The organism is Cupriavidus sp. 22TCCZM01-5 (genome assembly GCF_057798915.1).
This window is the reverse complement of the sequence record NZ_JBYOJR010000005.1, coordinates 55994-112542: the sequence shown is the minus strand read 5'-3', so window position 1 is coordinate 112542 and position 56549 is coordinate 55994. Positions and strand designations below refer to the sequence as shown.

Below are 56549 nucleotides of genomic sequence, written 5' to 3'. Positions count from 1 at the left end.
GCACCGGCGACTGCACCCAGGCACTCAATGCCATGGTGATCGCGGCCATCCCCGACACCACTACGATATGGCCGTAGCGCTCGCCCTTGCGGTCCGAGTGGCGCGGCACTAAGTACAGGCCGACTACCGCGAACAGATAGGGCACCGCCGACAGCAGGCCTGTCATCGCATCAGTGACGCCGAACTGCTTGATGATGGTCGGCAGCCACAGGGACAGCCCGTAGATGCTCAGCGGGAACGGCAGGAACAGCAACGACAGCAGCAGTACGCGCTTATCCTTGAGCGCGTGCAGCGGGTTGCCATGCGGCTTGAGTGCATAGGCTGCCTGGTCGGCGGCAAGTTCGCGCTCGATCCAGGCGCGGTCGGCCGGTGCCAGCCATTTGGCACTGGCAGGCGCTTCCGGCAGAATCTTCAACGTCGGCAGGCACAGCAGCACCGCGGGCAGTCCGCTCAGCACGAACAGCGTCTGCCAGTTGGACATACCGAACGCGCCCTGCGTCGACAGCACGAGGCCGGCAATCGGTCCGGTGATAATCAGCGCGATCGGCTGGGCCAGCACCAGCAGGCCGATGATGCGCGCGCGATGGCGCATCGGGAACCACTTGGTCAGGAAGTACAGGATGCCCGGATACAGACCGGCTTCGGCCGCCCCAAGCAGGAAGCGCAGTACATAGAAGCTGTGGGCACCCTGCGTGAACGCCATTGCCATGGTGATCAGGCCCCAGGTCAGCAGGATGCGCGCGAACCAGCGGCGTGCGCCGAAGCGCTCCAGCGCCAGGTTGCTCGGCACTTCGCACAGGAAGTAGCCGACGAAGAACAGACCCGCGCCGAGGCCATAGGCCGCGTCGCTGAGACCGATCGCCGCGTTCATGTGTAGCTTGGCAAAGCCGACCACCGAGCGATCGATATACGCCACCACGTAAATCAGCGCCAGGAACGGGATCAGCCGGCGCACCAGCATGCCGATGATGCGGGTCTCTTCCTGCGCTGGTGCGCCGATTTCTTGTCCTGGGACGGCGCGCTCCAGCGGCGCGGTCTGCATGCCTTGCTGCATGGCTAGTCTCCTCTATTCTTTTATGGGGTCACGCGCGCCGCGGAGGCCGCGCGCATTCAGTGCATCTGTTGGATGGTCAGTGCGAGTGGCGCGGTACCTCGCGTCCGCGGCAGCCGACCAGGAAGTCGAGGTCGCAGCCTTCGTCCGCCTGCAGCACGTGGTCGACGTAGAGCTTTCGATAGCCGCCATCGGCGGGCGCCTGCAGCGGCTGTACCTCGGCCATGCGGCGCTCGAACTCGGCGGGATCAATATCCAGATGCAGGCGCCCGGCCTCGCAGTCCAGTTCGATCCAATCGCCGTCGCGCACGATCGCCAGCGGCCCTCCGGCGGCAGCCTCCGGTGCCACATGCAGCACCACGGTGCCGTAGGCGGTGCCGCTCATGCGCGCATCGGAAATACGCACCATGTCCTTGATGCCCTGGCGCAGCAGCTTGGGCGGCAGGCCCATGTTGCCAACCTCCGCCATGCCTGGATAACCGCGCGGGCCGCAGCGCTTGAGGACGAGGACGGAATTCTCGTCGACATCGAGCGACTCGTCGACGATGCGCTCCTTGTAGTGCTCCAGGTTCTCGAACACTACCGCACGGCCGCGATGGCGCAATAGCTTCGGCGTTGCCGCCGACGGCTTGAGCACTGCGCCGCGCGGCGACAGGTTGCCGCGCAGGATACGGATGCTGCCGTCGCGGATCAGCGGCTTGTCGAGCGGGCGGATAACTTCGTCGTTGGTGATTGGTGCGTCCCTGACGTTGTCCCAGATCGCCTTGCCGTTGACGGTCAGCGCGTTCGGATGCGGCAACAGTCCGGCCTCGCCCATGCGGCGCAGCACCGCGGGCAAGCCGCCGGCATAGTAGAACTCTTCCATCAGGAAGCGGCCCGACGGCATCAGGTCGACGATGGTCGGTGTGTCACGCCCAACGTGGCTCCAGTCTTCCAGTTCCAGCGGCACGCCGATGCGGCCAGCGATTGCCTTCAGGTGAATCACGGCGTTGGTCGAGCCGCCAATCGCCGCATTGACGCGGATCGCGTTCTCGAACGCCTGGCGCGTCAGGATCTTCGACAGCGTCAGGTCTTCGCGCGCCATCTCAACGATGCGGATGCCGGACATATGTGCCAACACGTAGCGACGCGAATCGACCGCCGGGATCGCCGCATTGTGCGGCAGTGAAGTGCCCAGCGCTTCGGCCATGCAGGCCATGGTCGAAGCGGTGCCCATGGTGTTGCAGGTGCCGGCCGAGCGCGACATGCCGGCTTCGGCCGACAGGAACTGGTGCAGGTTGATCTCGCCCGCCTTCAGCGACTCATGCAACTGCCACACCGCCGTTCCGGAGCCGATATCCTTGCCGTCGAGCTTGCCGTTGAGCATGGGCCCGCCAGTGACAACGATGGCCGGCACGTCGCAACTGGCCGCGCCCATCAGCAGCGCCGGCGTGGTCTTGTCACAGCCAGTCAGCAGCACCACCGCATCGATCGGGTTGCCGCGGATCGCTTCTTCCACGTCCATCGCGGCCAGGTTGCGGGTCAGCATGGCGGTCGGGCGCAGGTTCGATTCGCCGTTGGAGAACACTGGGAATTCCACCGGGAAACCGCCGGCCTCGTACACGCCGCGCTTGACGTGCTCGGCCAGCTTGCGGAAATGCGCGTTGCAGGGCGTGAGTTCCGACCACGTATTGCAGATGCCGATCACAGGGCGGCCGTCGAACGCGTGCTCGGGGATACCCTGGTTCTTCATCCAGCTGCGATACATGAAGCCGTTCTTATCAGCGGTGCCGAACCACGCCGTCGAGCGCAGCGGCTTACGTTGCTTGTCCTTGGAATCCGACATGTTGTTCCTGATGCGAGGGCCGCGGAAAGGGCGCGGAGATGGCAGGGACGACGGATCCAGCGGTTTGGCGCATATAGCCAGCGCCACGCTGTCTCCGATTATTTTTGTTGGCCGGAGTGTATGCAGCTTGGCGATATACTACTAATGAAGAGTTAGGAGTTTTTGATATCGATATCGGCATTGGTATTTACCCTATGGAAGTCCCCGGCGTTTCCGCTGCAGCTGATGCACCGCCTGCGGCATCCTCCTGGCACAGCCACACCCGCCTCAAGACACGACAGTTGCTGCTATTGCTGGCCGTCGCCGACGAGGGCAGCATCCACCGCGCTGCGGAACGGCTGGCGATGACACAGCCGGCCGCATCCAAACAGTTGCGCGAGCTGGAAGAGGTGCTGTCGGTCCCCCTGTTCGAGCGCCTGCCGCGCGGCATGGCGCCGACGGACTATGGCCGCGCGATGATCCGGCATGCGCGCGCGGTAGTCGGCAGCCTGAACCAGGCGCGCGAAGAAGTTCTGGCGCTGAAGGCGGGCCGGCTCGGCCACGTGGCGATAGGCGCGATCACCTCGCCTGGCGTGCGGCTGCTGCCACCGGCGATTGCGCGGGTGAAGGCGAGCTACCCCGGACTACGCGTTTCCGTAGAAATCGACAGCAGTAACGTGCTGCTTGACCGGCTCGGGCAGGAAAAGCTGGACATGGTGGTCGCGCGCCTGTTTCCCGAGCACGACAAGGGTCGATTGCGCTACGAGCCGATGGCGGAAGAGCCGGTCTGCGCCGTGGTGCGGCCCGGCCACCCGATGCTGGCGGCGCCCACCCTGGCGCTGGCGGACACCACGAACGCCGCCTGGCTGATACCGCCGGCAGGCACGGTGCTGCGCCACCGCTTCGAGCTGATGTTCCAGCGCGCCAGCCTGGCGCCACCGACCAATGTAGTGGAAACCGCCGCGCTGCTGTTCCTGACGCGCATGGTGACGCAGTCAGACATGATCGCGGTGCTAACGGCGGACGTGGCGCAGTACTACGTGACGTTCGGCATGGTAGAAGTGCTGCCGATGGCCATGCCCTGCCGTATGGACGATTTCGGCCTGATCACGCCGACCGACCGGCTGATGTCGCCCGGCGCGCTACTGGTCGCGGATGCGCTGCGCGAGACGGCACTGCGCATTTACGACCAGTAGTGCCAGCATTAACTGCATCTATACCGCGGTTAAGCCTCGGGGCTATGCCTCCGCCGCTGGCTTCCCGGCCCGGCTTTCAGGATCGCCACCAATTGCCTTGCCGAAGCCGACAACGCGCCGCCGCGCCGCGTAACGATGCCGAAGGTTTCCTGCCGCGATTGCAGCGGCACGGGTAGGACGCGCAGCATCTTCTGGCGCACGAACAACTCGGCCACGCTGGCCGGCAGCAGCGACACCAGCGCGGGATCGCGCTGCAGCATCGCCACGGTGATCAGCGCCGATGACGTGGAGATCGCATTGGCGGGAAACCTGACGCCGGCATGGTCCAGCTCGCGCTGAAGCAGTGCGTGCATCGGCATGTGTCCAGCGTAAGTGATCCAGCGATAGCCGGCGAGGTCGGCAAAGCCCATGGCGCGTACGCGAGGCGCGGGATGAGCGTGACCGACCACCACGGACACCTGCTCATCGCCAAGCGGATGGTAGTGATATTTGCCGGGTTCATCACTGACTAGAGAGCGGCCGAGAACGAGGTCGAGGTGGCCATCGTCGAGCTGCCCGAGCAGGCGCAGGCTGGTGTCTTCGACAATTTCGAGCGCCAGGTTCGGATGCGCTTGCCGCAACTGCTCAAGCGCCGGCACCAGTACATCCGGTACTGCGCCCATGATCACGCCGACGGCAACGCGCCCGCCGCTGCCGGCGCGGATGTCGGCCACTTCCTCGCACATCGCGCTCAGGTCCGCAACCAGCTGCCGGGCGTGGCGGATCACGCAATGACCAAAGGCGTTGGTGCGCATGCCGCGTTTGCTGCGCTCGAACAGTGGCGCTTCCAGCATCCCCTCCAGTTCCTGCAACGACTTGCTGGCAGCGGACTGGGTCATCGCCATCGCGGCGGCAGCCTGGTGCAGTGAGTGATGCTCGTCCAGTGCGATCAACAGCTGCAGTTGCTTCATGCGCAGGCGGCCGGTGAGGGTGTCCAGGGTGGATTTCATGTTGTAGCCAAGTGAGTCGTAAAAGCGATCACCAGATGGAAAGATTTCAATATACAGGCCCTCTCCCCGCTCGTATATTGCCCCGACCTGCCAACTGCCTACTATCCGAGCCGGCCACGTGCCGACCGCAAGGAGGAGACATGACCCGATCCCACCCGCCCGTCTACCGCGGCGTATTCCCGGTCGCGCCGACCATCTTCGATGAGCAGGGCGGCCTCGACCTTGACGGCCAGCGCCGCTGCATCGACTTCATGATCGATGCGGGCTCGCACGGCATCTGCATCCTGGCCAATTTCTCCGAGCAGTTCGTGCTGACCGACGACGAGCGCAACGTGCTGATGAAGACCGTGCTGGAGCACGTGGACGGCCGCGTGCCGGTGATCGTCACCACCACCCATTTCAGCTCGCGCATCTGCGCCGAGCGCAGCCGCGCCGCGCAGGACGCCGGCGCCGCGATGGTGATGGTGATGCCGCCCTACCACGGCGCCACCATCCGAGTGCCCGAGCGCGGTATCTATGACTTTTTCTCCGTGGTCTCGGATGCCGTCGATATCCCCATCATGATCCAGGATGCACCGGTCAGCGGCACCACGCTGTCCGCGCCCTTCCTGGCCCGCATGGCACGTGAGCTGGCCAATGTTTCGTACTTCAAGATCGAAGTGCCGCAGGCCGCGGCCAAGCTGCGCGAATTGATCGAGCTGGGCGGCGACGCCATTGTCGGGCCGTGGGACGGCGAGGAAGCCATCACGCTGATGGCAGACCTGGAAGCGGGCGCCACCGGCGCGATGACCGGGGCGGGCTTTCCGGACGGCATCCGCCAGATCCTGGACGCATGGCAGTCCGGCGACGCTGAACTGGCGGCGCAGCGCTACCAGCAGTGGCTGCCGCTGATCAACTATGAGAACCGGCAGGGTTGGCTGGCGACCAGCAAGGCGTTGATGAAGGAAGGTGGGGTGATTGCCTCGGACGCCGTACGCCATCCGCTGCAACCGTTGCATCCGGCCACGCGCGAGGGGCTGCTGAGGATTGCGCGGCGGCTGGATCCGCTGGTGCTGCGCTGGGCCCGTTGAACCTCAAGGAAGGACAAGACATGACGCTCTCTGGTGAACTCCTGATCGGCCACCGCGCGGTTCGCGGCACCCACGGCACGCTGCACGCCATAGACGCCGCCACCGGCGCCACGCTCGAACCGGCATTCGGCGGGGCCACGCCGGCACAGCTCGACGAAGCCTGCGCGCTGGCATGGCGGGCCTTCGACACCTACCGCGAGATCGCGCCCGCGCGGCGCGCCGATTTCCTCGAAACCATCGCCGGCAACATCCTGGCGCTAGGCGATGCGCTCATCGAGCGCTGCGCCAGCGAATCGGGCCTGCCGCGCGCCCGCATCGAAGGCGAGCGCGGCCGCACCGTGGGCCAGCTGCGGCTGTTCGCCGGCATGCTGCGCCAGGGCGATTTCCTGGAGCTGCGCGTCGACCCGGCCCAGCCCGAACGCCAGCCATTGCCGCGCCCCGACCTGCGCATGCGCCAGATCCCGCTGGGCCCGGTCGCGGTGTTCGGCGCCAGCAACTTCCCGCTGGCATTCTCGGTCGCGGGCGGCGATACCGCGTCCGCACTGGCCGCGGGCTGCCCCGTCATCGTCAAGGCGCATCCCGCGCATCCCGGCACCTCTGAACTGGTCGGCCGCGCCATCCAGAAAGCGGTCGCGGACCTGGACCTGCCCGAAGGCACCTTCTCCCTGCTCTTTGATACGGGGCTGGAAATCAGTCAGGGGCTAGTGGCGGACCAGCGCATCAGGGCGGTCGGCTTCACCGGCTCGCGTGCAGGCGGACAGGCACTGATGGCAATCGCCGCAGCGCGCCCGGTACCGGTTCCCGTGTATGCCGAGATGAGCAGTATCAACCCGGTGCTGCTGTTCCCGCATGCGCTGGCCAACCGCGCGCCAGCCATCGGCATGGCTTTTGCCGGTTCGCTGACGCTGGGCGCCGGACAGTTCTGCACCAACCCCGGACTCGTGCTGGCGGTGGAAAGCGAGGGCCTCGACCGGTTCCTGGATGCGGCGGCCGCAAGCCTGGCGGAAATCGGCGCACAGAGCATGCTGACCGCCGGCATCCTGCATGCCTACTGCAACGGCGTCAGCGCGCTTGCGCAGCATCCGCAGGTACAGTTGGTGACGCGCGGCAAGGCAGGCAATGCACTGCAAGGACAAGCCGCGCTGTTCAGCACCAGCGCCGAAGCTTTCCTGGGTGACGAGACGCTGCGCCACGAAGTCTTTGGCGCGTCGTCGCTGGTGGTGCGCTGCCGCGACGCAGCAGAAATGCGACGCGTGGTCGAATCGCTGGAGGGCCAGCTTACTGCGGCTCTGCATATCGACCCAGCCGACCACGATGCCGCGCGCACGCTGCTGCCCGCGCTGGAGCGCCTGGCTGGTCGCATCCTCGTCAATGGCTTCGGCACCGGCGTTGAAGTCGGGCACGCCATGGTCCACGGCGGCCCCTGGCCGGCCACGTCGGATGGCCGCTCGACTTCGGTCGGCAGCCTCGCCATCGCGCGCTTTGTGCGGCCGGTCAGCTATCAGGACATGCCCGCGGACCTGCTTCCCGCCTCGCTGCGCCCCGACTGCGAGCAGCGCCACGCCTGGCGCCTTGACGGCAAACTGCAGCGCTAGGGAATCGCTTATGTGGACGCAGCATCGCCAGCGGGACCTGCTCGGCTTAGTGGCACGGAACGCCCCGCTCATACGCTAGTCCTGCGCCTGCTGCAGGAATATCTCGACACCGCGACTTGCTCCGGACCTGCCGGTGCGGCGGGCGGCAATCACTCGGCCAGCGGCTCGCGGCTGAATGCATCCAACTCGCGGGCGAGGCTCTGCGCCGCCAGCCTGACCAGCGCAGCGCCCTTCGCCGGATTCGCCAGTCCCGGGTCGGAGCCAATGCGGCCGTCGGGATAGCGCGCGCGGAAGTCCAGCGCTTCGCGGATCGGGCCCGAGGGCGCGATCTTCGGCGCATAGTCCGCATGTTTTGCGGCATCGGGAAAGGCCCACTGGGTGATCGCGATCTCCGACGGCGTGGCATGCGCGCCATGGCCCTGCGGGAACTGCTCGCGCGCCAGCTCGCCGACGCCCTCCAGATCCCACCAGTTGCAGAGCTTCAGCGCGAATCCCGCGCGGCGCCTGGCAAAGCTGGCTTCGGCATAGAGCTCGGAGAACGCGGCATCGATCGAAGCCACGTTGCCGCCGTGGCCGTTCAGGAACAGGATCTTCTCGAACCCGTGCCCCGCGAGCGAACGGACCCAGTCGCCGATCGCCGCGATAAAGGTGGACGGACGCAGCGAGATGGTGCCCGGGAAGGCCAGATGATGCTGAGCCATGCCGATATTGAACGTCGGCGCCACCAAGATATCCGCGCTCTTCTCCGCTTCATTCGCAATGATCTCCGGGCACAGCCAGTCGGTACCGAGCAGCCCGGTCGGACCATGCTGCTCGTTCGAGCCGATCGGGACCACGATGGTGCGGCTGCGCGCAAGGTATTGCTCGATCTCAGCCCAGGTTGAAAGATGCAGTCGCATAGGTACTCCTGTCTTGGTCCGTGCGCCGGACGTCATGGATGGCGTTGTGTCCCGCAGCGCGAGATCACTGTTTCGCGGGAAGCTTGTTGGCGAGGATGATCAGGGCGGCCAGCAGCGGCAGGCAGGCCATCAGCAGCACGCCGAGATGGAGGTTGCCGGTTGCCGTCTTGGCCCAGCCGATGATGGCGGGCCCCCAGAAGCCGCCCGACAGCCCGATGGTGTTGATCAGCGCAATGCCTCCGGCCGCCGCCGGCCCCTTGATGTATTCGGCGGGCATGGCCCAGAACACCGTGTACGCCATCCAGAGCCCCATGGTGGCGAGGGTGAGCAGCACCAGCGACACGGCCAGGTTGCCATCGGCCAGGATCGACGCGGCCAGCAGCGCACCGGCGGCCAGCGCCGGCAGCGCGCTGTGGTAGCGCCGTTCGCCCGAGCGGTCGGACTTGCGGCCCATGTAGTACATGCCGAATGCGGCAGCCACGTAAGGCAAGGCGGAATACCAGCCCAGTGTCACCGTATCGGCCACGCCCTGCGCCTTGATGATGGTCGGCAGCCAGAAGCTGATGGCGTAGATGGTGGCGATGATGCAAAAGTAGGCCAGTGCGAGCACGTAGACCCTGGCATCCTTTGCGACCGCCTTGAACGAGTGCTTGTGCGCCGCCGCATGGCCGAGTTCCGCTTCGAGCAGGCGCCGCTCCTGTTCGCTGAGCCAGGCCGCTTGCGCCGGGCGATCCGGCACCAGCCGCAGCGCGAGGATGCCCAGCGCCACACAGGGCAGCCCCTCGACCAGGAACATCCACTGCCAGCCGGCCAGGCCGGCATGGCCGGCAAGCACAGTCATCAGCCATGCCGAGGCCGGGCCACCGACAATGCCGCCGATCGGACCCGCCAGGAACACGATGGCAATGGCGCGGGCCATGCGTTGCGGCCCGTACCAGCATGACAGGTAGTAGATCATCCCCGGTGCGAAGCCGGCCTCGAAGATGCCGAGCAGGAAGCGCATGGCATAGAACATCGGCACATTGCGCACGAACAGCATGCAGGCGGACGTGATCCCCCACAGCACCAGGATGCGGCTGAACGTCTTGCGTGCCCCGACCCGCGGCAACAGCAGATTGCTCGGGATTTCGAACAGGACATAGCCCAGGAAGAAAATGCCGGCTCCGACGCCATATGCTGCGTCCGAGAACGCCAGGTCGCCTTGCATCTGCAGCTTGGCGAAGCCGATGTTGACGCGGTCCAGGTAGGCAAACAGATAACAGATCAGCAGGAATGGCAGCAGGCGCCAGTTGATCTTGCTGTAGAGGGCTGTGGCGTCGTCGACGGTGCTCGGGGTTGGGATTGCCAGCATGCTGCCTGTCTCCGGGTGGGGTGTGTCAATGCATCTTTTATGGCGTTGATATTGGCAGCGGCGGCGAGGTGGGCAAAGAGCAACTAAGTCCACGATCCGTTCCCTTTTGGGCAACAGAAGCCCGGGGGGCGGCGCCAACGCCGCACCCGATGTCGTGTCGTGTCCCGCGCCGCACATGACAGGCAAGCGATGCCGGGTTCAGGTATCGTTGTTGCCCCGGCCAATTACACATTGAGCAGGCGGTTCAACATGCGAGAGATCAATCAGCAGCGGTTGCGGTATTTCCGTGAGGTGTTGGCGCGAGGGACCATCCGCGGCGCTGCCGAAAGCCTCAATACATCGCCATCGGTGATCACCCGGCAGATCCGCCTGCTCGAGGAAGAGCTCGGCGCGACATTGTTCGAGCGCGAACCACGGGGCCTCAAGCCGACCCTGGCAGCCACGCACCTGCTCGAGTTCTGGCGGGGCTATCGTTCGCATCAGGAGAAGCTCGAGGACCAGTTGCACTCGCTCAAGGGGCTGCAGCAGGGCGAGATCCGCCTGGTACTAAGCGAGGGCTATGTGGATCTGCTGGTCAACGAAGTTCTGGCGCAGTTCTGCGCGCGCTACCCCAGACTCGATATCCGCATGGACATCCTGGCGGTGGATAGCGTGCTGGAGGAAGTCGCGGAAAGCCGCGCGCATATCGGCCTGGCCTACAATCCGCCGCCGCATCCGCGCATCGAGTACCGCGCAAGCGCTCCGCAACCGGTGGTCCTGCTGGTCCGCCCCGGCCACCCGCTGGCCCAGCGCGGCGGCCCGGCCAGCATCCAGGACCTGCTGGCCTATCCGCTTGCAATGATGCCGGCGTCGTTTGGCGTCGGGCATGCACTGAGCATGGTCGAGTTCGCCGAGAACATCTCGATCCGCGCGACGCTGGTTAGCAACTCGCTGACGGCGCTCAAGCAGTTCGTTGCCTACGATCATTACATGACGTTGATCGGGGAGTTCGCTGCATATCGCGAGATCGCGGCGGGAACGCTCGTCGTCGTGCCGATCGATCACCCCTTGTTCCTGCGCACACATGCCCGGCTGCTGGTGAAGTCCGGCAGGCCGCTACCGGCGGCAGCGCTCGAACTGCTGGATCACATCACCCGGTATATGTCGATGTTCGCGCGGCACGGCGCCGACGGAGACGGGCAGTAGTGCAGTAGCCCCGCCGTCCCGCGGGCGGGAGCGCAAGCGGAATGCGGGATGCTTCGGGATAGCACGCACACCGGTCAGTTGCGGCAGCTGGGCGGCCTGCAATTCCGCACCCCGCGCCGTGCGCCGGATGGTTTGCGGCGGCTGGCTGAAGGCCTGAAGGCCTGAAGGCCTGAAGGAAGGCATGGTGCCGGCGGATCCCCGGCGGGATGGATGGGCTGCTCAGGATGATGCCGTGCTGGCCGGCGAAGACGCCGCCTGTCGCCGCGCAGCGCCGTGCGCCGCACGGCTTTCCTTAGGACTGCAGCCGAATTGCGCGTGATACCAGCGCGAGAATCCGCTTGGCGCGGAAAAACCGAGCAAGGTCGCCACCTCGGTCAGCGGACGATCGCTCTCGATGACATGGCGCGTCGCGAGCTCCGTGCGGATTTCGTTAACGATCGACGAGAAGCTCTGCCCCTGCTCGGCCAGCCGTCTCTGCACCGTACGGCATACCACGCCCATGTGTTCGGCCACCTGCTCGATGCTGCAGCGCCCGCTGGGCAGCAGCAGCGGGATCGTGCGCCGCACGTCCTCAAGCATGCTTGCCTGCTGCGGCATGGCGGACTCGTCTATCAGACGCTGGGCATAGCGCACCATGGCCGGATCGGCCCACGGATTGCGGGCATCGAGATCTGCCTTCGCGCAGATGATGCCGTTGAAATCACAATCGAATTCGACGTAAGGACCGAAGAAACGGTGATGCGTACTAAGATCGCGCGGCGCCGGGTGCTCGAAGCACACGCGCTGCGGCTGCCAGTCGGGCTTCAGGAGCTGGCGGATCAATCGCACCATGACTCCTAGCGCCAACTCGACCCGTTGGCGAGTCGGCTGATGCGCATTGCCCGCGATCAGCGCCTCGCGAATGATGACCAGATCGCCACATTCCTCGACCGCCAGCGATTGAGCACCATTGAGCATCCGCTGGTAGCGGATCAGCATGCCAAGCGAGTCGCGTAGCGTCGCCTGGTCCCGGATCAGCATTCCCACCGCCCCAAGATTGGACAACAGGCGGGATTCGGCCATGCACAAGCCAAAACTCTCGTTGCCCGACAAGGTCGCGGAGGCCTGTAGCAGGCGGCCGAAACGCTCCACCGGGATCATCAGGTCGGGCTCGTGAAGGACGCTCGGACTGATCCCGGCGTCAATCATCATCCGCACCGGATTCAGCCCGGCGGCACGAGCAACCTCGCTGTAGTTGGTGAGGGCCGCGGCGCGGACAAGTAACGACATCAGGGACGACACTGAACATTGACAGCCCATGATAGATAGCTGCCATGTGTTGTCAAGCAAGGATAACCCGACGCCCTCCGCTCCAGGAATCGAGCTCCCCATGTCAGCACCGGGTGTCGCAAAAAGCCAAGTGCAAGACGTACAAGGCAAAGCGTGAAATGTCCCCAGGCAGGATGATCCGGGCACGCTATTCGGGAATCGGTCGAACGTGATGCAAGCTTCCTTGCACTCACCAACACTGCAGGAGACAAGGAAATGAAGATCAGGCAAATCACCCCCGCCATCGGGGCCGAGATTACTGGCGTCAACCTCGGCGAGGCGGCGCGCGATCCGGCGCTCTTCGCCGAAATCAAGGCGGCACTGCTCAAGCACCGGGTCCTCTTCTTTCGCAAGCAGGAAATCACGCGCGCCGATCACGTGGCCTTCGCGCGCTGCTTTGGCGAACTGGAAGACCATCCTGTCGCCGGCAGTGTTCCCGAATATCCGGGCCTCGTGAAGGTCTACCGGAGCGACAACCCGCACAGCTACGAGAACAGCTATCACTGCGACGGCCTCTGGCGCCCCAATCCGGCCATGGGTGCCGTGCTGCGCTGCATCGAATGTCCCGAGATCGGCGGCGACACCATCTGGGTCAACATGGTGAAGGCGTATGAGGAGCTGCCGGAGGAGATCAAGGCAAAGATCGACGGCCTGCGCGCCCGGGCCAGCATCGAGCACAGCTTCGGCGCGGTCATGACGCCGGAAAACCGCGCCAAGCTCGCGCAGGATCATCCGCCGGTCGAGCATCCGGTGGTGCGGACCCATCCGGAGACCGGGGAGAAGATCCTGTTCGTCGGCGCCTCGTTCACAACGCACTTCACCAACTACAGCACGCCGGCCAACGTGCGCCATGGCATCGACAAGTCGCCAGGCGCCTCCCTGCTGCTCAACTACCTGACCAGCCGCGCCACCATTCCCGAATACCAGGTGCGATGGGCCTGGCAGGAGGGCGACGTAGCAGTCTGGGACAACCGCTGCACGCAGCACTACGCCGTCAACGACTACTTCCCGGCACCGCGCAAGCTGGAGCGCGCCGGCATCGTGGGCGATATCCCATACTGAGGCGCAAGCGGGCCAGCGGGTGGGTCAGGGCATCATGAAAGCGATCTGGTACGAGAAGCAAGGGCAGGCCGAGGAGGTACTGGCATTCGGCGACCTGCCCACGCCGCGACCGGCACCCGGCGAAGTACGCGTGCGGCTCCATGCGTCGGGCGTGAATCCGGCCGATGCCAACCGGCGAGCGGGACGCATGCATGGCGGCATGGAGTTCCCGCGCATTATTCCCAATAGCGACGGTGCTGGCGTGATCGACAGGCTTGGTGACGGCGTCGACCGAAGGATGCTCGGGTCGCGAGTCTGGCTGCATTTCGGACAGCGCGGGCGCCCTTTCGGTACGGCGGCGGAATACATCTGCCTCCCACATGAGTTGACATCGCCACTGCCGGAGCACCTGGACTTCACGCAGGGCGCATGCCTGGGCATTCCGGCCATGACCGCCTACTGGAGCCTGTTTCAGCATGGCGCGATCAAGGGAAAGCGGATCCTCGTGACCGGCGGCGCCGGCGCCGTCGGGCACTACGCGGTGCAGCTCGCCAAGTGGGGAGGTGCGTATGTCGTGGCCACCACCAGCCCGGGGCGCAAGGCGGCCCACGCCACACTCGGCGGCGCCGATGTCGTGATCGACTACGCAGCTGCGGATGCCGCGCTGCAGATTCTCGTTGCCACTCAGGGACATGGTGTCGATCATATTGTCGACGTCAATGCGGTCGACAATGCAGGGCTTTGCCTGCAGGTCGCCGCCCATCATGCGCAGTGGGTCTCGTATGCCAGCGGCGCCCACCAGGCACTTCCCCTGGTCGCTCTGATTCGCAAGAATCTCTGCCTGCAGGGGCTATACCTGCCCGCTTTGCCCTATGAGATTCGCTGGATCATCCAGCAGGGATTGTCGCACTGGATGAGTGACGTCCCCGATGCCATTCATGCTGTCGACAGTATCTTCGACTTGCGAGACACCGCGCAGGCTCACCTGGCTGTCGAGGCGGGCACCAAGCTGGGCACCGTCGTGGTCCGGTGCAATACGGCAAGTTAGCCAACATCAGCCAACGGTCGTGATTGCTCCCGGCTTTCGCGATCACATGCCGGAGCACTGGCAACTCTGAGCGGGAGCGCGGAGCGGCGACCGCCCTCGCCGCCGTCAGCCTTCGCGCTTCGCCAGCACCTCGCGGATGATCCGCAGGAAGGCCTCGGCCGGCTGTCCACCCGAGACAAGATAGCGCTTGTCGAAAATGATCGACGGAACGGAGCTGATCCCCATCGACTGGAATTGCGCCACCTCGCCGCGCACCTCGTCGGCATACTCGCCGCTCTCCAGCACGCGTTGCGCTTGCGTGGCATCGAGCCCCACCGATCGGGCCGCTTCCAGCAGCACCTCGTGATTGCTGGGGTCCTTGCCGCTGCCGTGATAGGCCTTCAGCAGCGCCTCCTTGAGCGCAAGCTTCTTGCCCTGCACGCCCGCCCAGTGCAGCAGCCGATGACCATCGAAGGTGTTGTAGACGTGCGTCCTGGGGGCGAAGGTGAAGCCCGCGCTGGCACCGCGGTCGCGGATCAGCGCCTGCCTCTCGGCGACTTGCGCGGCCGTGCTGCCGTTTTTCTTGCTGGCGTAGTCGAGAAGCGTCTGCCCTTCCGGCGGCATGTCGGGATTCAACTCGAACGGATGCACGACGATCTCGGCATCCACTTCGTCTCCGAGTTGCTCCAGCGCCTGCTTGAGCGACGACAAGCCGATGGCACACCACGGGCAGGCGATATCGGAGACAAAGTCGATCGTGAGTGCTTGAGTCATTGAGGTCTGGTGCGATCGTTGATGGCGCTGGCCATTGGACGAGCAAGGGTTGTCCGAAGGCGCGCAAGCGCGACTTCCACAACCCCGCCGCCGTCAGTCCGGAGTGAAGTTGATGGAGCGCAACAGCTTGCCCTGGCGCTCGTAGGATTCGCGCATATCCTTCAAGAGCTCTTCAGTAGTGGTCAGCGAGCCGGGCTCCATGCCCATCGCTTCGAGCCTTGGGCGCAGCGCGGGCGATTGCGTTACCATGAACACCGCCTCGCGCATCCTGGCGATCACGGCAGGCGGTACGCCAGACGCCGACCAGAGTCCCATCCAGCTCACGTCGCTGAGGTCGGGATATCCCAACTCGGAAAAGGTGGGAACACCGGGCAGTGCCGCCATGCGCTTGGGCGAAGCCACGGCATAGGCCCTGAGCTTCCCGGCCTTGATGAAGGGCAACGAAGTCGCCGGGCCGTCGAACATCAGGGGTACTTGTCCGCCCATGACATCCTGCAGAGCGGGCGGCGAACCCTTGTAGTTCACCGTGCCCGCATCGAGCCCGGCGAGGCGATTGAATTGCACGCCCATCGTATGGCCACGCGTGCCGACACCGAAGTTTGCATAGTCGACCTTGCCCGGGTTCGCCTTGATGTACGTGACCAGCTCCCCGAGATTCTTCGCGCGCAGGCCGGGATTCCCGACCAGAATGAGGCTGGAGCGCGCAAGCTGGGCAATCGGGACGATATCCTTGAACGGGTCGTACGGCGCCTTGATGACGTGCGGGACTTCCGAGGCGATCCCCTTCTGGATCAGGAGAAACGTGTAGCCATCACGCGGCGAAGACAGCATGCTCTGAACGGCGATGGTGCCGCCCGCGCCAGGCTTGTAATCGACGATCACCGCCTGGCCGAGCGGAGCCTCGAGCTCATGGGCAACCAGGCGCGCCACCATGTCCGCGGTACCGCCCGGAGGCGCGCCTACAAGTATGCGAACAGGTTTGGTGGGCCATTCGGCGGCGCGGGCAGCATCCATGGCCGGCATCAGTGCGCCAAAGGCAAGCGTAAGCGCCATGCCCTGGCGCACTATCTGTGTGAAGCAGTTCAATGCAGTCTCCATTCAGTCGGACCGGCCGCTGGCGAGCGCAGCGGATCCGTATCATCCTGCCTGGCGATGCTTCCCGCTTTGCCTTGTGCGCCCTGCATTTGACAATTGACGACAGCGCGCTGAGCGTGGCCGGGTGGGGCCTGTTGTCGGCGCCCCCGTGCGCCGTACCGTTCATTCGTCGAGGCGGATCTTTGCGTCGGTTGCGATCTTCGACCAGACTTGCAGATCGCGGCTGACAGTCTCGCCGAACTGCACCGAGGTCTTCATCGGCGGCGGGCCAAAGTTCATCGATTTCATCATGGCCGCCAGCTCGGGGGACGCCTGGACCTTGTTGGCTTCATCGGCCAGCCTCTTCACGATCGCCGGGTTGGTTCCCGCCGGCGCGAACATGCCGAACCAGCCCACCGCATCGAACTTGTAGCCCTGTTCACCCATTGTCTTGACATCAGGAAGCTGCGGCGCGCGCACATTGCCAGTAATGGCAATGGCACGGACCTTCCCGGAACGCAGGAAGGGAACGGGCGCGGCCGGATCGGTCCAACCGATTTTCACGACACCCGAGGACAGGTCGGTCAACAGCTGGTTCGAGGTCCGATAGGCGACGTGATCGGTCTTCATGCCGGTCTGCTTCTTGAGCCACTCCATGGTCAGCTGCCCTGAAGATCCCGTGGCCCAGCTCGCGTAGCTGTACTTATCCGGATTCGCCTTCACCAGCTGGATAAGCTCCTGCAGGTTGTGGACCGGCAGGTCATTGCTCACCAGCAACATCACGCCACCCTCGGCCGTCTCGGCGATCGGGACAAGGCTCTTCTGCGGATCATATGGGATGGTCTTCAGAACGGCCGGGGCGACGACCTGGTTCGATGCCGTGGTGTAGAGAATCGTGTATCCGTCGGCCGGCGCCTTGACCACAGCGTTGGTTCCGATGACTCCACTGCCGCCTGGCCGGTTTTCAATCACGACTGGCTGCTTCAAGACTGCCGTCAGGCGTTGCGCCATCACGCGTGCCAGGGCATCGGTTCCTGATCCCGCCGACGACGCAACGATCATCTGGATCGGGCGTGCTGGCCAGGCCTCCTCCGCCTGCACCCAGCCGGAAGCGCACAGCGCCAGGAGCGCTCCCGTGCCCAGCGTGACCGCGACCCGCTGTTGAATTCGGAATGCCATTGTCTACCTCCATGTAATTTTCTGTCAGCGCGCCCTCAAAGCCGCTTTACTGGCATTCGAACTTGCGCAGGAAGCCCTGGTGGCCGCCGTTACGATTGGGGGCGAAGCCATTCTTCTGAAGCGTTTCTTCTACCGTGTCGTAGAACACGCCAAGCTGCAGGATCTCGCGGGTCTGCTGCGCTGTCGCGATGGGGCGGCCAAACTCGCCGGCGATACGCACCAGTTGCTTGATCTGCTCGACCGTGCTCATCTTGCCCGTGCGGGTCTGGTTCCAGAGTACATCCTCGATGCCACACCGCACGTGCAGGCCCAGAGCCATGCCGATCATATTGATGGGCAGCACGTTCAGCACGGAACTCTCCACCGTTAGCACGGCGCCGTCCGGCACAGCACGCAGGATGTTTGCCAGGTTGTAGATGTTCGCCTGGTCCATGCCGCCGCTGATAGCCACCCAGTTCATCACCAGCGGGCCCTTGTAGACGCCGCGGCGAATCATCCGCTCGATGGTTTCAAAGCTGTTGATGTTGTAGCACTGGAACTCGCTTTGAATTCCGGCGGCTGTCAGGCGTCGAACGTGCTCCTCGTACCAGCTCGGATTCGAGGGCACGACCATGTCCTTGTAGGTATCGTAGAGGTGCGGGAATCCTCGCGAAACGCCCTTGAAGTCATCCACACCGGCATGCTCCGTCACGTTCATCTGCGACGTGTTGACGGTCACCGTCACCTGGTCGGGCTTCGGATCGAGTTCAGCCAGCATATGGCGCGTGTCATCGCTGAGCCATTTGGCGGCCTGCCCTTCTTCGGGCGCGAAGCTGATGGAGCCCCCCACCTGGATGACCATTTCCGGGCAGGCGGCGCGCACCCCGGCGATCAGTTCGTTGAACTTGGACAGGCGCTTGCTGCCCTTGCCATCTTCTTCGCGCACGTGCAGATGCAGCACGCGCGCACCGGCTTCGTAGCAATCCACCGCCTTCTGGATCTGATCCGCCATGGTGACGGGGATGTCTTCCGGGAAGTCCGAAGGAATCCAGCCCGGCGCGTAGGGAGCGGCGGTGATGATCAGCGGTTGCTGGTTCTCGGGATAGAGGTGGCCGTCGAGGAAGTTCATGTTGATGGATCTCCAGTTGAGATGTGAATCTTGAGAATGTCGAACCAGATGGGAAACTGTCAGATCATGAAAATGGATGAGCCGGTGGTCTTTCGGGATTCGAGATCCCGATGTGCCTGCGCGGCGTCCTCCAGCGCATAGCGCTGGTTGATCTCGATGCGGATGCGGCCTGCCGCCACGTGGCCGAACAACTCGTCGACCAGTTCCGCCTTTTCGGCAGGATCGGCGATATAGTCCGCCAGGCCGGGGCGAGTCAGGTATGCCGAGCCTTTGCGGGCCAGGATCGCCGGATCGAACCCCGTGACTGGGCCGGAGGCGAAACCCACGCATACCAGCAGGCCACGGCGCTTGAGCGAGTCCAGCGAGGACATGAAGGTATCCTTGCCCACGCTGTCGAACACCACGGACACGCCCACGCCATCCGTCAGTTCCCGCACACGCTTCGCTACGTCCTCATGGCTGTAATTGATCGTGTGATCGCAGCCATGCGCACGCGCCAGTTCGGCCTTGGCATCGGTGGATACCGTGCCGATCACGGTCAGCCCAAGCAGCTTGGCCCATTGCGAAATGATCAGCCCGGCACCACCCGCCGCGGCGTGCAGCAGAATGGTGTCGCCCGACTTGAACGGGTAGATGCGGCGCATCAGGTAGGCCGCTGACAAGCCCCGCATCGTCATGGCCGCGGCGACCTCGCAACTGATTGACTGCGGCAGCTTGATCAGCGGTGCGGCAGAGATCAGCCGCTCAGTGCTGTAGGCGCCGAGCGTGTTGGTAAAGCCCGTATAAGTCACGCGATCGCCAACTGCCAGATGCTTGACGCCGGCACCCACTGCCTCAATAACGCCGGCGGCTTCGTTGCCAAGGCCGCTGGGCAGCGGAACCTGGTAAGTACCGCTGCGGAAGTAAGTGTCGGCGAAATTCAGGCCTACGGCCGCGTGACGGAGGCGGACTTCGCCCGGCCCCGGCTCGCCGACACTGATGTCCTCAAAGCGAAGGACATCGGGGCCGCCTGTCTCGTAAAACTTCACGACTTTCGCCATGTCGTCTCCTGTTTTTTATCAGAGTTGACTGTTCACCTGCGGCTTGCCGCTCGGGCTCGCCAAAGGACAACTGAATCTTCTGGCCTGGCGCAACTTTCCGCTTTGCCGTTCACGTCTTGGTCTTTTCCTTTTGTGACACCCCGGCGCCGGTGTCGTGGCTTGTCCGCAGCATCAATCCGGGCGTCGATGCCAAGCCTCGCTCAGCGCGAAAAAGGCCAGGCACAAGCGCCAGCGCGCTCTGCCCGGGACTGCGGCAGAGCGCGCTGGCGCTTGTATGTGCTGGGCGAGCCCTGCTTCCGGCTCCCGTCAGGCTCAGAAAATGTGACGGATACCCACGGCAGCGCCGAACATCGACGTCTTGCCATTCGGCAGGGCGTAACTGTTCAGCGTCAGGCTGGTGGCAAAGTTGCTCGCGGCCGATTCCATGGCCAGACCGCCGTTCCTGGAATAGGCCGTGGTCAGATAAACGTCCGTACGCTTCGAGAACGCATAGTCGGCAATCAGGGCGATCTGCCATGGATTGGCCAGGCCAGTGTTGCCGCCGAGATTTTTTACATTCTGATAGTCGTACTCGAGCGTAAAGTCGATTGCGGAAGACAAGCGGTATTGACCGCCGATCCAGTAGAAATCGTCGCGCAGAATCAGCGTACCGTTCTGGCTCTTGTTCTGGCCCCAGCGGTAGCCGCCCATTACCCTTGCGGTGTCATTGAAAGCAAAGCTGGCCATGACCGCAGCCTTCTTGAAAGCCCCGTTGCCGGTTCCGATGGTCGGATTCCACTGGTCATACGCGATGCCCACCCCGAAAGGCCCGGCAAGATAGCTCGCACCAGCGCCATAGGCGGAGTCGCGACGGAACTGTCCCGGCACCTCGCCATTTCCGCCCGCAGCCGGAACGGTCGAGGTGACTTGCGGAAGCGTCGTCCCCACGCCGAACGACCAGTTTGCATTGACGGTGAGGCCCCCGAACGTGCCCGTATATTTCGCGGTGTTGTCTTCGCGGAAGTTGCCGCCGGCGATCACGCCAACGGGCTCATACTGCGTGGCGTATCGCGCCGGCACAAAGTTGGCCAGCGTAGAGAACATGGAAGTGTATTGACGGCCAAAGGTAAGCTGGCCGTATGGCGCAGCAAGACCAACGAAGGCCTGGCGGCCAAACAGGCGGCCACCCTGTTGCGAGGTGCCGGCATCGGAATTGAAGCCGCTCTCCAGGACAAAGATCGACTTCAGCCCTCCCCCCAGGTCTTCCGTGCCACGAAGGCCCCAGCGAGAGCCGGAGTATCCACCAGCGTCCTCGCGAATGACCTTGCCGCCCTGGCCCGGGTTGAAGCCATTACTCGCCGAGGGCACCGCTCCGACGTGATTGACATATTCGACGTTCACGTCGACCACGCCGTACAACGTCACGCTGGATTGCGCTTGGGCGGCTCCACAGGCACAAGCAGCCGCCAGGCCAATCATCGTCTTCTTCATTCCGTTCTCTCCTCCACCTTTCTCTGTTTGAATCGTCCTGCCATCTCGCTATGGCGAGGCAATGCTAAGGAACATTGCCGTCGCGCGACGCAGCGACTTCCCGGAAGTCACGAATTGACAAGTCCGTGTCCAGACAAGACAAGCCTGGAAACCGTGAATGCCAGATACGCGTCGGCAAAAAACCACGGCTTGAACTCACCGCAGCGTCAGCAGACCGGAAGAGACAATGCTTGAGAATCGGGCAGCCTCGGACTCAAGGCCAGGAAGAAGTGCGCACGGCGCGGGCGGACAAGTGCCTGGTGATCAGGACTGGATGAGGGTATTGGGAGACGTAGCGAGTAGCGAGTCGTCCGTGTCACCAACGCTGACAACGCCTGAAACGAAAGAACCCTGGGACAATCGCGTGATTGCGCCAGGGTCCTCAATGCAAAGCGCTGGCGACCAGCATGGACGCTAGCGCTGTGCCTGCTGTCAATCCGTTCCCTTCAGTTCGATCAGCAGATCCTTCGCCGCCACGCGGTCTCCCTGCTTCACGTACACGGCGGCAATTTCGCAGTCGCGCTCGGCCGGGATATGGGTTTCCATCTTCATCGCCTCGAGCGCAAGTAGTGTCGTGCCGGCCGCGACCTTCTGGCCCGGCTGGACTGCCACGGTCACGATCGAGCCCGGCATCGGCGCGGCAATATGCAGCGGATTGCCAGGGTCGGCAACGGTCCGGCCCTGACGCGCCGGCCCGGTTTGCGCGGCATGGCGCTGTTCGATCACCGCCGTGCGTGATTGCCCGTTCAGTTCGAACTGGACCTTGATGTTGCCCTCCTCCGCGTCCGGATGAGAGCCCTGCAGGGAGATGAGCAGGGTCTTGCCCGGGGCGATGTCGACCGCGACCTCCTCCTGTGGCTGCAGGCCATAGAGGAAGGCCGGCGTCGGCACAACCGACGTATCGCTGTAGGTCCGCACGTGCGTGTGGTACGCGACCGCCTGCTTGGGGTACATCAGGTAAGACGCCAGCTGCCGGTCGTCGAGGGACTGTTCGCACGCCGCTTCAGCTTCGGCGCGTGCTGCCTCCAGGTCCACCGCCGGAATCTGGTCGCCGGGCCGGTAAGGCGCGGGCGGCTCGCCGCGCAGGACCTTGCGCGAGAGTTCCGCGGGGAACCCGTCAGGCGGGAAGCCCAGTTCGCCCTTGAACAAGGAAACCACCGACTCGGGAAACGCGATCTCCCGGGCCGGATCGCAGACATCGGCGGCACTCATATCATTGGCCACCATCATCAGTGCCATGTCGCCGACCACCTTGGAGGTCGGCGTCACCTTGACGATATCGCCGAACATCTTGTTGACCTCGGCATACGCCTGCGACACCTCGGTCCAGCGATGCTCGATGCCGAGCGAGCGCGCCTGCTCGCGCAGGTTCGTGTACTGGCCGCCGGGCATCTCGTGGCGGTAGACATCGGCCGTGCCGGCGCGGATCTCCGATTCGAACGGTGCGTAGTAGCGGCGCACGCCCTCCCAGTACATCGACGCCTCGTGCAGCCGCTCCAGCTCGAGCCCGGGGTCGCGCTCGCCGCCGGCGAGTGCCGCCGCGATGCTCGACAGGTTCGGTTGCGAAGTGAGCCCGCTCATCGCATCCAGCGCGCCATCCACCGCATCGCAGCCCGCACCAATGGCAGCCAGGACGGAAGCGGCCGATATGCCGCTGGTGTCGTGCGTGTGGAAGTGCACAGGCAGGCCAGTCTCGTCCTTGAGCGCCTTGACGAGCGCTGCCGCGGCTTGCGGACGGCAGATCCCCGCCATGTCCTTGATGCCCAGCACGTGCACGCCGGCAGCCTGCAGTTCGCGCGCGATCCCGACGTAGTACTTCAGGTCGTACTTCGGGCGGGAGCCGTCGAAGATGTCACCGGTATAGCAGATCGCGCCTTCGCACAGCGCGCCGCTTTCGCACACGGCATCGATCGCGACGCGCATATTGCGCACCCAGTTCAACGAATCGAAGACACGAAACACGTCCACGCCGGCGCTGGCAGCCTGGCGGACAAAGAATTTCACCACGTTGTCCGCATAGTTCGTATAGCCGACAGCATTCGAGCCGCGCAGCAGCATCTGGAACAGGATGTTCGGCACCCGCTCGCGCAGTTGCTCAAGACGTTGCCACGGGTCTTCCTTGAGGAAGCGCAGCGCCACGTCGAACGTCGCTCCACCCCAGCACTCCATCGAGAACAGCTGCGGCAGTTCCCGCGCGTAGAATGGCGCGATCGGCAGCATGTCCGCGGTACGCATGCGCGTGGCGAACAGCGACTGGTGCGCGTCGCGCATGGTCGTGTCGGTCAGCAGTACCCGCTTCTGCTCCAGCATCCAGCGCGAGAACTTCTCCGCACCGAGTTCGCGCAGCAGGTCGCGCGTGCCAGTGGGGAGCGGGCCTGCGGTATCCACCGCAGGCAACACCGGGCTCGGCAATGGCAGCGGCGGCAGCAAGCGGCCGCTCATTTCCGGATGCCCGTTGACGCACACATCGCCGAGATAGCGCAGCAGCTTGGTCGCACGGTCCTGCCGCTTGGTGAAGGCCAGCAGTTCCGGCGTCTTGTCGATAAAGCGCGTGGTGACGTCGCCTGAGCGGAAGGCCGGATGGTTGATGACGTTCTCAAGGAACTGCAGGTTGCACGCGACGCCGCGGATGCGGAACTCGCGCAGCGCGCGGTCCATGCGCCGGATCGACTCGGGGGCAGTCGGTGCCCACGTGGTGACCTTGACCAGCAGCGAGTCATAGTACGGCGTGATCACGGCGCCACCGTAGGCCGTACCGGCATCCAGGCGCACGCCGAAGCCCGCCGCGCTGCGGTAGGCGGAGAGCCGGCCATAGTCCGGCAGGAAGCCGTTCTCGGGATCCTCGGTCGTGATCCGGCATTGCAGCGCATGCCCGTTCAGCGAAATACCCGACTGTTCCGGCACGCCTGCAGCGCGCACGACGATCTTGCCGTCGGCATCGCGCGTGTTCTCCGTCATGCCGATATGGCCGCCCTCGGTAATGCGGATCTGCGCCTTGACGATATCGACGCCGGTCACCATTTCGGTCACCGTGTGCTCGACCTGGATGCGCGGGTTGACTTCGATGAAATAGAACTGGCCGGAATCGGCATCCATCAGGAATTCGATCGTGCCCGCATGCGTGTACCCGACTGCGCGCATCAGCCGCATGGCAGCATCGCACAGCGCCGTCCGGCCGGCATCGTCCAGGTAAGGCGCCGGCGCGCGCTCCACCACCTTCTGGTTGCGCCTCTGCACGGTACAGTCACGCTCGTACAGGTGCACCAGGTTGCCGTGCGTATCGCCGAGCGCCTGTACCTCGACATGGCGCGCGTTGCGCACCAGTTTCTCGACATAGACCTCGTCGTTGCCGAACGCGGCCAGCGCCTCGCGGCGTGCGGCCGGCAGCGCGGTCTCCAGGTCCTGTTCGTTCTCCAGCATGCGCATGCCGCGCCCGCCTCCGCCCCAGCTCGCCTTGAGCATCAGCGGATAGCCAATGCCGGCCGCCAGGCGCTTGCACTCGTCCAGGTCGTGGGGCAACGGATCGGTCGCCGGCATCACCGGCACGCCCGCCTCGATCGCCGCATTGCGAGCCGCTACCTTGTTCCCCAGCTTGCGCATGACCTCTGGCGACGGGCCGATCCAGCGGATCCCCGCGTCGATCACGGCTTGTGCGAAATCGGGATTCTCCGAGAGAAAGCCATAGCCGGGGTGGATGGCGTCAACCTTTGCCTTCCGGGCGATGCGCAGGATGTCGTCGATGTCGAGATAGGCCGCCAGCGGCTTCTTGCCCTCGCCAACCAGGTAGCTTTCGTCTGCTTTGAAGCGATGCAGCGCGAGGCGGTCTTCCTTCGAATAGATCGCCACCGTCCGGATATTCATTTCGGCCGCGGCGCGCATCACGCGAATCGCGATCTCGGAGCGGTTGGCAATCAGCAGAGACTTGATCGGGGTGTAGTTCATGGGGCAATAGAAAACGAGTCCGCCATACGCAAAAGGCACGGCATGGTTAGATGTCGGATAGCGAAGCTCTCCCCGCTAGCGAGCCAGAGCGAACAGACTGCTATTCGTGCCAGGCAAACGGCGTGTGCGAATCCATCCAATCATGGTGTCCCTTTGCGACTGCCCATGCCCAATGCGAACGCCGTGGAGGCGCCTCAGCGCAATTGCCGCTTTCCCTGCACGCATGGCCAGCATGCAGCTTGCTCCCCTCGCCGGCAGGCTCGCGGTTCGCGCCTGCATCGATCTGTCCGTAATACGTCACCGTGCACTCCTCCTGATAACCTCGACGCCACTCTATGGCGCATTCGATACGAGATATGCGGAACACGATCCTCGTGCCCATAAGCACATGGGCATCGCAAGAAGCGCACCAACGCCTCATAAATAGCGTAACTCATTGTTTTTATTACGAATTTCTACATTGATCGGCAACCGGGACTTTCAGCATCGAAATTCATGCTTTCAACCCTGAAATCCTGCAATCCTCGCGAGCGCGCGGCTGGGCCTTGCCGGGACCTGGGCGGTCTTGCTGCTAGCACGCCTCGCCGGGCCTTGCCTCTTTCACCCCACTGTACTCTGCAGCGCCCGCGCGAACTGCCATTGAAGCCTCTTCCCAGGGACCGCTATCCTGCCTGCGGGCCGGGTTGCTGCGCGCGGGGTGCTAGACAGCGCCTCTGGCATAAGATCGCCGGAGGATGCCCGGCCCGCCTCCAACCAACCCTTCGCCGTAGCGACCAAGGCCGTCATGACAAGAGGCTTTGGCAGTGACATCCATGGCTGCCTCGGCATGCTGCGCCCGGCCACCGGCAATACGGGTATATCGCTAGCGCGGCTCACTGGCGGGCCTGCCTATACTGGCGGGGCGCCGGGCACCGACAGGGAACTGCCCGCTTGCGCCCAGATACTTCAGCAGGCATCGGCGGCCCTCCCTGGATGGACCCCGGTTGCCTGCCCACGGGCCATGAACATGGAGAAGGGCATGCCCAACGAACAATTCCTAGCCACCCAGGAAACGCGCCGCTCCGGCCTGCAGGCCCTGCGCGCGGCGCTGCTGCAGGTCCACAAGGAAGTCATCGGCTATGACCGCGGGCAGTACGAGCGCCTGAATGGTCCCATCCCCGCAGGCTTGTTCGTGCAACTGGTGACGGAAGACAATTTCTTCCGCTGGCTCGACCCGCTGTCGCGCCTCATCATCGAGATCGACGAGGAACTGGAGTCCGCCGAACATCACGATGAAACCTGCCGCGCCGTCGCCCGTGCCACGGAAAGGCTGTTCAGCGACAAGGGAGACGGCACGTTCCGCAAGCGCTACCAGGAAGCCCTGCAGGACGAATCCGGCGTCATCGTGGCACACGGGCGGCTGATGTCCGTGATCGGACAATTGCGGCAGTTGCCTTAGCCCTTGCTTCGCACCTTCCGTTTCCGCGGGTGCAGCACCTCGGTATCGACGGCAACCGGATCGCTTGCGGGGAACGTTTCCTCCAGGGCCTCATCCAGCTCGCGCTCGATTTGCTCGTCGGGCGTTGCCGGCGCAGGCTTGTCCTGTGCCGGACCTGGCTTCGGCGCATGCCCTGTGACCGGTTTTCTCATGGCAACACTCCTCTGCTTGCGGCCTGTGCGCGCCTGTCAGCGATCGACGGACGCCCGGGATTGATCTCGCGCAGCATTAGTGCCCGTGGCCGCCGTGCGAACCGCTCCAGCCACCTCGCCCGCCCCCGCGCCAACCGCCATGCCAGCCCCCACCGTGGCCATGCCACCCTCCATGGCCACCGTACCAGCAGCATCCGCCGTAGATGGCAAAGCTGCCATAGTAGCTACCGTAGCCCGGACCGTAGTAAGGATAGCCAGGCGTTACCGGATAGCCGCTGTAGTAAGGAGAACCGGCCGGATAGGCTGGGTAGGCAAGATAGTCGCCGCCATAATAATCCGGATACACCGCGCAACCTGCCAATAGCGTGGCCATCGCTGCCGTCGTGAAGATGCTACCGACCGTGTATCGCATGATCCATCCAACGCCTGCGCGTGGGCCGGATTGCCCACCTTATATCCGTTAGACCCGCGGTGCCCCGGACTGATCCCGAGGGCATCCTGCCCCCGGATCGCCAGACTTAGTGTCCAAAGACACAATTCATGGACAAATTTAGGACTTATCCGATTTTCTAATGAGAACTAGCGGAATAAATTCGCCCGTGCACCCATCCCGCGGGTGCCCCGACGAGCCAGGACCCCCTTCCTGGTTCATTACACTGCCACGATGGTCCCCGCCATCGTGGCATTTCTTTCGCTGCGCCGGATCGTGGGAATTGGAAGGGGTTGGTTTTTCGTGCTTGGCAGGCGCTGCTGTTTCGCCGGCATGGCCGGCGGGGCCCTTCAGTGAATGATTAAGTTATCGTCCTGGCGCCTGTAGTCCTTGTTCCACCATATCGATCAAACGCTGCCCAAGCACCTCGGCCTGCGCCGGCTCCCTGCCGCGCAGGGGTCCGTCGAGCAGCAACATCGACAATCCGTGTACCGCGGACCAGGCCAGGTACTCGGCGCCGGGACGGCGCTCTGCCGGCAGGATTCCGGCCTCGGCCATCCTGTCCAGTGCCGTCGACAGCAATTGGAAAGGATTCAGCCCGCTATGGCCCGCCTTCGCCGGATCGGCATCGGTCTCTACCTCGTCCGGCACGGAAAATGCCGTACGAAACAACCCAGGCTCGGCAAGTGCAAAACGCAGATAGCCGGTGCCGACGGCGCGCAGGTTTGCGCGAGCCAGCGCCGCGGCGCTGCTGCCGGGCCGGATCCCGCCCAGTTCGGTCTCCATGGCGATCGCCAGCGCGGACAGTGCCGCCGCGCGCACGGCCTGCAACAGGTCCTGCCGGCTGGAAAAGTGCCGATAGGCCGCGTTCGGTACCACGCCAGCCCGGCGCGTGGCTTCGCGCAAGACGACGGCGTCCGGCCCTCCTTCGCGCGCCAGGTCGATGCCAGCCTCCAGCAGCGCACGGCGCAGGTCGCCGTGACGATACGTCGCGCGGGCCGGCATAGGTGAAGCGATCCGGCTCATGATTTTCCCCCAGCACACACTGTTCTTATCTTGTACAGCCAATAGTGAACAGTGTACACAATGGCAAGCGACGGCGCAGCCCTGGTGCTGTGGCTACAGGATCGGCGCGAACAATTTCGCCACGTGCATGGCGACGCGCAGCGGCGCCGGTGCCCTGAGGAACTCTTCGACACCGATGCGCCGCGCCTGCGCAAAATCGCTTTCCAGCATGTCGGCGACCTGCCCCGCGAACTCCCGATCGGCCGTCATGATCATCAGCTCGAAATTCAGCCGGAACGAGCGATTGTCCAGGTTCGCGGTACCGACTGCCGCCGCCTCGTCGTCGATCAGGATGACTTTCTGGTGGAGAAAGCCTGGCTGGTAGCGGTACAGCTTGATGCCGGCGGTTACCGCCTGATGCGCATAAAGCGTGGACGCGGCAAACACCACCAGATGGTCCGGCCTGGCAGGGATCAGGATACGTACGTCCACCCCGCGCAGTACCGCCAGGCGCAGCACCGCGAAGACCGCCTCGTCCGGGACGAAGTAAGGCGACGTGATCCAGACCCTGTGCTTGGCCGCCTGGATTGCCTCGACAAAGAACAGCGAGCAAGTCTCCTGCGCATCGGCCGGGCCGGTGGGCACCACCTGGCACGTCATGCGGCCGCCCGCGTCAGGCGGCGGCATCAACAGGTAAGGCACTTCGCGTGCGGCCCAGTACCAGTCTTCGGCAAACGCCATCTGCAGGTCCAGCACGGCACTGCCGCGCACCCTGATATGCGTGTCGCGCCACGGCGCCAATGGGGGCCGCTGGCCAAGATATTCGACCCCGACGTTGTGCCCGCCGACAAAGGCCTGCGCGCCATCCACGATGACGAGCTTGCGATGGTTGCGGAAATTGAGCTGGAATCGATTGACAAAGCCGCGGTGGGTGGAAAACGCCCGCGCCTCCACGCCAGCCGCCAGCAGCGTTTTCACATAGCCGCGCGGCAAGGCGTGGCACCCGATGCTGTCATAGAGGAAGTAGACCTTGACGCCAGCCTGTGCACGTTCGCATAACAGCGCCTGGAGGCGCCGGCCGAGCACGTCGTCGTGGACGATGAAGAACTGGACGATCACCACCCGCGTGGCGGCGGCCACCGCCTCGAAAATGGCCTCGAACGTTGCGGTGCCATTGACCAGCAGGCGCACATCGTTGTTGGCCAGGCAAGGCATGCCCGTCAGCCGCGGCAGCGCGCGCATGCAGACCTGCTCCGGCGCGTGCACCACGCAGGCGCTGCGCGCCTCGCGGTCTTCGGGCGTCATGCCGTGGCGGATCTCCCGCAGCCGGTCGTCGTTGAACCGGCGCGCGTTGACATAGCCCGCAAACCGGCTCCTGCCGAAGATCAGGTAAGGCACCAGCGCAATGTACGGCATCATCACCAGCGATCCTGCCCAGGCGATCGCGCCCGGCGCCGTGCGCACCGTGATGACCGCGTGCAACGCGGCCAGTACGCCGATGATATGGAAGATCAGGACGGTCGTCGCGACAACGCTCGCGCTCAGCATGTGCAGGCTTCCCAGGTTCGCGCCATGCGGAACCGGATCACGATAGGTCCTATTTTGGCACAGCGAAGTGCCGGCCGCGGCTCCGCGACCTCGATTGCCCCCTTCCGACCCGGTAAGCGCCCGCCCAACGCAATCTCGCCACGCTTCTGCTCTACCTCAAAGTTCCGGCTGGAATCGGATTTGTCCGATTGTTACGCGGCGTTTGCCTTTATACGCTTGCGGATCAATGCCTTCGGCAAACCCGATTCCCTGACTCCTGCCACCATCGTATGCCTGACCCCATGAACATCGCGCTGCTGAGCGGTCAGTCAGCACACCTCAAAACCATGCCGGACCTGCTGGCCCGCTCAGGCTTTCGCTGCAATGTCTTTGCCTCCCCGCGCGCGCTCATCCAGGGCGTCAGCCAGGCTTCGTACGACATGCTGCTGATCCACGACGAACTGCCGGACACTAGCGCCGTCGATGTCATCCGCACCGTGCGCTGCGCGCGCTCGCGTGATCTGCCCATCATGATGCTTGGCGACGGCAGCAACGAGGAGGCACTGGTCGAAGCACTGGACGCCGGAGCCGACGACTACCTGTGCGGTCCGCTCAGCGCGCGCGTTCTGATTGCGCGCATCGGGGCCCTGCGCCGGCGCGCCACGGGCGACCGCCAGAGGCAGGGGCTGGTGGTGCGCGCAGGCCCGTACCAGCTCAACAGCGTGGGCCGTTTCGCGTTGCTGCACGGCGAACGCATCACCCTGACGCCCAAGGAATTCGACCTTGCCATGCTGCTGTTCTCCAATGCCGGCCGCGTGCTGGCCAACCGCCGCATTGAACAGGCCATCTGGCACCATGAACTGCCACCCTTGTCGCGCGCCCTGGCCGGACTGATGTCGCGCCTGCGCAAGACCCTGCGGCTCAGCCTGGAGACCGGCATTTCGATCACGGTAGTCTATGCGCACGGCTATCGCCTGGATATCCACGACGACGACCCCATGCATCAGCCCAATCCGCTTGCCGGCAAGCCATTCGCACTGTCTCACCCATGACCCTGGCTAGGCGGGCAGCCGGTCAGCCAGCGTCTTGAAGTCGATTACCGCAAGGCCGTTCGCGGCCCGCTTGGCCGCATGCTTTGCGGCGGCGGCCGCGGCACCGATCTGCTGGCTGCCGACGTGCTGCATGCCATTCACCGCCTCCGCCCCCACTCGCACCACGCCTGCCGCCATCGAGACTGGCGGGAAGAAAGCCGGCTGACCGTTGCGGTCCTCGGCATGGATGCCGCCCGCGGCGCGGTCTGCCGGCGTGTACATGTCTCGAGCCGCCTCGTTGAAGCGGCCAATGGCCGCGCCCACGCGCGCTGCCCAGTCCGCGCTCTGGTATAGCAGCAGGAAGTCGTCACCACCGACGTGGCCCAGGAAATCGCGTGCCGGGTCGCAAGCCTCGGTGAGGATGGCTGCGGCCCCCTTGAGCATCTCATCGCCTTCCCAGTAGCCGTACTTGTCGTTGTATGGCTTGAAGTGGTTCAGGTCGACATAGCATGCGACAAACGCATTGCCGGCCTCGATGAGGCGATCGATATGCTGGTTCAGCGGAATATTGCCAGGCAGGAATGTAAGCGGATTGGCATAGCGCGCAGCCTCCATGCGGACCTCCGTGATCGCGCGAACCAGATCTGCCCCATTGCCCAGGCCCATGTAGCGTCCATGGCTGGTGATGACAAAACCTTCGGCCAGCGAGCGCGGGTTCTCGCCAGCCAGGATCTGCGTCATCGCTTCCAGCCCGGCATGCAGGTCGAAGCAGGCGGGCTCGCGGTTGGCCTGCGTAATGCATGCCTTCTTGCCGTACAGTTCGCGATGGAACGGCGCCGCATAGCGGTCCATGAAACTCTGCCGGTTGATGATGGCCAGCGGCTTCTGGTCTTCGCTGACGATCGCCACGGCCTGCAGATCGGGCTGCGACTGGAACGCTTGCAGCACGTCATCATTGGCCGTACCCGGCAAGACAGCCGGCGCCACGCGCAGCAGCCGCCCGGCCGTGATGCCCGACCAGCCGGAACGAACCATCTGGGGAAACACCGCGATCTGGCGCGAGGTCAGCACCCGCCTGACGTGCATGCCGGCCTGCGCTGGCGGCTCGGCCCGCGGCCGCCCCAGGTAGTAGCCTTGCGCCCCGGCCACGCCGAGGTCGCGGATCACGGCCAGTTCTTCTTCCTCTTCAATGCCTTCGGCGATCACACGCCCGCCAAACGCCTCCATCATGCGCAACACGCCGCGCAGGATCTCCAGGCGCCGCGAACACGACGCGATGCCGCGGATCAGCGACTTGTCGATCTTCACGAACTGCGGCGACAGGTGGGCCAGCAGGTCCAGGTTCGCATGGCCGGTGCCGAAGTCATCGAGCGCGTATTGCATGCCCAGTTCGCGCAGGACTGCCATGGCCTGACCGAAGCTCGCCGCATCGCCGATCGGCGTCTGCTCCGTGACCTCGATCACCAGGCGCGCCGGCGCGATGCCGGCTCCAAGCAGCATGGAAAGACCGCTGCCGCGCCCGGCAAGCAGATGCCGCAGCGTAAGCGGGCTGAAATTGAGGAAGAGCTTGCCCGGCAGGTCGAGCGCGCCCCAGGCCGCCAGCGCCGTGCGCGCGGCATGCATCTCCAGCGCAATGGTGCCCGTGGAGCCCTGCGCCAGCCTGAACAACGCCTCCGGACTGGCATGCGGCGAGTTTGCCGGGCCGCGGATCAGCGCTTCATAGCCAAGTATTTCCGCCGACTCCGCTTGCACGATGGGCTGGAAAACGGCATGCAGGGGCGGCAGCGACGGCAAGGAAATAGCTGCCTCGAGACGGGCATCTGGAGGCATAGCGGCAGGCAAGCCTGGCATAAAAAGGAAAACCGGAAAATTGCTGGGCAAGCGCCCGGCGCATATTTCATGACAACAATATGACACCCATGTGACACCGAGCACACCTGATGCCTGTCACGCTATCGTCACATTTCTGCACCAGTATCCGTGCCGGCTGTGGCCCACGCGCCCCATTCATCGAACCAGCGCGACCGCCCGGCCGGGTCAAGAACGTCCGGGATTGCGCAGTCGCCCCATTGCGGCCTGCACGATCTGACGGACACGTCATGCGGGCACCATGTCCGCCGGAGTCGTATTCGTGTTGCAGACACTCAAGCTATCCGGCCAGCCAGGCCAGGCCCGCTGGACCTCGCGCCTCGCGCGCCTGCCGTTGCTGGCGCGACTGTGCGCCGCGTTCGCGCTGGTGTACCTGTTCGGCGCCGCGGTCGGCGTGACAGGCATTGTCAACCTCATTGACCTGCGCCAGCGCAGCGACGCACTCTATCGCCAGGACATGCACGGGGCGATTTCCGCCGAACGGGCGCAATCGGCGCTGGCTCGGCTGGGACGGGCGCAGTTGTCCATCACCATGGCGACGAGCGGCAGCGAGCGCGATGAAGCTGCCGCCGACATCGACGCGGCGCTGGGCCGGCTCGATACTGCGCTCGAAGGAATCCGGCGCGCTGCGCCAGCCCAGGCCGAGCGCCTCCAACCCGAGCGCGCCCAGGCCGGCAAGCTGCTGCAAGCCTATGTCGCACTGGTACGCCAGCAACCGCTGGACCCGCTGCAGTTCGACAGCGCGGTTTCCGTGGACGGCCATTTCGTCTCGGAACAGCTCATGAGACTGAGCGGCATGATGGAAGCAACACGCGCGCGCCAGGAGCGTCAGGCCGCCGACACCATGGCAAGCGTCGGTTCGCGCCAGGCCATGGCCCAGGCGCTGATGATCGGCCTGCTGGCGGCCAGCCTGGCCGCCGCAGCCGCACTGGCATGGTTCGCCGCACGCAGCCTCACCACCGAGCTTGGCGGCGAACCGGCAGACGCCGCGGGGGCGGCCACGCGCATTGCGGCTGGCGACCTCACGGGCGCGATCCGCCTGCGCAGCGGCGGCACCCACAGCGTGCTGGGCCTGCTTTCGCGCATGCGCGACCAGTTGGCCGGCGTGCTGGCACGCATCCGCGATTCCGCCCAGGACATTACCGCCGCCAGCGCCGGCATCGCCGCGGGCAATCACGACCTCGCCGCGCGCACCAGCCAGCAGGCCGCCGCGCTGGCGGGCGCGGCCGAGAGCGTGCGCCGCCTGGCCGAGCTGGTCAGACAGTCCCACACCCAGGCCACCGGATCCAGCAGCGTCGCACAGCAGGCGCGCACAGCCGCGCATTCGGGCTCGGCAGTCGTGCGCGAGATGAGCGGCGCCATGGAAGCCGTACACGTGCATTCGCGGCACATCGCCGAGGTCGTCACACTGATCGAGAGCATTGCGTTCCAGACCAATATTCTCGCCCTGAATGCAGCGGTCGAAGCCGCACGCGCCGGCCCGGCCGGGCGCGGCTTCGCCGTGGTGGCGCAGGAAGTCCGCGCATTGGCGCAGCGCAGCGCGAGTTCGGCCCGAGAAATCGGCGACATCGTCGGCAACGCCACGCGAGAGATCGAGCGCAGTGCGCACCTGACCACGGAAGTGGTCAACGCCATGGATCGCATCGACACCGCCGTGGGCCACAGCCACGATCTGGCCAGCGAGCTTTGCGGACTGGCCGATGAACAGGCTCAAGCCGTCCGCGCTGTCGGGCATTCTGTCGGGCAGCTTGAGCAAACCGCACAGCAAAATGCCGAGCTGGTAGATACCGTGGCGGCGCAGGCCGAGCGCCTGGATAGCCTCGCGGCAGGGCTGGAGCAGGATGTGGCTCGCTTCCGCTTCTAGCCTGCGGGCGCCGATAAGGGTACAGATGTGTCAGCCGGAAACATTTGATATTGAGAGGTAACCGGCATTTACGAGTTCAGCGAGGAAGTTACAGATATGTTTCACTTGCGGGCGGCGCTGTTACGCGCGGCGCCCGGGTTGCCGGGTAATCTTTGCTCACACCAACCCGATGTGTAACCCCAAGGAAATCATGTCCGAACGACTCATCATGCTGGACGTACCCGGCGTACTGTATTCCGACCGGTCCCAGGCCCGGCTCGGCGGGGTTCCCGATTCGGGCACCTTGCGCGATGTCCACTTCTTCGACCCCATCGCGCTCGGCTATATCCGCCGGCTCTTCGGCCTGGCCGGGGCACGCGTGGTGGTGTCGGACGCCTGGCGGCGCGGCACACCGGCAGCCATCTTCCAACAGCTCGACCTGCAAGTGGAAGGCATGACGCCGCCTGTAGCAGGCGGCCACGGCGCGGAGATTGCCGCTTACTTTGACAGCCGGCCCATGCCGTCCTCGTATGTGATCGTGTCCTGCGCACCGGCAGCGTCGATGACCGAAGCGCAGCGTGAACACCTGGTCAGCGTCGATCCGGCCGAGGGTCTCACCGTCGCGAACTTCCGGCAGGCGCTGGATATTCTTGGTGTGGCCTGCCCATCCACGCTGATGCCCCCTCCGCGGCTCGACGCCGGCCTCCGGGCCAAGCTGGCCCAGCTGCAGCGGCTTGCGCGCGAAGAGCCGGCACGCTTCGATACGCCTGCGGAATCGGCTGCCGCCGTGGCACTGCACGCCTGAGCCGAGTCAACCGCACCAGGTACCAGGGGCGCCATGGCGCCCCTTTCCTTTGTCTTGGCCCACAGCGCGCCGTCAGCGCGCCCGCAGCAGCGTGGACTTGCCGAACAGGCTTTCCAGGAAGTCCACCACAAGTCTTGCCGTTTCATTGCGCACATCGCAGGCCGGATTGAGTTCCATCACGTCCAGCGACGACAGCCTGCCCGTGTCGGCGATCATCTCCATGCAGAGCTGGGTCTCGCGATAGGTCGGCCCGCCCAGGACCGTCGTGCCGACGCCCGGCGCTATGGCGGAGTCGATGAAATCCACGTCGAAGCTCACATGCAGGTGGGTGTCGTCGTCCACGCCGGTCAGCGCCTGCTCCATGGTCTGGCGCATGCCGTACTCATCGATATAGCGCATATCGAACACCTTCAAGCCAAGCGCATGCAGTCTCAGCTTCTCCTGCGCATCGACGCTGCGGATGCCGACCTGGCGGATTTCCTGCGGCAACACTGCCGGAGTCTGGCCGCTGAGCATGGTCAGCTGCACGGGACCGTCGCCGCACAGACAGGCCACCGGCATGCCGTGCATGTTGCCGGTCGGCGTGCTGGATCCAATATTCGCGTCGGCATGCGCATCGAGCCAGAGCACCACAAGCTTCCGGCCAGCCAGGCGGCAGTGCCGGGCCACTGCGCTTACCGACCCGACCGCCAGGCAGTGGTCGCCGCCCAGCAGAACTGGCATCCTGCCCGCTTCGAGAATGCGCGTGCTGGTGTCGAATACGGCCCGGCTCCATGCCACCACCTCGTCGAGATGGCGCATGCCCTGCACGGGCGGCGCCAGCGGATTGACCGGCCCCGCGATATTTCCGGCATCACGCACATCCGACTGCATCCTGACGAGAGCCGGAACAATGTCCGCAATGCGCAGCGCCTCCGGACCCATGGTGCAGCCCCTGGTGCTTGCCCCGACATCCGTCGGCGCTCCAAACAGCGTAATCGGCTTCATAGGGGCCTCCTGTGCCGGGCATTGATGACCAAGCCTTACGGAAAAATGTCGTCGTCGTGATCGCGGTCGTCCCGGTCGCCGCCTCTCGCCTGCTTTCCCTCGTCGCCATTGTTGCGACGGTCATGCTTGTCACCGTTGATGGGATCCAGCACGCGGTGCAGCCGAGTTTCCAGCCGCCCCCCCATCCATAGCAGCGCCATGCCAAGCACGAGCGCCAGGCCGCCAACCACGTAGTAGCCCGCGCCCGCCGCCGCGCCCAGGATGGCTGCCAGCCAGATTGCCGCCGCCGTGGTCAGCCCCTGCGGGCGCTGGTGCACGCCATGGCGGGCGATCACGCCCACGCCCAGGAAGCCGATGCCCGTCAGCAGTCCCTGCAGCACGCGCGAGACAGCATCCATCGGATGTCCGGACTGCGTCACCAGACATACCGCCGTTGCCGCCCCCAGAGATACCAGTCCCAGTGTGCGCATGCCGGCGGCCTTGCCGCGCAGGTTGCGGTCCAGGCCAATCACTGCGCCCGCCAGCAAGCCGCAGAACAGGCGCAGGAAGATTTCGAAGCTGATGGTTTCCATATGTGTTCTTGTGGCCAATCCGACGCCGGAGGATCCGACGCAAGCTTACCTCAGCCAACGGGGCATGGTGGCCAAATGCCCTTATCATGGCGGCTCGCCCCCGGCCCTCAGCGGCCCGGCCTGTAACGCCTCACCCTACGCTGCCATGCCTCATCTCGTCATCGAAATCACCGAAAACACGCGCCTCAACTGTTCGCCCGAAGAACTGCTCGACGAGGCCAACGCCGCGCTGCTGGCGTCCGGCGAATTCGGCGAGCCCGATATCAAGTCACGCTGCATCACGCTGTCCACGTTCCGCCAGGGCGTGCAGGCCGCCGAGCGCGCCTTCGTGCATGCACGCCTGTCCATCCTGGATGGCCGCGAACTCGCGGTCAGGCGTGCGCTGGGCCAGGCCGTCTGCGATGTCATTGCCGAGGCCGTTCGCCCTGCCACCGCCGAAGGACAGAGCGTGCAGATCAGCGTCGAAGTGTGCGAAATGGAGCGTGCCAGCTACGCCAAGCAGATCGTCGGCGGCTGACGCCGTACCGTGCCCCGGGGCATGGCGCACAAAAAAGAAAGCCCGCGGCCATCCCTGGCAGCGGGCAGGGCTTCCGGGAAGACACCGGTAGCCGGTTGCCATGGGGAGCGCCCCCGCACCCATGACGTTTTGGATTCTAGACGGCCGACCCGGCCTCCCGTTTGACCTTGGTTAAGTCCAGGCGAGTCAGGGGGAACGCCGTAGCATCGCCCGGACCTGTCCCGCGGCCTGCAGTGCCCGGCCGCTCCAATAAAAAAGGAGCCGACTGGCGGCTCCTTCTTCATGCGGATCGACTGGCCGATCAGGCTGCAGCGTCCTTCAGCTTCTTCAGCGGGCGAACCTTCACCTTGACGCTGGCCGGCTTGGCCGGGAACCAACGCTCTTCACCGGTGAACGGATCCTTGCCGAAGCGCTTCTTCTTGGCCGGCACTTGCTGCGCCGTCACCTTCAGCAGGCCCGGCAGCGTGAATTCGCCAGCGCCCTTCTTGTTCAGCGCGCCAACGATGGTGTTTTCCAGGTGGGCCAGCACCGTCTTCACGGCCTTGGCTTCCAGCTGGGTCTGGGCTACCAGGTGAGCGACCAGGCTCGACTTGTTGAAGGTGTCCTTCAGCGGACGCGGGGTCACCGCGGCAGCCGGAGCAGCCTTCTTGGCCGGCGCGGCCTTCTTGGCGGCAGCCTTCACGGGTGCCTTCGTTGCCGCAGCCTTCTTGGCGGCGGGCTTGGTTGCAGTCGTCTTCGCGGTCGGTTTCGCTTTGGTCGCCATATCGATATACGAGAGTTGAAGATTAGAGCCGGCCGTTCGATGGCTTCGCATCGCGTTGCACATACCCCATGCCGGCGCCACTGAATCATAGCGGAAACAACCGTGTGTCAAAGGGTTTTCATGCGTGCAATGGCCAAAACCCCGTGAAAACCCCGGGTTTTGTCGCAGCTTTACCTCAGCAGGAACGCGCAGGAGCCCTACGTCCCCCCACTTTCGCGTTGTCAGGCATCTGCCGCGGGAAGAAAATCGCGGCGGTGCGCATCCCCCGGCGAAGCTCACTACCCCTGTTTTCAGGGACTATTCGCCGAGCCAGGACGCGATCAGCGGACCGGCGGCCATGGTGCCGAGCGCAATCAGCGGCAAGCTCGCATCGGCGCTCGACCACTCGCGCAGCAGTGCCAATGCCGGCGTAGCGGGAACGCGCGGCCTGTCGTGTCAGGACGCCCGTGCGTTCACCGCATCGCGGGTATCCGCCGCCAGCCCGCAGGCGAACGCGGTTTCCGCCACCAGGAACAGCGGGCCGACCAGCAGCCCGACAAGGTCGTCGACAAAGGCGGGCTTGCGGCCTTCATAGTAATGGCCGACGAACTGGATGATCCAGCCGGCAACAAACAGGCCGACACCGGCGGCAAGCCATGCCCCCGTGGGGAGCGCCGCCAGATGCGCGCCCGCATACAGGAACAGAGCCAGGACCATCACCATCGCCAGCCCGAAGCCCGCTGACAGGCGCAGGTAGAACAGGCACGACAGCGCATACACCACCATCGCGGGCGTGAGATGGGCGGCGCCTTCGCCCAGCGGTATGGCGGGCCGCCCCAGCAGCGTGGTGACGGCGAGCACGATCATCGGGATACCGATGAAATGCGTAGCGACGTTGCGGGGATCGCGGTGATAGGCGGCGTAGTTGGCCAGATGTTCGACCAGCGTTTTCATGGGGCGTCTCCTTGTGCGCGGCTCCGGGCGGTTGTGGCACGTGCCTGGCGCTGTCTTGTGGATTTATAGTAGTGGGCGGGTTTCCTGGCGTCTGTCTGATTTTCGACAGTCAGGCAGGCCGCGCAGTACGTATCAACCCGGACAGAACAAGACAGGAGACAACATGGGCATGGCTCAGCCCCCCAGCGGCGGCACGCGCGGCCCGTCAGGCATCCCTCGCGCCACACCCGGCGGCAGACCGGCAACTTCGCGCCCGGACGCTGCGGTCGCACTGCGCGCGAGCCCCTGGTTTTGCCAGTTGCCGCAGGCGCTGCAACAGGCGCTTCTCGAAGATGGTGCCTGGCGCCAGCTGGCCGCCGGGGAAGCCTTGTTTGCCCGCGGCGATGCATTCGACGGCCTGTATTGCGTGGCCGGCGGCACCATGCAGGTCGATGCCGCCGGCGAGTCCGGCAAGGCGGCTCTGCTCGGCCTGCTGGAAGCCGGCGCCTGGTTCGGCGAAATCTGCCTGTTCGACGGCTTGCCGCGCACCCATGACGCGCGCGCCGTGCACGCCGCGCTGTTGTGGCATATCCCGCGCGCGAGCCTGGAACGCAGGCTCGCGCAGCATCCGTCATGGTGGCGCGAGTTCGGCCTGCTGCTCGCGGCGAAGACGCGGATGGTCTTCGACTTTGTCGAGGAAATGCAACTGCTGCCGCCGGCCGCGCGCATTGCCAGACGACTAGCCGCCATCGCACGCGGCTATGGCAACCCGCCTTCCACGGAGGGCGAGACACCCGCCCACCCGCGCGCGGTCCAGACCGTGCGGATTCCGCAGGAACAGCTTGCGCAGATGCTCGGGCTGTCGCGGCAGACCGTCAACCAGGCACTGCGCGAGCTTGAATCGCGTGGCCTGCTGCGCCTGCGGTACGGCAGCGTCGATCTGCTGGACCTTGTCGCGCTCGAAACGCTCAACTGATTACGGTACGCGACATGATCACGCTCGACTCCTCCCGCCTCGATGCCTACCTGGCACGCCTGGGCATCGACGCCCCGCCCTCCCCGACGCTGGAAGCGCTCGACGCGCTGATCGCCGCGCAACTCGCACGCATCCCGTTCGAGAACATCGACCCGCTGCTGGGCCGCCCGGTACGGATCGACGTCGACGCGGTCTTCGACAAGCTCGTTACGCACCGGCGTGGCGGCTATTGCTTCGAGCTCAACACGCTGCTGGCCGCCGCGCTGACGGCACTGGGCTACACGGTGACGCCGCTTGCCGCACGCGTGCGCTGGGGCGTGGCCGATTCGGTCCAGACGCCGGCATCGCACATGCTGCTGCGCGTGGAAGTTGCACATCGCAGCTACCTGGCCGATGTGGGCTTTGGCGGCCCCACGCCTTTCCGGGCGCTGCCAATGTCGGCGCCGGCCGCCTCGTCGTTCCCGTACCGCCTGACCGTGGCGCCGGATAGCGCCATGCCTGGCGCTTTTCATTGCCAGGATCTGGAAGTGCGTGGCGCGCAGGGCTGGCTCAAGGTCTACCGCTTCGACCTGTCGCCGCAGCCGTGGATCGATTTCATCTCCCGCAACTGGTACATCAGCACGCATCCGGAGAGCATTTTCACTCAGCGACTCATGCTCGCCCGTTCCGACGGCGACGTGCGCCTGACCCTTGCCAACGGCGAACTGGCCGAGCGCCGCGCCGACGGCACCTTGCGGCGGCAGACGCTGACTTCGGCCGACGATGTCATCGACGCCGTCGTCAACCGCTTCCAGGTGGAACTGGACGCGGACCTGCGCGACGGCCTCGGGCGAGTGCTGCCCACGCTGCTGCACGCCTGAATCCCGGCGGCTGCCCCGCCGTGCGCCCATGCACGCCGCGCATTGCCCGCAGAAAGAATACTGATATGGCCCCGCTGGCGGCGGCTTGCCTGTGGACTGGGTCAAGGGGCCCAACCATAATGTGCCGGCAGGCCCCAAGTGGCGCTGTCCAACAGAACACAGGCAGGCCCCGCAAGGGCCGCGCCGATATCAGGAGACTCCATGTCATTGTTCGATTTGTCGGGCAAGGTCGCGATCGTGACGGGCTCATCGCGCGGCATCGGCCGCGCCATTGCGGAGCAGATGGCGGTTCAGGGCGCCAAAGTGGTTATCTCGTCGCGCAAGGCCGAAGCCTGCCAGGAGGTGGTCGACGCGATCAACGCGCGCCACGGCGCCGGCACCGCGATTGCCGTCCCGGCCAATATCTCTTCGAAGGACGACCTGCAGCGCCTCGTCGATGAAACCAACCGCACCTTCGGCAAGATCGATGTCCTGGTCTGCAATGCGGCGTCGAACCCGTACTACGGCCCGATGAGCGGCGTGTCCGACGACCAGTTCCGCAAGGTGCTCGACAACAATGTCATCTCGAACCACTGGCTGATCCAGATGGTGGCGCCGCAGATGATCGAGCGCAAGGACGGTTCGATCATCATCGTCTCGTCGATCGGTGGCCTGCGCGGCTCGCCGACCATCGGCGTGTACAACATCTCGAAGGCCGCCGATTTCCAGCTCGCGCGCAACCTCGCCGTGGAGTTTGGCCCGCACAATGTGCGCGTGAACTGCATCGCGCCGGGACTGATCAAGACCGATTTCGCACGCGCGCTGTGGGAAGACCCCGAGCGCTACCAGCAATCGACCCAGGGCGCGCCGCTGCGCCGCATCGGCGAACCGGTCGAGATCGCGGGCGCAGCCGTCTTCCTGGCCTCCGCCGCGAGCACCTTCATGACAGGCCAGGCCATGGTCGTCGACGGCGGCGTCACGATCTGATGCCCTGACGCAAGGCGGCTGCCGCCTTGCGCACTGTTCGCGCTGTTCCCTGCATTTCCTGCGTTTCCTGCATTTCCCTCAAGGATGGCGCGGTGCGCCATCCCCCACCTGCATTGCAGTCCGGGAGGCAGTCATGTCGAGCAAGTTCGAGCCGGCCGGCAACTGGCCAGCCATGTCATTGGCCGAGGCCCACGCCCGCCTCACCGCGCCAGGCGCTCCGTTCGAGACGGAAACGCGCGTCATTCGCGGCATTCCCACCACCGTCTGGAAGAACGCGCCGCCGACGCTGCGCGACCTGTTCCAGGCCACGCAAGCCTTTGGCGCACGTACTTTCGTGGTCTACGAAGACGAGCGCGTCAGCTATGCGGCCTTCCGCCGGGCGGCACTGCATGTCGCGCAGGCACTGGTGCGCGATGGCGTCCGCCAGGGTGACCGCGTGGCGATTGCCATGCGCAACCTGCCCGAGTGGCCCGTGGCCTTCTACGGCGCCTTGCTGGCCGGCGCCATCGTCACGCCGCTGAATGCATGGTGGACGGGGGCCGAGCTCGAATACGGACTGGTCGATTCAGGCAGCCGCGTCGCGATTGTCGACGCCGAACGGCTGGATCGACTCACTGGCCATCTGCCCAGCTGCCCCGCGCTGGAACGCGTCTACGTGTCGCGGGCAAGCGCACTCGGCAACGACCAGAAGATCGTACCGCTCGAAAGCGTGACCGGCCCCACCGCGGCATGGGCAACGCTGCCGGAACTGCCGCTCCCCGACGTGGACATCGCACCAGAGGATGACGCGACGATCTTCTATACGTCCGGCACCACCGGCAAACCCAAGGGGGCGCTGGGCACGCACCGCAATGCCACCAGCGTTGCCGTGGCCAGCCTGTTCAGCCCGCTGCGCAACCTGCTGCGGCGCGGCGAGCCGATTCCCGCGCCGGACCCTGCAGCGCCGCAGAAGGCTGCATTGCTGTCCGTACCGTTCTTCCACGTGACAGGCTGCATGGCCGTGCTGAACAGCGCACTGGCAACGGGCGGCAAGATCGTGCTGATGCACCGCTGGGATGCCTTGCGCGCGCTCGAACTCATCGAGCGTGAGCGTTGCACCACGGCCGGCGGCGTGCCCACCATCGCCTGGCAGCTGCTGGAGCATCCGGAGCGCGGGCGTTTCGATCTTTCGTCGCTGGAGAGTATCAGCTACGGCGGCGCGCCGGCTTCGCCCGAACTCGTGCGCCGCATCGGCGAAACCACGCCGCAGTCGGCGCCGGGCATAGGCTGGGGCATGACGGAAACGTCTGCCACGTTCACGAGCCACAGTGCGGAAGAATACGTGCTGCGGCCGGACAGCAGCGGTCCGGCCCTGCCGATCGGCGAGATGAAGGTCGTGGATGGCCGCGGCCAGGCGCTGCCGCCCGGCGAAGCCGGCGAGCTGATGGTGCGCGGCGCGAATGTGGTTCGCGGCTACTGGAACAAGCCCGAGGCGACCGCGCAGACGTTTGCCGATGGCTGGCTGCGCACTGGCGATATCGCGAGGCTCGATGAAGAGGGCTTCCTCTATATCGTCGATCGCATGAAGGACATGCTGATCCGCGGCGGCGAGAATATCTATTGCATCGAGGTGGAAAGCACGCTCTACGAGCATCCGGCGGTGATGGATGCCGCCCTGGTCGGCATCCCGCACAAGGAGCTGGGCGAGGAACCGGGCGCCGTGGTCAGCCTCAAGCCCGGCATGCAGGCCACCGAAGACGAACTGCGCGGTTTTGTCGCGCAGCGGCTGGCGGCGTTCAAGGTGCCGGTACGGATCATCGTGCTGCCCGACCTGCTGCCGCGCAACGCGAATGGCAAGATCCTGAAGTCAAACCTGCGCAAGCTGTTCGGGCCGGGCACATGACCCGAGCCGGGCGGCCGACCGCTTATTTGACCGGAATGGCGGTGCCGCCCGGCACCGGCACGGCCGTCACACTGTTCTGCGGACTGCCGCTGACAATGCGGTCGGAGTATGTCAGGTAGACCAGCGTATTGCGCTTGCGGTCGACGGCGCGGATCACATGCAAGGTCTTGAACAGGATCGACATGCGTTCCGAGAACACGTCATCCTGTTGCCGCAGGGGCCCCTTGAAGGAGATCGGCCCCACCTGCCGGCACGCGATCGACGCCTCCGGCGGGTCTTCCGCCATGCCCAGCGACCCCTTGATACCGCCTGTACGGGCGCGTGACACGTAGCAGGTCACGCCCTGCACCATCGGGTCGTCATACGCTTCGATGACCACCTTGTCCGAGCCGGTCATGCGGAAATTGGTGTTGACGCTGCCGATTTCCTCGGCCGGCGCCGGGACGCCGGCCACCGCCAGGCAGGCGCCGGCAAGCAGGCAAAGCGTGCGAGCCATGGCCGGTCAGCTCCCCGTCACCTTGATGGCGTCGTGCCGCTTTTCCATTTCCTGGCGCAGTGCGCGGCGCTGCTGGGCCGCGGCAAAGCGCTGGCGCTCGACTTCGTCGCGCGGCTCCAGCGGCGGCACCTCGGCCGGCGCGCCGTTGTCGTCGACCGCCACCATGGTGAAATAGCAGCTGTTGGTGTGGCGCACCAGCTTGCTGCGGATATTCTCGGTCACCACCTTGATGCCGATTTCCATGGAGCTGCGCCCGGTGAAGTTCACCGAGGCCAGGAAGGTCACCAGCTCACCGACGTGGATCGGCTGGCGGAACACCACCTGGTCCACCGACAGCGTGACCACGTAGCGGCCGGCATAGCGGCTCGCGCAGGCATAGGCAACCATATCCAGGTACTTGAGGATGGTGCCGCCGTGCACATTGCCGGAGAAGTTGGCCATGTCCGGCGTCATCAGCACGGTCATGGAAAGCTGGTGGGACTGGTCGTTCATGATGGTGATGCAGGTTGCGGGGGCCGAGGCGCGGCAGTGTAACCCGTAAACCGGTGCGCGGGGGGCGCGCCGGCGTTGCCGCGGCACCGTCTGCGCCACGATATGGCCGCAGCGCCACGCGGGCGGCACCGGACAAACGGCGCACCAATAAAAAAGCGGCCCGACAGGCCGCTCTCTCGCTGATCCGGACGCAGACAGCTTACTTCTTCTTGTTCACGGCGTCCTTGAAACCTTGCCCGGCGGAAAACTTCACGGTCTTCGCGGCCGGAATCTTGATCGTTTCGCCCGTGCGCGGGTTGCGACCCGTGCGCGCGGCGCGTTTGCCCGAGCTGAAGCTGCCAAACCCCACCAGCGTTACCGAATCACCCTTGGCCACTGCCTTCTTGATACTGTCCAGCGCTGCGTTGAGCGCACGCTCGGCTGCGGCGTTGCTCAGTTCTGCTTCCGCGGCGATGGCCGATACCAGTTCACCTTTATTCATGGCTGATTTCCCTTGTTGGTCGTCGTCACCGATGTATCTGCCAGCAGGCATTGCATCGATCGGCGCAGTCTAATCTGCCCTTCGCGCCTTGGGCAATCCCCAGTGGCACCGATGCAACGAAAAAACCCGGAAATCCTTGCTTGAGGCCGGTTAGCGGGAGATTTCACCCTCTATTCCGCCCGTTTTGCCCGCGACATTTCTGCATAGCGCGTAAGCCGGTGGCGCCCACCCGCCGGATGAATTTGGCACCCCGGCGGCGCCCCAACCGCCATTCACCGCTATGGTGCAATGCACCGTCACGGTTCATGCCACACGCCATGTTGCGTCATTATGGCGCGCGCCGACCGGCCCAATGCCCCCGATTTGCGCCAACGGCACCAAAGCCGCCGCCTCACCTTTGGGCCGCCTGAGGGCAATCCAGTGCGATTTCCACCATGACGGTGCAATTAGCACCAGCATGCAGCCAATTCTGGAATGCTTTTTGCATACCCACGCTCCCATTTTGAGCATGAGGAACCTATGGACAATTGGAAGACTGGCACCGACGCCATGTTTATCCTGCTTGGCGCAATCATGGTGCTGGCCATGCACGCCGGCTTCGCCTTCCTGGAACTGGGCACGGTACGCAAGAAAAACCAGGTCAATGCACTGGTGAAGATTCTGGTGGACTTCGCGGTTTCCACCATCGCGTACTTCTTTATCGGCTATACGGTCGCCTATGGCGTGCAATTCATGGCCGGCGCCGACACCCTCGCACAAAAGAGCGGTTATGAGCTGGTCAAGTTCTTTTTCCTGGCGACATTTGCCGCCGCGATTCCCGCGATCATCTCGGGCGGCATTGCCGAACGTTCGCGTTTCAATCCGCAACTGCTGGCGACATTCGTCCTGGTCGGCTTTGTCTACCCGTTCTTCGAGGGCATTGCCTGGAATCAACGCTTTGGCATCCAGGACTGGATCACGAGCCTGACCGGCGCCCCATTCCATGATTTCGCCGGTTCGGTCGTGGTCCACGCGGTAGGCGGCTGGATTGCCCTGCCCGCGGTGCTGCTGCTCGGCGCCCGCCGCGGCCGCTACCAGAAGGATGGCCGCATCAGCGCGCACCCGCCGTCGAACATTCCGTTCCTGGCACTGGGCGCATGGGTACTGGCGGTCGGCTGGTTCGGCTTCAATGTCATGAGCGCCCAGACCGTGGACAAGATCAGCGGCCTGGTCGCCATCAATTCGCTGATGGCCATGGCCGGGGGCACGCTGGCCGCCTGGTGGGCTGGCCGTAACGATCCGGGCTTCGCCTACAACGGCCCGCTGGCAGGCCTGGTCGCCGTCTGCGCCGGGTCCGACCTGATGCACCCGCTCGGCGCGCTGGTCACCGGCGCCGTGGCTGGCGTGCTGTTCGTCCACCTGTTCACGCTCGCGCAGAACAAATGGCACATCGACGATGTACTCGGTGTGTGGCCGCTGCATGGGCTGTGCGGCGCCTGGGGCGGCATTGCGGCCGGCATCTTCGGCTCGCACGCGCTTGGCGGGATCGGCGGCGTATCGCTGGGTGCGCAGCTGATCGGGACCCTGCTCGGCATCGTGATCGCCGTCACGGGTGGCACGATCGTATATGGCACGCTCAAGAAGCTGGTGGGCATCCGCCTCGACGCGGAAGCCGAATACAACGGCGCCGACCTGACCCTGCATCGCATCTCGGCCACGCCCGAACGCGAAACGAACTGGTAAGTCCGCCGCAGGAACGCGCGCGCTCGCGCCGTTCCTGACAATTCTTTTCTTGAACTTCCCCGAACGGCATGGCAATAATTGCCGTGCCCGCCTTCTCGTGCCGCATCAGCGTGCAAGATTTGCCGGACAGTCTTCGCAGTTCTTCGTTCGCAGTTCTTCGTTTTTTTGCCGGCCCTTTTCGGGCAACAGACCAGGCCGGCCAACAGACCTGGGGAATGCCGATGGATGCGTCAACGTTGGAGAAGTTCCAGACCGTGGTCGTGGCCTATGCCACGGAGTTCGGCGTCAAGATCCTGGCCGCGCTGGCCTTCTGGATCATCGGCCGCTGGCTGATCCATGTGGTGGTACGCATGGTCCAGAATGCGCTGGGCAAGCAGCAGGTGGACCCGACCCTGCTGCGCTACGTCGGCTCGATCGTGACGGTGGCGCTGAACGTAGTCCTGGTGATCGGCATCCTAGGTTACTTCGGCATCCAGACCACGACCTTCGCGGCCCTGATCGCCGCGGCCGGCGTGGCCATCGGCATGGCCTGGTCGGGCCTGATGGCCAACTTCGCGGCCGGCGCCTTCCTGGTGGTGCTGCGGCCGTTCAAGGTCGGAGATTTCGTGACCATCGGCGGGGTCAGCGGCACGGTGCGCGAGATCGGCCTGTTCGCCACGACGCTCGACACGCCGGACAACATCCTGACGGTGATCGGCAATAACAAGATCTTCTCGGACACGATCCAGAATTTCAGCGCCAATCCGTTCCGCCGCGTCGAACTGAAGGCCCAGCTTGCGGGCAGTACCGACGCAGCCGCCGCGGTCGCACTGCTCAAGGAGCGTATCGGCGCGATTCCGAATGTCCTGGCCGATCCCCCCGTCGACATCGAGATACTGGAATTCACGCTGGTCGGTCCGGTCCTGGCGGTACGTCCGTATTGCCATAACGATCACTACTGGCAGGTGTATTTCGACACCAATCGCATCATCCGCGAGAGCTTTGGCCAGGCGGGCTATGCCGCGCCCATGCCGGCGCATATGGTGGTCGTGAAGAACGCCGCCGCCTGACGCTCAAGCCTGCGCAGCCGCCGAACCCCATGCGCGTAACGCCACCGCCCCGACGCCGCACACGGCCATCACCACGGCCAGTGGCAGGGCCGTGCCATCGTGCCACAGGCTGACAGCGGCGCCGGCCACGGTGCCCAGTGAAAACTGCAGCGTGCCCATCAGCGCCGAGGCCGTGCCGGCACGATGCCCCTGGTGCGTCAGTGCCAACGCTGAAGCATTGGGCGTAATGCAACCCAGTGCACCGATAAAGACAAAGAAGCCGGCCAGCAGCACGGGCAGTACCAGCACGCCGGCCAGCGCCGCAACCGCCAGGACCAGGCCCGCCGCGCATGGCGCAAGCACCGCGCGCCCGAGCACACGGTCCAGCGTGCGCCCCTGCACCAGGCGTGCATTCAGTTGCGACATGACGATCAGTCCGAGCGCATTGGCACCGAACACGAAGCCATAGTGAGAGGGATCGATGCCATGAAGTTCGATCAGCACGAACGGCGACCCCGAGATATAGGCGAACATGCCGGCTTGCCCGAACCCGGCTGACAGCGAGTAGCCCAGGAACTCGCGGTCACGCAACAGTTCGGTATAGCTTGCCGTCACCGCGCCGGGATGCAGGCGCGCGGCGCGTTCACGCGGCAGCGATTCTTCCATGCGGAAGTGCACCAGCGCGAGGATCAGCACGCCCGCAAGCGTCAGCAACCAGAAGATGGCACGCCAGCCCAGGGTACTCAGGATGGCGCCGCCGATGATCGGCGCCAGGATCGGCGCCAGCCCCATCACCAGCATCATCGACGAGAAGGCCCGGGCCGATTCGTGGGCCTCGAGCCGGTCGCGGATCACCGCACGGGCCATCACCATGCCGGCACAGCCGCCCAGCGCCTGCAGGAAGCGCCAGAGCATCAGCGACTCGACGCTGCGCGCCATGGCGCAGCCCGCTGCTGCCAGCGCGTACAGGCCCAGGCCGACATACAGCGGCGGCTTGCGCCCGAAGCGGTCGCTGATCGGTCCGTAGAAGGCCTGCCCCAGCGCCAGCCCCACCAGGAACGTGCCCAGCGTCAACTGCACCTGCCCGATATCCACGTGCAGGTCCGTGGACAGTGCCGGAAAGCTGGGCAGGTACATGTCGATCGACAGCGGCGCAATGGCCGTCAGCGAAGCGCAGATCAGCAGCCAGGCGGGAAAGCGCGCAGCCTTCCGGCTGCTGGAGGATTCAGGCATCAGTGTCAGTTCCGGGGAGTCCGTGGCCGGCGGCGGCAGCGCATGCCAGCCGCCAGACCGCGAATTGTTGCACAGCATGACAAATCCGGCTGGAATGACAAAGATCCGATGTCTGTGACATCTTGCCGCCCACTGCGCCGGAGCATTGCCATGCCCCCGCCAACGTCGGGTTCGATAAATATCCTAATCTTGGCAGTATTGGCTTGACTGGCAATTTTGCGCGGCGCAGGCGCGCAAGCGACCGTGCCGCGTGGCTGCGCGCGTGTTAACGTGTGGCGCCGCTTTCACGCGAATGGGGGTGGAGGGTACAATGCGAGCCTGTCGGCCCTGTCTACGCGACTGACCGGCGGCCGCGCAGAGATGGGCGACAGGTTTGCCCCGGCAACGTTATCCTGCATGAGAATACGACACACGCCGCTCACCGCTACGCTAGGCTCTGCCGCTCTCGCGGCTGCACTGCTGCGGCCATGGCCGGCGCAAAGCGCACCGACACCGCTACGCCCGCCACCCGCCTCGGCAACCGCGCCCGCACCCGTACTCGATGAAGCCGACGCACTGTCCCGCATGCTCAAGGGCGCCGCGACCGGACAGAATACCGGCGCCGCGGGCGTGCCCGAACTGCTGCGCAACACCAATCGGCCCGACGGCGTGCTGGCGCGCGCCTGCCGCCAGCTCAACGATGCACTGCCGATAGAGATCGATGGGGAAACCCGCTTGCGGCGCTGTCAGTCGACACCGGGCAAACACGTGCTGTTCCAGCTCGAGCTGACCAACTATCGCGGGCCCATGCTTGATCTTGCCAGTTTCGAGGTCAATTACGCGGCGCCGCTGCAGCGCAATATCTGCGCCAATCGCGACGTGGAAATCCTGACCAAGCTGGGCGTCAGCATGATGTTCCGCTACATGACACGGAACGACCGCGGCGAACGCCGCGTCGGCGACGTCTACATCAACGCACCGATCTGCACCTCGGCCTTGCGCTGAGGTGCGGGCCAATCGCGCCAGGGTACGGCGGCACCGCGCCCTGGCCGGTTTCAGGCGACGCGCGGACGCAGCGGCAGTACGTTCGGCGCGCGCCGGACCAGCAGGCGGATATCCTTCCATCCCGCATCGGCCAGCGGCGATCCCCAGACGAGTTCATGCAGCCTTGACAGCGCGAACGGATCGCCCAGCAGGATATGCCGCTGCGACGCCGTCAGCGCGCGCGGGCCACCCGTCAGCGCGTGCTGGACCAGCGCCGCGTGGCGCTCCTTCGCGGATTGCGGCTGGTTGACTCGTGCCGACGCGGTTGCGCACATCAGCGCGTTGGTCACCGGATCGACCACGGCGTCCACGAAGTCCGGCGTCTCGGCCGCTTGCTCCACATGCTGCTGCGTTTCGACGATTTCCCGTGGCGGCATGACTTCCTCGGGAATCATGAACAGCCCGGCCTCGCGCGATGCGCGGCCGAACGAGACCCGCGACAACATCACCGACAGCGGGATCGACAATGCCAGCGAACCCACGATGGGCAGCAGCCACAGCACAAAGGACGGATTCAGCCAGTACACCAGCGCACCCCAGGCGAGCCCCAGCAGCGTGTGCGAACCATGCCGGCGCAGCGCCTCGCCCCAGCTTGTCTCGGCGTCTTCGCGCGGCGGCGATTTCCAGGAAATCCCCCAGCCGCTGTAGGCCGCCACCACGAACTTGGTGTGAAACAGCATCCGGGTCGGCGCCAGCAAGGCGGACAGCACGACCTCGATCAGCATGCTAAGCACCAGGCGCGGCAAGCCGCCATACTGGCGCGCCTGCCGCACCAGCAGCAGCACACTGGCCACCTTGGGCAGGAACAGTAGCGTCGCCGTGGCCGAGAACAGCGCGAGGGCCTTTTCCGGATGCCATTCGGGCCAGGTCGGGAACAACTGGTAGGGCTGCGAGAAATACTCGGGCGGCACCAGCGCATGGCGGGCCAGCATCGCCGTCGACAACAGCAGGAACAGGAACCACAGCGGCGCCGACAGGTAGGCCATGATCCCGGTCAGGAACACGGCGCGGTGCACCACATGGAAGCCCTGCTTCAGCCACAGCCGGAAATTCATCAGGTTGCCCTGGCACCAGCGGCGATCGCGCTTGACCTCGTCCAGCAGGTTCGGCGGCAGCTCTTCGTACGAGCCCGGCAGGTCGTACGCAATCCACACGCCCCAGCCTGCGCGGCGCATCAGCGCGGCCTCGACAAAATCGTGCGACAGGATCTCGCCCGACAGCGGCCCGCGGCCAGGCAGCGGTGCCAGCGCACAGTGTTCCATGAAGGGCTTGACGCGGATGATCGCGTTGTGGCCCCAGTAGTGCGACTCGCCCAGTTGCCAGTAATGCAGGCCCGCCGTGAACAGCGGGCCATACACGCGCGTGGAGAACTGCTGGACGCGCGCGTAGAGGGTTTCGCGCCCCACTGCCAGCGGCGCGGACTGGATGATGCCCGCCCCCGGATTCGCCTCCATGAGCCGCACCAGCGTGGCAAGGCAATCGCCGCTCATGACGCTGTCCGCATCGAGCACCACCATATAGCGGTACTTGCTGCCCCAGCGGCGGCAAAAGTCGGCCACGTTGCCGGTCTTGCGCTTGACCCGGTGACGGCGCCAGCGGTAGAAGATCCGCCCGAAGCCACCTACGGCGCGGCACACTTCCATCCATGCATCGACCTCCGCCGTGCGCAAGTCCGGGTTGCCGCTATCGGACAGGACGATGAAATCGAAGTTGGCAAGTTGGCCCGTGCGAGCGAGCGATTCGTAGGTCGCGCGCAGGCCGGCGAAGACGCGGGTCACGTCCTCATTGCAGATCGGCATGATGACCGCGGTGCGCGCGTCGGGCGCCAGCGGCGCATCCGGCGCCGCGGAGCGCGAGATCAGGTGCCGGTCGCCGCCTTTCGCCAGTACCAGGAAGCCCATCATGGCGGTCCAGAAGCCGGCCGATACCCACGAAAACAGCACCGCGAACAGGACCAGGATTGCGATCTCGAGCGGATCGGCGCCATGGTATGGCAGCACCTTGGTCATGAAATATGTGGCCAGCGCGGTCTGCGCGACCACCAGCCCCAGCAGGAACCAGCGCCGGTGCGAGCCAGCGGGGTGCCACTTGCCTTCGGCATCGGGACCATCGTGCAAGGTGTCCCAGGTTTCCGGGACCGGGGGGCGCCCCAGCATGCGGCGCCACGTATTGCGCAGCCAGCCGGTGACGATATGCGGTGGCCACTGGCGCGGCACCATGGAACTGCGCTCGGGCTCGGGGCCGGTGTCCACGTGGACGGTGCCATCGGGCCTGCGCTTGAGCAAGGGTTCGCCGGCGGCTTGCGGATTGCCGTAGGCCAGCGAGAAACGCCGCGCGACCGAGGCGTAGGTCGGTCCGCCTGGCGCAGGAGGTTCACCCTTGGCTGCTTCGCGCGCCGACAGCCTGGACTGCAGGTGTTCGATCGCAGCCTGGGCATCGCGCGGATCGATGGCGATGTCGGCAGTACCGGGCGCAGGCGGATCGGCCAGCAGTTCCGTGCGCATTTCAGGGGATACGGGCAGGCGGTCGAGATAGCGCTCGCATGCCGCCGCCTGGGCCGGTCGCTGCTTTAGCCTGGGGGTAAGATGTAGCTCCACGTCTCGGATAAGGTTGTATTGCCGTTGCGAAGATAGCCGCGCAACTCAACCGGCTTGTTGACATCCTTGCGGCGCATCACCATGGTCATGCGCCAGCCGCCAGTGGCGTCGTTGCGCTGCACTGACGTCTTGATCAGTTCGGCATTGGCATCGGCCGACACCACCGGGTCGATGCGCACATCGGCCGGCAGCTTGCGGAAGGCCGGGCCTTCGAAATCCACCACCAGCGAAAAGCTGGTGTCGTCCTGCTTGCGCGTGAGGCCCTGCCCCAGGCGCGTCTGCGTGACCCACGACAGCGGCGGCATCTGCTCGCCGTCTTTCTGCCACATCAGGCGGTATTCGTAGTCGAACGGTTGCCTGGGCTTGGGCGGGTTGTCGGGCACCCAGTACGCCACGACGTTGTCGTTGGTCTCGTCGGGCGTCGGAATCTGGACCAGTTCCACCCGGCCCGAGCCCCAGTTCCCGCGCGGCTCCACCCAGCCACTCGGCCGTCGCTCATACCACGCGCCGATTTCCTGGTAGCTGGCGAAGCTGCGGTCGCGCTGCATGAGCCCGAAGCCCTGAGGATTGGTAGCGGCAAACGACGTCACCAGGAGGCGCTTCGGATTGACCAATGGCCGCCAGACCCATTCCCCGGTACCGAGGTGAATCGAAAGCCCGTCGGAATCGTGCACTTCCGGGCGGAAGTCGGACTGCGCCGAAGGCTGGTTCTCGCCGAACAGGTACATGCTGGTCAGCGGCGCCAGGCCGAGCTTGGTCACGTTCTCGCGCAGGAACAGGCGGGACTTGACCTCCATCGACGTCTCGTCGCCGGGCTTGATGACGAAGCGATAGGCACCGCTCACGCGACGCGAATCCATTAGCGCATAGATCGTCAGCTGCTTGTCCGATGCCGAGGGCCGCTCGATCCAGTATTCGACGAAACGGGGGAACTCCTCGCCCGAATTGAGCCCAGTGTCCACGGCCAGTCCGCGTGCGGACAGCCCGTACCATTGGTCCTTGCCCAGCGCGCGGAAGTAACTCGCGCCGAGGAACGAAGCCAGCTCATCCTTGCGCTTGCCCTGGTTGAGCGGATACAGCACGCGGAACCCGGCGAAGCCCAGGCCCTTGAGGCTCGCCGCATCGACCTTGTGCGGGCCGTAGTTGAACGCGGCCGGATCGAACCGGAACTCGCGCACGCTGCCGCTGACCACCTCGTGGATGCGCACGGGCTGGTCGAAGACCATGCCCTCATGAAAGAACGACAGCTCGAACGGCAGGCGCGCATTGCGCCAGGCAAAGCGCTCGGGCTTGTACGCGATCTCGCGGTACTGCTCGTATGACAGTTCGCGCAGTTCACGCGGCAGGTCCTGCGACGGTGCCTTGTAGGGCGAGGCGGCTAGCTGGCGCGCCCGCGCCGCGACCGTATCGAAATCGAAGGCATGCGCCGCCGCGGCAAGCATGGCGAGCGCGCTGCCACCCAGCCACCGGGCCATCCGTACTCGCATGCTGGCCGATGCCCCGCGGCGGCGGGCGCAATCGGAAGGATGTGCAGGCAAGATTTCGGACAGGCGTAGCGTGGCGTTTGGTGACATGAATGCCCAGATTGGAAGCGTGGACGGTGCAACCGGCTCTTGCGGCCGGAATGGCGGACGAGCTGGGGGGCGGCTCAATGACCCACCAAGCAAGCAAGAGACAGACCCGACACGACGGTCAAGGCTGCCCGGGCGCGAAAAAAAACGAGCCAGCCGGCCCGGTCTCGCTTTGGGTGCGAAATTCAATGAACCTTAACAATTCGAGATGAAGAAGTCACGTTTCGATCACGCAAGGTTTGCAACAAAATGAAACCCCAGCCGCGGCAAAGGCGCATCGCGCCTGCGCTACGGACTTCTGCGTCACACTGCGCCGGCACCACCAGCTGCGGCGCGGCACAGGGGTCCGGCCCGCTACCAAAACGCTACTGTTTCGCCCCGTCCGTGTAGGTGTCGAATTTGCCGCTCTTGGCGCCGTCGGTATAGGTATCGAACTTGCCGGCCTTCGCACCGTCCGTGTACGGGTCGGACTTGCCGACCCGCTGGGCGCCCTGGACCGGCTCGAGTTGGTCAGTACGCGCACCGGGGGCCAGCGACGTCACATTGTCGGACTTGGCGCCTTCGGTATAGACGTCGAATTTTCCGGTCTTGGCGCCGTCGGTGTATGGGTCATACTTGCCAGCCTTGGCGCCGTCCGTGTATGGGTCGAACTTTCCGCTCTTGGCGGCCGGGGACTGGGCATGTACGACGCCGAACGCAGCGGCGAGCGCCAGGCCAAGGGTAAGGTGGCGCAGCTTCATGGGGGACTCCTCTCGCGGTGATTTCGCGTTGTGCCCGCTGCCTGTCGATGCGGATGGCGTCGCGGCAAGCATCAGTGGCAACAATCAACGCTAGGCCAGCGAAAATCGGCTGTCAACCACGCCACCGCGCAAGCGGCGCGAGAGGCGCCGCCAGGGTCATTTGCACGAACATTGGGCTTACAATGCACTGGCCCGCGCGACGGCAAGCCGCGCCAACGCACAGAAAAAAGGAACCACCATGCTGTCTCGGCAAACCCGACGCCTCCCCTCCGTTGCCCTCGCCAGCGCACTCGGTGCCACGCTGATGCTCGCCGTCGCGGCTCCCGCGCAGGCGTACTTCGACAACTACCTGTCCGGCACCATCATCGGCAAGCTGAGCAAGGATGAGGCGGCGTCGCTCTCCAAGTCGATCGGCAAGGCCTTGAACGACACTGCGGACGGTCAGTCGATTTCGTGGCAGTTTCCGGCCACCGGCAAGCGTTTGCCCGTGGAAGGCACGCTGACGCCGGTCACGAGCAAGACCGACCGGGGCCAGTCGTGCCGGCGTCTCAAGACCGACCTGAAGCGCGGCACCGCTGAAGAGCACTGGAGCGGCTGGTTCTGCAAGCAGAAGGACGGTCAGTGGAAGTCACGTCAGGTCGCTGAATAGAGGCTGACCTTAGCGGCACAGCCGGCGCATCAGTTCCGAGGCCACTGACCCGGAAGCCGCCTGCTGGAAGCGCGAAGATTGCGGCGAGCGGATCGTGTAGAGCGCCTCGCCGCGCGCGAAGCGTTTGCTGTATAGCGTCTGTTCCACCACGGCCACCATCGACGAGGCGCAGTCGAGCACCATGCGCTTCAGTGAGGACCGGATCGGTTCGCCGCTCGTTGTACGAATCACCCCGGCGGGCGCGTTGCGCATGACCACCACGCCAACCTCCGGCCCTGCCCGCTTGACCGCAAGCTGGTCGAAGTACGAGATCACGCCGTTGGCGCCCATCAGCGGAAGCCAGCGCTGCGGGTCCGGCGCGCTGGACTCCGGTGCGGCAACGACGACACAGCCCTGTCCCGGCGCAGACCGGAAAACAGTGCCTCCGGACGGCTGCTGGCATTGGTACAGACCTGCGGCAGCGGCTGGGCGGCTATCGTACCCAGTGCCGGATTGCGCGTAGGCCGCCGCGCTCACGGCGCAGCCGAACAGCACGGCGGCGCTTCGAAACCTGCGGAAAAACATTGCATCGCCCTCGAAATGACGGGAAAAAACGATCCGCATTGTCGCACATGCCGCCGCGCTTGCCGACCCGCGCAGCGCAAGCTCCACCGTATGTCAGCCGTGCAATTCTCGCCAGGCGACCAGATCGGCAATGGTCAGCACCGGCAGCCGGTACATTTCGGCAAATGCCAGCGCCTCGGGACGGCGCGCCATCGTGCCGTCGGGATTCATCAGCTCGCACAGCACTGCGGCCGGCGA

General features: G+C 65.0%; 50 protein-coding genes (2 of these 50 running past the window's edge). 19 read left to right on the top strand and 31 right to left on the bottom strand.

The window, feature by feature from the left end:
* Together AC3FNH_RS06845 and AC3FNH_RS06840 are read right to left on the bottom strand one after the other, a co-directional pair.
* Nucleotides 1-1042: the 5' portion of an MFS transporter gene (locus tag AC3FNH_RS06845; protein WP_488719606.1), read on the bottom strand. Its footprint begins 299 nt before the window's first position; only the first 1042 of its 1341 coding nucleotides appear in the window; its start codon is at nt 1040-1042; the stop codon falls past the left edge of the window.
* Nucleotides 1043-1130: 88 nt separating this feature from the next.
* Entirely contained in the window at nt 1131-2876 is a 1746-nt protein-coding gene (locus tag AC3FNH_RS06840; protein ID WP_488719479.1) for an IlvD/Edd family dehydratase, read from the bottom strand.
* Between the two features lie 194 nt (nt 2877-3070).
* Here AC3FNH_RS06840 and AC3FNH_RS06835 point away from each other — a divergent pair, with 194 nt between their 5' ends.
* A complete protein-coding gene (locus tag AC3FNH_RS06835) occupies nt 3071-4051 on the top strand; it encodes a LysR substrate-binding domain-containing protein (RefSeq protein ID WP_488719478.1) in 981 nt (326 codons plus the stop codon).
* 29 nt (nt 4052-4080) lie between these two features.
* On the opposite strand, the gene AC3FNH_RS06830 is transcribed toward AC3FNH_RS06835, so the two are convergent.
* Nucleotides 4081-5040 carry a LysR substrate-binding domain-containing protein gene (locus tag AC3FNH_RS06830; protein WP_488719477.1) on the bottom strand — a complete coding sequence of 320 codons (960 nt, stop codon included), beginning with the start codon at nt 5038-5040 and terminating at the stop codon, nt 4081-4083.
* A gap of 140 nt (nt 5041-5180) precedes the next feature.
* On the opposite strand from AC3FNH_RS06830, the gene AC3FNH_RS06825 reads away from it, so the two are divergent.
* Together AC3FNH_RS06825 and AC3FNH_RS06820 are read left to right on the top strand one after the other, a co-directional pair.
* Complete coding sequence (locus AC3FNH_RS06825; RefSeq protein ID WP_488719476.1) at nt 5181-6110, top strand: dihydrodipicolinate synthase family protein; 930 nt, start codon at nt 5181-5183, stop codon at nt 6108-6110.
* A gap of 20 nt (nt 6111-6130) precedes the next feature.
* Nucleotides 6131-7705 carry an aldehyde dehydrogenase (NADP(+)) gene (locus AC3FNH_RS06820; protein ID WP_488719475.1) on the top strand — a complete coding sequence of 525 codons (1575 nt, stop codon included), beginning with the start codon at nt 6131-6133 and terminating at the stop codon, nt 7703-7705.
* Between the two features lie 149 nt (nt 7706-7854).
* Here AC3FNH_RS06820 and AC3FNH_RS06815 read toward each other — a convergent pair whose 3' ends face one another.
* Nucleotides 7855-8604, bottom strand: a complete 750-nt coding sequence (locus AC3FNH_RS06815) for a creatininase family protein (protein ID WP_488719474.1) — start codon at nt 8602-8604, stop codon at nt 7855-7857.
* A 64-nt stretch (nt 8605-8668) separates the two neighbouring features.
* Nucleotides 8669-9955 carry an MFS transporter gene (locus AC3FNH_RS06810; RefSeq protein ID WP_488719473.1) on the bottom strand — a complete coding sequence of 429 codons (1287 nt, stop codon included), beginning with the start codon at nt 9953-9955 and terminating at the stop codon, nt 8669-8671.
* A gap of 249 nt (nt 9956-10204) precedes the next feature.
* Here AC3FNH_RS06810 and AC3FNH_RS06805 point away from each other — a divergent pair, with 249 nt between their 5' ends.
* Entirely contained in the window at nt 10205-11140 is a 936-nt protein-coding gene (locus AC3FNH_RS06805; RefSeq protein ID WP_488719472.1) for a LysR family transcriptional regulator, read from the top strand.
* A 219-nt stretch (nt 11141-11359) separates the two neighbouring features.
* Here the strand turns inward: AC3FNH_RS06805 and AC3FNH_RS06800 are convergent, their stop codons facing one another.
* A complete protein-coding gene (locus AC3FNH_RS06800; protein WP_488719471.1) occupies nt 11360-12409 on the bottom strand; it encodes an AraC family transcriptional regulator in 1050 nt (349 codons plus the stop codon).
* A gap of 255 nt (nt 12410-12664) precedes the next feature.
* On the opposite strand from AC3FNH_RS06800, the gene AC3FNH_RS06795 reads away from it, so the two are divergent.
* Entirely contained in the window at nt 12665-13510 is an 846-nt protein-coding gene (locus AC3FNH_RS06795; protein ID WP_276101366.1) for a TauD/TfdA dioxygenase family protein, read from the top strand.
* A gap of 34 nt (nt 13511-13544) precedes the next feature.
* On the top strand, nt 13545-14537 hold the full coding sequence (locus tag AC3FNH_RS06790) for an NADPH:quinone reductase (RefSeq protein ID WP_488719470.1): 993 nt from the start codon (nt 13545-13547) through the stop codon (nt 14535-14537).
* Nucleotides 14538-14642: 105 nt separating this feature from the next.
* On the opposite strand, the gene AC3FNH_RS06785 is transcribed toward AC3FNH_RS06790, so the two are convergent.
* The 7 genes from AC3FNH_RS06785 to AC3FNH_RS06755 form a co-directional block, all read right to left on the bottom strand.
* The gene (locus tag AC3FNH_RS06785) at nt 14643-15290 is read right to left on the bottom strand and encodes a DsbA family oxidoreductase (RefSeq protein ID WP_276101364.1); all 648 of its coding nucleotides are present in this window, start codon (nt 15288-15290) and stop codon (nt 14643-14645) included.
* Nucleotides 15291-15383: 93 nt separating this feature from the next.
* Nucleotides 15384-16343 (bottom strand): Bug family tripartite tricarboxylate transporter substrate binding protein, encoded by a 960-nt coding sequence (locus AC3FNH_RS06780; RefSeq protein ID WP_488719605.1) that lies wholly within the window; start codon nt 16341-16343, stop codon nt 15384-15386.
* Between the two features lie 204 nt (nt 16344-16547).
* Nucleotides 16548-17543, bottom strand: a complete 996-nt coding sequence (locus AC3FNH_RS06775; protein WP_488719469.1) for a Bug family tripartite tricarboxylate transporter substrate binding protein — start codon at nt 17541-17543, stop codon at nt 16548-16550.
* Nucleotides 17544-17589: 46 nt separating this feature from the next.
* Entirely contained in the window at nt 17590-18651 is a 1062-nt protein-coding gene (locus tag AC3FNH_RS06770) for a beta-keto acid cleavage family enzyme (protein ID WP_276101362.1), read from the bottom strand.
* A gap of 59 nt (nt 18652-18710) precedes the next feature.
* Nucleotides 18711-19691 carry a quinone oxidoreductase family protein gene (locus AC3FNH_RS06765; RefSeq protein WP_488719468.1) on the bottom strand — a complete coding sequence of 327 codons (981 nt, stop codon included), beginning with the start codon at nt 19689-19691 and terminating at the stop codon, nt 18711-18713.
* Between the two features lie 312 nt (nt 19692-20003).
* Nucleotides 20004-21161, bottom strand: coding sequence for a porin (locus AC3FNH_RS06760; protein ID WP_276101360.1), 1158 nt, complete (start codon nt 21159-21161; stop codon nt 20004-20006).
* Nucleotides 21162-21632: 471 nt separating this feature from the next.
* Complete coding sequence (locus tag AC3FNH_RS06755; RefSeq protein ID WP_488719467.1) at nt 21633-25142, bottom strand: pyruvate carboxylase; 3510 nt, start codon at nt 25140-25142, stop codon at nt 21633-21635.
* Nucleotides 25143-26160: 1018 nt separating this feature from the next.
* On the opposite strand from AC3FNH_RS06755, the gene AC3FNH_RS06750 reads away from it, so the two are divergent.
* Entirely contained in the window at nt 26161-26580 is a 420-nt protein-coding gene (locus AC3FNH_RS06750) for a hypothetical protein (RefSeq protein WP_276101358.1), read from the top strand.
* Here AC3FNH_RS06750 and AC3FNH_RS06745 read toward each other — a convergent pair.
* The 4 genes from AC3FNH_RS06745 to cls all read right to left on the bottom strand — a co-directional run bounded on the left by AC3FNH_RS06745 (nt 26577) and on the right by cls (nt 29754).
* Nucleotides 26577-26771: a hypothetical protein gene (locus AC3FNH_RS06745; protein WP_276101357.1), complete on the bottom strand. Its 195-nt coding sequence runs from the start codon at nt 26769-26771 to the stop codon at nt 26577-26579. The genes AC3FNH_RS06750 and AC3FNH_RS06745 overlap by 4 nt on opposite strands.
* A gap of 76 nt (nt 26772-26847) precedes the next feature.
* A complete protein-coding gene (locus AC3FNH_RS06740; protein ID WP_488719466.1) occupies nt 26848-27183 on the bottom strand; it encodes a hypothetical protein in 336 nt (111 codons plus the stop codon).
* Between the two features lie 384 nt (nt 27184-27567).
* Nucleotides 27568-28227 (bottom strand): TetR/AcrR family transcriptional regulator, encoded by a 660-nt coding sequence (locus AC3FNH_RS06735; protein ID WP_276101355.1) that lies wholly within the window; start codon nt 28225-28227, stop codon nt 27568-27570.
* A 93-nt stretch (nt 28228-28320) separates the two neighbouring features.
* Nucleotides 28321-29754: a cardiolipin synthase gene (cls, locus tag AC3FNH_RS06730; RefSeq protein WP_488719465.1), complete on the bottom strand. Its 1434-nt coding sequence runs from the start codon at nt 29752-29754 to the stop codon at nt 28321-28323.
* Between the two features lie 281 nt (nt 29755-30035).
* Between cls and AC3FNH_RS06725 the strand changes: the two genes are divergently transcribed.
* On the top strand, nt 30036-30785 hold the full coding sequence (locus AC3FNH_RS06725; RefSeq protein WP_488719604.1) for a response regulator transcription factor: 750 nt from the start codon (nt 30036-30038) through the stop codon (nt 30783-30785).
* 6 nt (nt 30786-30791) lie between these two features.
* On the opposite strand, the gene AC3FNH_RS06720 is transcribed toward AC3FNH_RS06725, so the two are convergent.
* Nucleotides 30792-32615 (bottom strand): EAL domain-containing protein, encoded by a 1824-nt coding sequence (locus AC3FNH_RS06720; protein ID WP_488719464.1) that lies wholly within the window; start codon nt 32613-32615, stop codon nt 30792-30794.
* A gap of 280 nt (nt 32616-32895) precedes the next feature.
* Between AC3FNH_RS06720 and AC3FNH_RS06715 the strand changes: the two genes are divergently transcribed.
* On the top strand, nt 32896-34497 hold the full coding sequence (locus tag AC3FNH_RS06715) for a methyl-accepting chemotaxis protein (RefSeq protein WP_488719463.1): 1602 nt from the start codon (nt 32896-32898) through the stop codon (nt 34495-34497).
* 190 nt (nt 34498-34687) lie between these two features.
* Nucleotides 34688-35281 (top strand): HAD domain-containing protein, encoded by a 594-nt coding sequence (locus tag AC3FNH_RS06710; protein ID WP_276101350.1) that lies wholly within the window; start codon nt 34688-34690, stop codon nt 35279-35281.
* A gap of 72 nt (nt 35282-35353) precedes the next feature.
* On the opposite strand, the gene rocF is transcribed toward AC3FNH_RS06710, so the two are convergent.
* Both rocF and AC3FNH_RS06700 read right to left on the bottom strand, forming a co-directional pair.
* Complete coding sequence (gene rocF / locus AC3FNH_RS06705; protein ID WP_488719462.1) at nt 35354-36268, bottom strand: arginase; 915 nt, start codon at nt 36266-36268, stop codon at nt 35354-35356.
* 35 nt (nt 36269-36303) lie between these two features.
* Entirely contained in the window at nt 36304-36840 is a 537-nt protein-coding gene (locus AC3FNH_RS06700; protein WP_276101348.1) for an MgtC/SapB family protein, read from the bottom strand.
* Nucleotides 36841-36985: 145 nt separating this feature from the next.
* On the opposite strand from AC3FNH_RS06700, the gene AC3FNH_RS06695 reads away from it, so the two are divergent.
* Complete coding sequence (locus tag AC3FNH_RS06695; RefSeq protein WP_488719461.1) at nt 36986-37357, top strand: 5-carboxymethyl-2-hydroxymuconate Delta-isomerase; 372 nt, start codon at nt 36986-36988, stop codon at nt 37355-37357.
* 301 nt (nt 37358-37658) lie between these two features.
* Here AC3FNH_RS06695 and AC3FNH_RS06690 read toward each other — a convergent pair whose 3' ends face one another.
* Together AC3FNH_RS06690 and AC3FNH_RS06685 are read right to left on the bottom strand one after the other, a co-directional pair.
* The gene (locus AC3FNH_RS06690; protein WP_224079482.1) at nt 37659-38120 is read right to left on the bottom strand and encodes an HU family DNA-binding protein; all 462 of its coding nucleotides are present in this window, start codon (nt 38118-38120) and stop codon (nt 37659-37661) included.
* Between the two features lie 435 nt (nt 38121-38555).
* Nucleotides 38556-39053, bottom strand: a complete 498-nt coding sequence (locus AC3FNH_RS06685) for an Mpo1 family 2-hydroxy fatty acid dioxygenase (RefSeq protein ID WP_276101346.1) — start codon at nt 39051-39053, stop codon at nt 38556-38558.
* A 163-nt stretch (nt 39054-39216) separates the two neighbouring features.
* On the opposite strand from AC3FNH_RS06685, the gene AC3FNH_RS06680 reads away from it, so the two are divergent.
* The 4 genes from AC3FNH_RS06680 (at nt 39217) to AC3FNH_RS06665 (ending at nt 43716) form a co-directional block, all read left to right on the top strand.
* Complete coding sequence (locus AC3FNH_RS06680; RefSeq protein ID WP_488719460.1) at nt 39217-40008, top strand: Crp/Fnr family transcriptional regulator; 792 nt, start codon at nt 39217-39219, stop codon at nt 40006-40008.
* Nucleotides 40009-40022: 14 nt separating this feature from the next.
* Nucleotides 40023-40868: an arylamine N-acetyltransferase family protein gene (locus AC3FNH_RS06675; protein ID WP_488719459.1), complete on the top strand. Its 846-nt coding sequence runs from the start codon at nt 40023-40025 to the stop codon at nt 40866-40868.
* 201 nt (nt 40869-41069) lie between these two features.
* A complete protein-coding gene (locus AC3FNH_RS06670) occupies nt 41070-41834 on the top strand; it encodes an SDR family oxidoreductase (protein ID WP_488719458.1) in 765 nt (254 codons plus the stop codon).
* A gap of 133 nt (nt 41835-41967) precedes the next feature.
* Nucleotides 41968-43716: a class I adenylate-forming enzyme family protein gene (locus AC3FNH_RS06665; RefSeq protein ID WP_488719457.1), complete on the top strand. Its 1749-nt coding sequence runs from the start codon at nt 41968-41970 to the stop codon at nt 43714-43716.
* Between the two features lie 22 nt (nt 43717-43738).
* Here the strand turns inward: AC3FNH_RS06665 and AC3FNH_RS06660 are convergent, their stop codons facing one another.
* The 3 genes from AC3FNH_RS06660 to AC3FNH_RS06650 form a co-directional block, all read right to left on the bottom strand.
* Nucleotides 43739-44212 (bottom strand): CreA family protein, encoded by a 474-nt coding sequence (locus tag AC3FNH_RS06660; RefSeq protein ID WP_276101341.1) that lies wholly within the window; start codon nt 44210-44212, stop codon nt 43739-43741.
* Nucleotides 44213-44218: 6 nt separating this feature from the next.
* Entirely contained in the window at nt 44219-44704 is a 486-nt protein-coding gene (locus AC3FNH_RS06655; RefSeq protein ID WP_276101340.1) for an acyl-CoA thioesterase, read from the bottom strand.
* Between the two features lie 199 nt (nt 44705-44903).
* The gene (locus AC3FNH_RS06650) at nt 44904-45185 is read right to left on the bottom strand and encodes an HU family DNA-binding protein (protein WP_008651272.1); all 282 of its coding nucleotides are present in this window, start codon (nt 45183-45185) and stop codon (nt 44904-44906) included.
* 519 nt (nt 45186-45704) lie between these two features.
* Between AC3FNH_RS06650 and AC3FNH_RS06645 the strand changes: the two genes are divergently transcribed.
* Nucleotides 45705-46907, top strand: a complete 1203-nt coding sequence (locus tag AC3FNH_RS06645) for an ammonium transporter (protein ID WP_276101339.1) — start codon at nt 45705-45707, stop codon at nt 46905-46907.
* A 221-nt stretch (nt 46908-47128) separates the two neighbouring features.
* Nucleotides 47129-47956: a mechanosensitive ion channel family protein gene (locus AC3FNH_RS06640; protein WP_488719456.1), complete on the top strand. Its 828-nt coding sequence runs from the start codon at nt 47129-47131 to the stop codon at nt 47954-47956.
* A gap of 3 nt (nt 47957-47959) precedes the next feature.
* Here the strand turns inward: AC3FNH_RS06640 and AC3FNH_RS06635 are convergent, their stop codons facing one another.
* Nucleotides 47960-49168, bottom strand: coding sequence for a Bcr/CflA family multidrug efflux MFS transporter (locus AC3FNH_RS06635; protein WP_488719603.1), 1209 nt, complete (start codon nt 49166-49168; stop codon nt 47960-47962).
* Nucleotides 49169-49564: 396 nt separating this feature from the next.
* On the opposite strand from AC3FNH_RS06635, the gene AC3FNH_RS06630 reads away from it, so the two are divergent.
* The gene (locus AC3FNH_RS06630; RefSeq protein ID WP_276101336.1) at nt 49565-50152 is read left to right on the top strand and encodes a hypothetical protein; all 588 of its coding nucleotides are present in this window, start codon (nt 49565-49567) and stop codon (nt 50150-50152) included.
* A gap of 50 nt (nt 50153-50202) precedes the next feature.
* On the opposite strand, the gene mdoH is transcribed toward AC3FNH_RS06630, so the two are convergent.
* From mdoH to AC3FNH_RS06615, 3 genes are all read right to left on the bottom strand, one after another.
* The gene (gene mdoH / locus AC3FNH_RS06625; protein ID WP_276101335.1) at nt 50203-52788 is read right to left on the bottom strand and encodes a glucans biosynthesis glucosyltransferase MdoH; all 2586 of its coding nucleotides are present in this window, start codon (nt 52786-52788) and stop codon (nt 50203-50205) included.
* Nucleotides 52761-54362, bottom strand: coding sequence for a glucan biosynthesis protein G (locus AC3FNH_RS06620; protein ID WP_488719455.1), 1602 nt, complete (start codon nt 54360-54362; stop codon nt 52761-52763). The genes mdoH and AC3FNH_RS06620 overlap by 28 nt, the downstream gene beginning before the upstream one ends.
* A 362-nt stretch (nt 54363-54724) precedes the next feature.
* Complete coding sequence (locus tag AC3FNH_RS06615; RefSeq protein ID WP_276101333.1) at nt 54725-55099, bottom strand: hypothetical protein; 375 nt, start codon at nt 55097-55099, stop codon at nt 54725-54727.
* A 238-nt stretch (nt 55100-55337) separates the two neighbouring features.
* Here AC3FNH_RS06615 and AC3FNH_RS06610 point away from each other — a divergent pair, with 238 nt between their 5' ends.
* Nucleotides 55338-55748, top strand: a complete 411-nt coding sequence (locus AC3FNH_RS06610; RefSeq protein ID WP_276101332.1) for an RT0821/Lpp0805 family surface protein — start codon at nt 55338-55340, stop codon at nt 55746-55748.
* 9 nt (nt 55749-55757) lie between these two features.
* On the opposite strand, the gene AC3FNH_RS06605 is transcribed toward AC3FNH_RS06610, so the two are convergent.
* Both AC3FNH_RS06605 and ribB read right to left on the bottom strand, forming a co-directional pair.
* Complete coding sequence (locus tag AC3FNH_RS06605) at nt 55758-56312, bottom strand: surface-adhesin E family protein (RefSeq protein ID WP_488719454.1); 555 nt, start codon at nt 56310-56312, stop codon at nt 55758-55760.
* 93 nt (nt 56313-56405) lie between these two features.
* On the bottom strand, nt 56406-56549 hold the 3' portion of the coding sequence (gene ribB / locus AC3FNH_RS06600; protein ID WP_276101330.1) for a 3,4-dihydroxy-2-butanone-4-phosphate synthase. It continues 528 nt past the right edge of the window; only the last 144 of its 672 coding nucleotides appear in the window; its start codon lies off the right edge, out of view; its stop codon occupies nt 56406-56408.

Excerpts from the sequence above, each read along its gene's own strand:
- AC3FNH_RS06840 (WP_488719479.1), bottom strand. The coding sequence starts at position 2,876 with ATGTCGGATTCCAAGGACAAGCAACGTAAGCCGCTGCGCTCGACGGCG.
- AC3FNH_RS06835 (WP_488719478.1), top strand. The coding sequence starts at position 3,071 with ATGGAAGTCCCCGGCGTTTCCGCTGCAGCTGATGCACCGCCTGCGGCA.
- AC3FNH_RS06830 (WP_488719477.1), bottom strand. The coding sequence starts at position 5,040 with ATGAAATCCACCCTGGACACCCTCACCGGCCGCCTGCGCATGAAGCAA.
- AC3FNH_RS06825 (WP_488719476.1), top strand. The coding sequence starts at position 5,181 with ATGACCCGATCCCACCCGCCCGTCTACCGCGGCGTATTCCCGGTCGCG.
- AC3FNH_RS06820 (WP_488719475.1), top strand. The coding sequence starts at position 6,131 with ATGACGCTCTCTGGTGAACTCCTGATCGGCCACCGCGCGGTTCGCGGC.
- AC3FNH_RS06815 (WP_488719474.1), bottom strand. The coding sequence starts at position 8,604 with ATGCGACTGCATCTTTCAACCTGGGCTGAGATCGAGCAATACCTTGCG.
- AC3FNH_RS06810 (WP_488719473.1), bottom strand. The coding sequence starts at position 9,955 with ATGCTGGCAATCCCAACCCCGAGCACCGTCGACGACGCCACAGCCCTC.
- AC3FNH_RS06805 (WP_488719472.1), top strand. The coding sequence starts at position 10,205 with ATGCGAGAGATCAATCAGCAGCGGTTGCGGTATTTCCGTGAGGTGTTG.
- AC3FNH_RS06800 (WP_488719471.1), bottom strand. The coding sequence starts at position 12,409 with ATGTCGTTACTTGTCCGCGCCGCGGCCCTCACCAACTACAGCGAGGTT.
- AC3FNH_RS06795 (WP_276101366.1), top strand. The coding sequence starts at position 12,665 with ATGAAGATCAGGCAAATCACCCCCGCCATCGGGGCCGAGATTACTGGC.
- AC3FNH_RS06790 (WP_488719470.1), top strand. The coding sequence starts at position 13,545 with ATGAAAGCGATCTGGTACGAGAAGCAAGGGCAGGCCGAGGAGGTACTG.
- AC3FNH_RS06785 (WP_276101364.1), bottom strand. The coding sequence starts at position 15,290 with ATGACTCAAGCACTCACGATCGACTTTGTCTCCGATATCGCCTGCCCG.
- AC3FNH_RS06780 (WP_488719605.1), bottom strand. The coding sequence starts at position 16,343 with ATGGCGCTTACGCTTGCCTTTGGCGCACTGATGCCGGCCATGGATGCT.
- AC3FNH_RS06775 (WP_488719469.1), bottom strand. The coding sequence starts at position 17,543 with ATGGCATTCCGAATTCAACAGCGGGTCGCGGTCACGCTGGGCACGGGA.
- AC3FNH_RS06770 (WP_276101362.1), bottom strand. The coding sequence starts at position 18,651 with ATGAACTTCCTCGACGGCCACCTCTATCCCGAGAACCAGCAACCGCTG.
- AC3FNH_RS06765 (WP_488719468.1), bottom strand. The coding sequence starts at position 19,691 with ATGGCGAAAGTCGTGAAGTTTTACGAGACAGGCGGCCCCGATGTCCTT.
- AC3FNH_RS06760 (WP_276101360.1), bottom strand. The coding sequence starts at position 21,161 with ATGAAGAAGACGATGATTGGCCTGGCGGCTGCTTGTGCCTGTGGAGCC.
- AC3FNH_RS06755 (WP_488719467.1), bottom strand. The coding sequence starts at position 25,142 with ATGAACTACACCCCGATCAAGTCTCTGCTGATTGCCAACCGCTCCGAG.
- AC3FNH_RS06750 (WP_276101358.1), top strand. The coding sequence starts at position 26,161 with ATGCCCAACGAACAATTCCTAGCCACCCAGGAAACGCGCCGCTCCGGC.
- AC3FNH_RS06745 (WP_276101357.1), bottom strand. The coding sequence starts at position 26,771 with ATGAGAAAACCGGTCACAGGGCATGCGCCGAAGCCAGGTCCGGCACAG.
- AC3FNH_RS06740 (WP_488719466.1), bottom strand. The coding sequence starts at position 27,183 with ATGCGATACACGGTCGGTAGCATCTTCACGACGGCAGCGATGGCCACG.
- AC3FNH_RS06735 (WP_276101355.1), bottom strand. The coding sequence starts at position 28,227 with ATGAGCCGGATCGCTTCACCTATGCCGGCCCGCGCGACGTATCGTCAC.
- cls (WP_488719465.1), bottom strand. The coding sequence starts at position 29,754 with ATGCTGAGCGCGAGCGTTGTCGCGACGACCGTCCTGATCTTCCATATC.
- AC3FNH_RS06725 (WP_488719604.1), top strand. The coding sequence starts at position 30,036 with ATGAACATCGCGCTGCTGAGCGGTCAGTCAGCACACCTCAAAACCATG.
- AC3FNH_RS06720 (WP_488719464.1), bottom strand. The coding sequence starts at position 32,615 with ATGCCAGGCTTGCCTGCCGCTATGCCTCCAGATGCCCGTCTCGAGGCA.
- AC3FNH_RS06710 (WP_276101350.1), top strand. The coding sequence starts at position 34,688 with ATGTCCGAACGACTCATCATGCTGGACGTACCCGGCGTACTGTATTCC.
- rocF (WP_488719462.1), bottom strand. The coding sequence starts at position 36,268 with ATGAAGCCGATTACGCTGTTTGGAGCGCCGACGGATGTCGGGGCAAGC.
- AC3FNH_RS06700 (WP_276101348.1), bottom strand. The coding sequence starts at position 36,840 with ATGGAAACCATCAGCTTCGAAATCTTCCTGCGCCTGTTCTGCGGCTTG.
- AC3FNH_RS06695 (WP_488719461.1), top strand. The coding sequence starts at position 36,986 with ATGCCTCATCTCGTCATCGAAATCACCGAAAACACGCGCCTCAACTGT.
- AC3FNH_RS06690 (WP_224079482.1), bottom strand. The coding sequence starts at position 38,120 with ATGGCGACCAAAGCGAAACCGACCGCGAAGACGACTGCAACCAAGCCC.
- AC3FNH_RS06685 (WP_276101346.1), bottom strand. The coding sequence starts at position 39,053 with ATGAAAACGCTGGTCGAACATCTGGCCAACTACGCCGCCTATCACCGC.
- AC3FNH_RS06680 (WP_488719460.1), top strand. The coding sequence starts at position 39,217 with ATGGGCATGGCTCAGCCCCCCAGCGGCGGCACGCGCGGCCCGTCAGGC.
- AC3FNH_RS06675 (WP_488719459.1), top strand. The coding sequence starts at position 40,023 with ATGATCACGCTCGACTCCTCCCGCCTCGATGCCTACCTGGCACGCCTG.
- AC3FNH_RS06670 (WP_488719458.1), top strand. The coding sequence starts at position 41,070 with ATGTCATTGTTCGATTTGTCGGGCAAGGTCGCGATCGTGACGGGCTCA.
- AC3FNH_RS06665 (WP_488719457.1), top strand. The coding sequence starts at position 41,968 with ATGTCGAGCAAGTTCGAGCCGGCCGGCAACTGGCCAGCCATGTCATTG.
- AC3FNH_RS06660 (WP_276101341.1), bottom strand. The coding sequence starts at position 44,212 with ATGGCTCGCACGCTTTGCCTGCTTGCCGGCGCCTGCCTGGCGGTGGCC.
- AC3FNH_RS06655 (WP_276101340.1), bottom strand. The coding sequence starts at position 44,704 with ATGAACGACCAGTCCCACCAGCTTTCCATGACCGTGCTGATGACGCCG.
- AC3FNH_RS06650 (WP_008651272.1), bottom strand. The coding sequence starts at position 45,185 with ATGAATAAAGGTGAACTGGTATCGGCCATCGCCGCGGAAGCAGAACTG.
- AC3FNH_RS06645 (WP_276101339.1), top strand. The coding sequence starts at position 45,705 with ATGGACAATTGGAAGACTGGCACCGACGCCATGTTTATCCTGCTTGGC.
- AC3FNH_RS06640 (WP_488719456.1), top strand. The coding sequence starts at position 47,129 with ATGGATGCGTCAACGTTGGAGAAGTTCCAGACCGTGGTCGTGGCCTAT.
- AC3FNH_RS06635 (WP_488719603.1), bottom strand. The coding sequence starts at position 49,168 with ATGCCTGAATCCTCCAGCAGCCGGAAGGCTGCGCGCTTTCCCGCCTGG.
- AC3FNH_RS06630 (WP_276101336.1), top strand. The coding sequence starts at position 49,565 with ATGAGAATACGACACACGCCGCTCACCGCTACGCTAGGCTCTGCCGCT.
- AC3FNH_RS06620 (WP_488719455.1), bottom strand. The coding sequence starts at position 54,362 with ATGTCACCAAACGCCACGCTACGCCTGTCCGAAATCTTGCCTGCACAT.
- AC3FNH_RS06615 (WP_276101333.1), bottom strand. The coding sequence starts at position 55,099 with ATGAAGCTGCGCCACCTTACCCTTGGCCTGGCGCTCGCCGCTGCGTTC.
- AC3FNH_RS06610 (WP_276101332.1), top strand. The coding sequence starts at position 55,338 with ATGCTGTCTCGGCAAACCCGACGCCTCCCCTCCGTTGCCCTCGCCAGC.
- AC3FNH_RS06605 (WP_488719454.1), bottom strand. The coding sequence starts at position 56,312 with ATGTTTTTCCGCAGGTTTCGAAGCGCCGCCGTGCTGTTCGGCTGCGCC.